Consider the following 57,671-nt stretch of genomic DNA (forward strand, 5'->3'; position numbering starts at 1 on the left):
GAGAAGCTGTTCGAGCTGTTCGGCTTCACCGTGGAGAACGTGGTGAGCAAGGCGAAAGCGCTGCTGGGCTAAGCCCGTATCGCCTGAGCTGACAAGCGCCCCGATGGGGCGCTTTTTTTATGTCTGCTTTTCAGCCCCGCGTACACAACGGTGGTCTGGCCCTGCTCTCACGGGGAACACAAGCGGAACGTAATCTACCGGTGATACAGATCCGGTTTATCCCCGCTCTTGCGGGGAACACGTTGTGCATAGCTCGCCATACGACGCAACTGCTCGGTTTAGCCCCGCTCACGCGGGAAACATATGATCCCTAACCAAACGTTGAAAACAGTGTCCGGCTTAGCCCCGCTCACACGGGGGATTCACCCCATCAGGCAAATGAGTCCTTACTTTTCACCCTGCGTCGTCCACAGTAACGGCCAGCCGTTCAGGCTGTAGCCGTCGCAGTGCGGCTCGGCGCGGTATTCCGCCAGCCGGAACTGTTTGCCGTCATATACCCAGCGGCTGGACTCCCCACAGTCACCAATGCCGCGCCCCTTGGCGTAGATCGACAGCTGGCCGCGCGCCTCGTCCATGTCGACATTGATCAGCTCCGGCTCAATGAGTTGCGATCCATTCAGTTTGAACGGTGCCTGCAATACCAAATCTTCTGCTTTCAACGGCGTATGGCGGGTCACCACGGAGGCCAGAGAAAAGAGGTTATAGGCACCCATGTCGCAATTCACCAAAATCAGCGCCTTATCCCCGCTGAGCGGCGTCAGGCTGATGTCGCGCTCCGACTGCTCCAGCGTACAGTCACTGGTGTCCATGTTGGTGGCGGCAAACTGGGTCAGCGCGGCGATCTCGCGTTCAGACAGCGAAGGCGCGGGAGTGAATGCCGGCATCACCGGCGCAACCGGGGCCGCGGGCACCGTATCGGCAGCTTTGCTGCCCGGCGTCGCCCAGGCGGTGCGGGTTTCCACCCGGCCCTGCTGGGCATCCATCGCCAACAGCGCCGCTTTCAGCCCCTTGAGTGACACCACCTGCCGCACCTGTGCCTTCTCCTGCCCGGAGAGCGTCAGTACGGAGGCATCACGGAGGCGGGCAATAAAGTCATCCACCACCAGCGCATTGTCGGCTCGGGTAACGTGGTCTGCTATCTGCCATTCACGCGGGTTCAGGCGCAACACCTTGCCGTCCAGCGTCAGGCGTGAGGCGATTGGCCGGGTATCTTCGCCTTCAAAAACCTCACTCTGCTGGTTATCAAGGCGGGCTTCTGCCCTGCCCTGCGGCCCGGCCTCACGGCTGAGATGCAGCACCAGGCCATTATGGTCATTAATATTACGCGCTTCACAACGGTTCAGGTTGTCACAGCTGACTGTCCAGTCACTGTAATCCTGTTGCAGCGGATCAGCGGCGGCGGTGCCTTGCCACCCCGCCATCAGCAGCACAGAAAAGGTCACGGCTCTTAACATCATCATTCTCGGCTCCGGGAAAGTTCGCCCCGATAATAACGTAACACGTTGAAAAATTGCCTCCCTTTCCTGTGCATTTTACGAAACGCCACGCAAATTATCGTGGCCCGGCCGCAAACCTCATCCGGTATTGGAACGCGTCCCGCAACACTGCAATTTGGTTGCACCCGGCCATTGCCGTTACCCTGCCCGGCCTGCAAAATGCTGCGGTACCTCACCGGGCTGGTATGCTTTCAGGGTAACGCAAACCTGATAACCGCCGCCCGCCGGGGCATCAACGCGTGGCGGGAGGAAGCCAAAGATGATAAACGGAATGAACACTGTGTGGCGGCGGGCGACAGCGGGGCTGTTATATGCTGCGGGCCTGTTCGTGGCCCTGCCGCTGTATGCCGAAGAGGGGCCGGCGGTGTATACCGGCACCCTGGGCAGCCAGGCTATTGTGGCCGAGCTTGATTTCACCCAGCCGGAGGAGGTCAGCGGGCGCTATTTCTACCAGAAATATCACCTTGACCTGCCGCTCAACGGCCAATTGGCCCAGGAGACACTCAGCATGAAAGAGGGGCTGGACAGCCTCGATGCGTCGCCGCGTCCCACCATCACCCTGCACCCTACCGCACACGGATGGCAGGGTGAGTGGGTCAGTGCTCAGGGCAATGCGCTGCCGCTGCAACTCACTGCCGCCCAGCCGGTGGCGGCGCAGGGGGATGACCCCTACCTCGCCTCACTGGCGGGTGACGACCCTTATGAATATCTGCGTTTGCAGGGGTTACGGCTGCAACGTGGCAAACAACAAACGGTGATGGGCTACCCGCTTCAGTGGTGGACAGAGCCACAATCCGGCATCACCCTCTTTGAGATTATGTCCGGCTACCCGCCGGCACAGCTGGCACAGCTTAACCAGCAACTGCGCGCCAGGTTATGGCAGGAAGTGGTGGATTATCATGGCTGCCAGCTCGGGGCCAGCCGCTTTGGCCAGGGTGAGTTTGACCAGACTGTCACGCCGGAATACCTCTCTGCCAATGTGGTGAGCATCAGCATTTTTACCAGCTATGACTGCGGCGGTGCGCACCCGGATTTCGGCGATGCTCCGCTTAATCTCAATGCCCGTACCGGGGAGAAGCTGGCGCTGGAGGATGTGCTCTGGGTCGGGTCTGGCCGCCCGTTCCATTACCTTTATGACAACGAAGAGAGTGATGATGATGAGGGCGATAACCGCAACAGCGTGAGTTTTGATGAGTATTCGGCCTACCGCAGCAAACAGTTTGCACCCTGGCTGGTAAGCCGCTTCCGCGCCCTTTACCCCACTGAGATGGCCGCCCCGGCAGAAGGGGATGAAGAGGGCTGTAACTACAGCGACCCTGAGGTATGGAATTTTCCAGCCTGGTACTTTACCCCGCAAGGGCTGATGTTCAGTCCCTCGTTTGCCAGGGTGGCACGCGCCTGTGAGGCCGGGCTGAGCTGGCCGGTGCTGCCGTGGGCGCAGATTCTGCCGCATCCGGGCGGTGCCGGGCTGACGCTGCCATGATCCGGCCCTGCCATGACCTGGCGATGGCCCGGCAAGAGATCCGCCACAGCACGGCGGCGCACGATGGATCGCACGCCGCCTGAACAGCTTTATATTACTGTTTTATAATATGCTGCTGTTTTGTAAATAGAAGCGGGGCTGGCAATGTGGCCGGAAACCCCGGCCACCGTTGGCACAGCGCGTTGCTAGCAGCCGATGTCGCGCAGCTTTTTGCCCGCCATCAGGTTCTTCTCGATCTTCTCCAGCGTGACGTTTTTGGTTTCCGGGATCAGGAAGACCGTGATCACGATGAAGACAACGTTCAGCCCGGTGTAGAGCCAGAAGGTGGCGGCCGCCCCGATGCTGTTAAGCAGCGTCAGGAAAGTGGCACCGATGATCATGTTAGAGACCCAGTTGGTGGTGGTGGAACAGGTGATGCCGAAATCACGGCTTTTCAGCGGCTGGATCTCTGAGCAGAGGATCCAGACCACCGGGGCGGCGCTCATTGCATAGCCGGCGATGCACATCATGGTCATGCCGACGGAAAGGTAAGAGATGCCGGTTGAGTGGTTGCCGTTCTCAATCAGTTGCAGGCAGATGCCCAGCACCAGCGTGCCTAAGGCAATCACCGAGAAGCCGATTTTCAGCGCCGGTTTGCGCCCGGCCTTGTCCACCATGCCGATGGCGATAAAGGTTGCCAGCACAAAAGTCAGACCGACCACCACGGTGGCTATCATCTGCTGATGGGTACTGGTAAACCCTGCCAGGCTGAAAATTTTGGGGGCGTAATACATGATGATGTTCATGCCGGTGAACTGCTGCATCGCCTGCAACAACATGCCAAGGAAGACTGCCCGGCGCACATTGCGGTTGGTTTTGAACAGCCCCCAGCCGTTTTGTTTCAACTTCAGGCTTTCGCGGATGTCGTTGAGTTCCTGGCGCGCTTTTTCAGAGGTATCGCGCAGCATGTTCAGCACCTGCTCCGCCTCCACATGCCGCCCTTTGGCCGCCAGCCAACGCGGGCTGTTGGGCAGGAAGAATACCGCCACCATCAGGATCAGTGCCGGAATACAGAGCACGCCCAGCATGGCGCGCCAGTTGCCGCTGTAACTGAAGGCGGTATCGGAAAGGAACGCGACCAGGATACCCAGCGTGACCATCAACTGGTACATGGCGATCATCTTGCCGCGGATGTTTTCGGTCGCCATTTCAGACAGGTAGAGCGGTGCCGTATAAGACGCGATGCCGACGGCAAACCCCAGCAGCACCCGGGAAACCAGCAGCACCTCAATACTTTGGGCCAACGCTGACCCGGCAGACCCGGCGACAAACAGGATCGCCCCGGCCATCAGGCTGTATTTACGCCCCAGCCGCGAGGAGAGCCAGCCATTAGCCAGTGCGCCGAAGGCGGCACCCAGCATCATGGTGCTGACCACCCACTCTTGCAGGTGGCTGCTCAGTGAGAAGTGATCGGTAATAAACGGCAGTGCGCCGGAGATGACGCCGATATCCAGCCCAAACAGCAGGCCGGCCATCGCCGCCGCAAACGAGACAAACAGATTCATCAGGCGGGTTTTCTTCGCCGCACTGCCGGCACCGGTTTCCGGTTTACCGGGGTACTCATGGGTTGCAGACATAACGTTCTCCGTAACAAATCATCGGCACGCGCCGACAGCAGATTTACCGCATACGAGAACGTCACCCTACGAGGTGCGCAGCAAAGGGTGTGAGGGCAGAGCAGCTATAAGTATTCACTTATCTGCTGTGCCCCCCGTTTTTGTGATAAACCCATCACAAAAATGTGTTTAAAAATGCGGAATATATGGAGAATAGCGTTACAGAAAACAAGGGAATCTGCCGCGTGATCCTCATCACCGGGCGGCATCCGCGCCGGTTATGCCGCAAAAAATCGGCCAGGTTAACGCAGCCTGAAGCCTGTGATAAACGGACGTGACATAAGAACAGCCGCGGCACAGGAACAGCCGCGACACAAGAAAAGGCCGGTTCAGGGCGGCAACCGCGCGGGCCTAGACCAGCAGACCCGCCAGGCGCGCGTGTTGCAGCAGCATAATGGTTTTGCCGTCTTTGATGCGGCCGTCACGGATCATCTCCAGCGCCTGCGGGTACGGGATTTCAAGCACTTCGATATCTTCATCTTCCACCCCGCCCCCGGCGTGGCTGCGCTGGGCGTCATCATATTCGGCGGCAAAGAAATGGATAAGCTCTGTGACACCGCCCGGTGACATATATGCCTCGAACAGTTTCTCTACCTTCCCCACCACGTAGCCGGTCTCTTCCACCGCCTCTTTGCGGATGCAGTCTTCCGGTGAGTCGTCATCCAGCAATCCGGCACAGGCTTCCAGCAACATACCGTCCTGATTGTTGTTCACGTATGTCGCCATGCGGAACTGGCGGATCAGCACCACGCTGTTCTTTGCACGGTTATAGAGCAGGATAGTCGCGCCGTTCCCGCGGTCATAGACCTCACGCTTATGCTGTACCCGGCTGCCGTCCGCTTTTTCCAGTTCGTAGGTGTAATTACGCAACACAAACCAGTTATCGGATAAAATTTTATTTTTGATGATGTGAATTTTCGCTGCCATACCGCTCCCCGGTTTAGCGTCAATGAACGATGTTGTCCTGACCAGGACAGTGCGCCTGTGATAATAAGGCGCGCGCCAGGGATATGCCAGCCGCCGCGGGCGCTGAAATGTGCCGGGTGCTGCCGCGCAAACCGGGAATTAATCCCTGCCCCCTGCCATAATTTTGATTAAGATGCGCTTTACGCTCGTTCATTGACTCTTCTTATTCTTTACTGAGGCGCTGTGGTGACAGTCAAACGCTCACTTACCCACTCACTCGCCCGGGTATTGTGCGGCATTCTGCTGCTCTCCGGGCTGACCACCGGCATGGCGCTGCTGACCTTGTTCAGCAGCCTGCGCGATGCAGAAACCGTGAACCTTGCCGGGGCGCTGCGGATGCAGAGTTACCGGCTGGCTTATGAACTCACCACCCAGGCGCCGCAACTGGATGCGCACCTGCGCGATTACCGCCATTCGCTGGACGCGCCGGCCCTGCGCCACCTTAACCGTTTTTATGTGCCGTCAGACGTTGAACAGCGGTATCAGGTGCTGCGTGCCAGCTGGGAGAAAATGGATGCCGCCGTCCGCGCCCGGCAGCCCGATACCTATCAGCGACACCTGGAACGGTATGTCGCTGAGATCAATGATTTTGTTTTGGCGCTTCAGCGTAATGCCGAACGCAAGCTGGCGATGGTCGCGGCGATAAGCCTGGTTGGTTTTTCCGCCATTATTATGCTGGTGGTGTTCTCCCTGCGTTTCATCCGCCGGCAGGTGGTGGCCCCGCTGAATAAACTGGTCGATGCCAGCCTGGCGATGCAGCACGGCACTTTTGCTTTTCCGCCGCTGCAGGAGACGCTGCCCAATGAACTGGGGCTGCTTTCAGCCACCTTCCAGCAGATGTCCGGCGATCTCTCCCGCCTCTACCATTCGCTGGAGCATAAAGTGCAGGAGAAAACCGCGCGGCTGATGCAGGCCAACCGGGCGCTGGGGGTGCTGTTTGACTGCTCGCAGGCGCTGAGCGTCGGCCAGCTCGACCGGGCCTGTTTCCAGCGGGTGCTGGACATTGTGCGCAACAGTGAAAACCTGCACTGCCTGCGCCTGACGGTGCTGGAAGGCGGCGGCAGCTGGCAGCTTGACAGCGGCATACCGCAGGAGACGCTGAACTGGCACAGCCTGGCTATCGTGCAGGATAACCATACCGTCGGCCAACTGGACTGGCAGAGCGAGGTGCCGATCCCTCACCCGCAACTGATGGATAACGTGGCCAATATGCTGGGGCGCGGGGTGTTTTTCAACTATGCCCAGAAGCAGCAGATGCAACTGTTGCTGATGGAAGAGCGCGCCACCATTGCCCGCGAACTGCATGATTCGCTGGCGCAGGCGCTCTCTTTCCTGCGTATTCAGCTGACGTTGCTGAAACGCGCCCTGCCCGACGCCCCACCCCCGGCGCAGGAGATTATGTCAGCTCTGGATCAGGGCATGGCCGATGCCTACCTGCAACTGCGTGAACTGCTCAGCACTTTCCGCCTGACGATTCAGGAGGCCTCGCTGGAAGAGGCATTGCGCCAGATGCTCATCCCATTACAGGCGCAGAGCGAGGCGGAAATCCGCCTTGATTGCGCGCTGCCCTCGCAATCGTTAAGCGCCCAGCAGCAGGTACATGCCCTGCAAATTGTCCGGGAGGCGGTGCTGAATGCCATCAAGCACGCCAATGCCAGCGTGATTGATATAAAATGTCACCCTTATAACGATGAGTTAAATGTGATTACCGTTCACGATAACGGCACCGGCATTATCAGCACCGAGGAGCCGGAAGGCCATTACGGCCTGACCATTATGCGGGAGCGCGCCCTGAAACTGGGCGGCAACCTGACCATCCGGCAGGCCCTTCCGCGCGGCACCGAAGTGCGCCTGCTGTTTCCGCAACGGTAAAAATACCGGGATTCTTCGCTTTTCAGCAGGTGAAACGGACGATTTGCCCCTATTGTTGGTAAAGGCAGGCATACTGTTGCCTCCCTCTCACCAGCAGTGAAGGCAGCGTTTGCGCCGGTGGTCTGAAGAGAGATAAAACGGTGTTACGCATGGAGAAGGGTTTTTATGGCGAATCAAACACATACCGTTATGATCGTGGACGATCATCCGCTGATGCGGCGCGGTATCAAACAACTTCTGGAACTGGACCCGGCCTTTACCGTGGTGGCCGAAGCCAGCAGCGGCAGTGAGGCACTGGCGCTGGCGGCGCGCACGGCACCGGATTTGATCCTGCTGGATTTGAATATGCGCGGGCTTTCCGGCCTCGATACCCTGAAAGCCTTGCGCAGTGACGGCGTGATTGCCCGCATCATTGTGCTGACGGTGTCTGACGCGCGCAGTGACGTCTATGCCCTGATTGATGCCGGGGCCGACGGTTACCTGCTTAAAGACAGCGAACCCGAAGCCCTGCTCAGTTGCATCCATCAGGCTGCCGGGGGCAACGCGGTGTTCAGTGAGGGCGTGGCCGATTATCTCGCCTCACGCGGCGACCAGGCTGACCCCTTTGCCGCCCTGACCGAGCGTGAGCGGGATGTGTTGCAGGAAGTGGCGCGCGGAATGTCCAATAAGCAGGTTGCCGCCCAACTGGCAATTTCAGAAGAGACGGTCAAAGTGCATATCCGTAACCTGTTGCGTAAGCTGGATGTGCGGTCACGCGTGGCGGCCACGGTGCTCTATCTTGAGCATAAAAAACAGTAACCCGCCCGGCGGTCACTCAATCGCAGCGAGCAACTGATCATGATGGCGGGTGATCCACTGGCTGTCGAGCGGGCCCCAGTCCGCCAGCTGGTAGTAACCGTCATTATTCCGTATGCCCTGCTGAATAAATTGCAGTTCAATCCCCATCCCCGGCAAGGCTTTCAGCACATCCTGCAATGTCCGGCGCGGCCAGCCGGTCAGTGCCATCAGGCGCGGCACATTGGGCCGCTCATGGTGGCTTATCAGCCAGCAAAGATAGAGGCGGCGGGCAAAAACAGAGTTGAGCGGCATGACAGACTCCTGTTGAACCATAAACATTGATTATGACACTTCCCTGTCCTCTCTGCCGTTAACCGGGCCTCAGACCCGCCGGGCAAAGGGCGACGCAGACATCGTCTGCGGACGGCAGAGTATTCTGCAACGGAACATCTTAGTTTTTTTTACATTATCTTCTTATTTTCTCCACGCTTTTGCCACCCGTGGCGCGTAAAGTGCCAAAGGGGCCGGGCATGGGTTCGCCCCGCGCCTGCCGGGCAGCGCGGCATGTCGCGCTCAGTGTAATCATGAGGTTTTCAGCAGATGGCTAATTTCTTTATTGATCGCCCGATTTTTGCCTGGGTGTTGGCGATCATACTCTCCCTTACCGGCCTGCTGGCGATCTTTTCACTGCCTGTAGAACAGTACCCCAACCTGGCACCGCCCAATGTGCGTATTACGGCCACTTACCCCGGTGCGTCAGCGCAGACACTGGAAAACACCGTCACGCAGGTGATCGAGCAGAGCATGACCGGGCTGGATAACCTGATGTATATGACATCAGACAGCAGCAGCACCGGCCAGGCACGGGTCACGCTCTCTTTCGAGGCGGGCACCAATCCCAATGAGGCGATGCAGCAGGTGCAGAACCAGTTGCAGTCAGCATTGAAGCGTCTGCCGCAGGATGTGCAGCAGCAGGGCGTGACGGTCTCGAAAACCGGTGACACCAACCTGATGATGGTGGCGTTTGTCTCCACCGACGGCAGCATGGACAAGCAGGATATCGCGGATTATGTCGCCACCAACCTGCAGGACCCGCTCAGCCGGGTGAACGGCGTCGGCAGTATTGACGCCTACGGCTCGCAATATGCGATGCGCATCTGGCTCGATCCCAATAAGCTGAATGATTATCAGCTCACTACCAGCGACGTGGTGGACGCCATTACCGCGCAAAACAGCCAGGTGGCCGTGGGCCAGCTCGGCGGGATGCCGTCGGTGGAGACGCAGGCACTGAATGCCACCATCAATGCGCAATCCCAGTTACAGACGCCGGAACAGTTCCGCGCCATTACGTTGCGGGTCAATGCGGATGGTTCGGTGGTGCGGCTGGGGGATGTGGCGCAGGTTGAACTGGGCGCAGAAAAATATGATTACCTCAGCCGTTATAACGGCATGTCTGCGTCAGGCATGGGGATCAAACTGGCGTCCGGTGCCAATGAACTGGAAACAGACAAGCTGGTGCGGGCGCGTATCGAGGAGCTTTCCCACTATTTCCCGCACGGGTTGCAGGCGAAAATAGCCTATGAAACCACGCCGTTTGTGAAAGCGTCTATTGAGGACGTGGTGAAAACGCTGTTTGAAGCAGTGCTGCTGGTGTTCCTGGTGATGTACCTGTTCCTGCAAAACTTCCGTGCCACGTTGATCCCGACCATTGCCGTGCCGGTGGTGCTGCTCGGCACCTTCACGGTACTTTCCCTGTGCGGTTTCAGCATCAATACCCTGACCATGTTTGCGATGGTGCTGGCGATCGGCCTGCTGGTGGATGATGCCATTGTGGTGGTGGAGAACGTTGAGCGGGTGATGAGTGAAGAGGGGCTGGACCCGCGCGCCGCCACCCGTAAATCGATGGGCCAGATCCAGGGGGCGCTGGTGGGCATCGCCCTGGTGCTGTCGGCGGTGTTTGTGCCGATGGCCTTCTTCGGCGGCACCACCGGGGCCATTTACCGCCAGTTCTCCCTGACGATTGTGTCATCGATGGTGCTGTCGGTGCTGGTGGCGCTGATCCTCACCCCGGCGCTGTGCGCCACCCTGCTTAAACCCATTGCGCAGGGCCACCATGACAGCAAACGCGGGTTCTTCGGCTGGTTCAACCGCAGCTTTGAGCGCAACAGCCGTCGCTATGAGCGTGGGGTCGGCATGGTGTTGCAACGCAGCCTGCGCTTTATGCTGATCTATGTATTGTTGATTGCCGGGCTGGCCTGGTTGTTTATCAAACTGCCGACCTCTTTCCTGCCGGTGGAGGATCGCGGGGTGTTTACAGTACAGGTGCAGTTGCCGGTAGGGGCGACCCAGCAACAGACGCTGAAAGTGGTGGAAAAAGTTGAGCGCTATTTCCTGACGCAGGAAAAAGAGGATGTGCTGTCGGTGTTCGCCACCGTCGGGGCCGGGCCGGGCGGCAACGGGCAGAATGTGGCGCGGCTGTTCGTGCGGCTGGCGGACTGGGATGCGCGCAGCGCTGACGGCTCTGCCGACGCGGTGATTGAGCGCGCGACCCGTGCTTTCCGTGAGATCAACGAAGCGCGGGTGATCGCCAGCAGCCCGCCTGCCATCAGTGGGCTGGGTAACTCCGCCGGGTTTGATATGGAATTGCAGGATCACGCCGGCCTTGGCCACACCGCCCTGATGAAAGCACGTGACCAGTTGCTGGAACTGGCCGGCCAACAGCCGGATCTGGCCCGGGTGCGGCACAACGGGCTGGATGACAGCCCGCAATTGCAGATTGATATCGACCAGCACAAGGCGCAGGCGCTCGGCGTCTCGGTGGATGACATCAATGACACGCTGAAAACCGCCTGGGGCTCGACCTATGTGAATGATTTCGTCGATCGTGGCCGGGTGAAAAAGGTCTATGTCCAGTCTGCGGCCCGCTACCGTATGTTGCCGGAAGATATTTACCGCTGGTATGTGCGCAACAATGCGGGCGGCATGGTGCCCTTCTCCGCGTTTGCCACCACCCACTGGACATACGGTTCGCCCCGGCTGGAGCGTTATAACGGTTACGCAGCGCTGGAGATTGTGGGGGAGGCCGCCGCGGGCATCAGTACCGGTACGGCGATGGACACCATGGAGCGGCTGGTGCGGCAGTTACCCACCGGGTTTGGCCTGGAGTGGACCGGCATGTCTTATCAGGAGCGCCTCTCCGGTTCGCAGGCCCCGGCACTGTATGCCATTTCGCTGCTGGTGGTTTTCCTCTGCCTGGCCGCGCTTTATGAAAGCTGGTCAATCCCGTTCTCGGTGATGCTGGTGGTGCCGCTGGGGGTGATCGGCGCGGTGGCGGCGACCTGGCTGCGCGGGCTGGAAAATGATGTCTATTTCCAGGTCGGCCTGCTGACCATTATCGGCTTGTCCGCCAAGAACGCGATCCTGATTGTTGAATTTGCCAATGAACTGCACCAGAAAGGCCGCGACTTGACCGAGGCGACGCTGGAAGCCTCACGTATGCGGTTGCGCCCGATCCTGATGACGTCGCTGGCGTTTATCTTTGGCGTGTTGCCGATGGCCATCAGCCAGGGTGCCGGTTCGGGCAGCCAGCACGCCGTCGGAACCGGCGTGATGGGCGGCATGATTACCGCCACCGTGCTGGCCATTTTCTTTGTGCCGCTGTTCTTTGTGCTGGTGCGCCGCCGTTTCCCAGGGCGGAAAACGCAGGGCACCGCACCGGATGCAGGCCAGGCCTGACCCTGCTTCCGGGGTGCCGCCCGGCACGCCGGCCATGAAAAAAGGGCCGTCTTTAATAGACGGCCCTTTTTATTAGGTAATAGCCAAGAGAGTGCTGTGTATAATCTCTTTTTTAAATTTACCCTGATGCGGCATTAAATTAAAATAGATGTCACTTTAGTCTTGTTATTAACTTCACCTACGTATTACTTACGTAACATCTCTTCGATGAAGTCTTTCCAGGTACTTACTTCTTGTTCGACCATAACCACCTCACTGATGAATTAACGCAAGTGTACGCCACTTTTTTCACTTTAGGAATAGTCTTAATGAACAATTTTTAATCCAGTCTAACTATCAGTGCAATTGCTGTTTCGGCAGCATGTTGAGCAGCGATAAACCTTATATCGGCACGATTTCCTGCCCAATTAATTTTTTAAAGTGGTTTATCTACGCTCTATAACAAGAAAAAGTGTTCAATCAGGGCAGTCAACCTCACCTGGGTTATGAAACCGGGTTACCGCCCATGCTACGGGCGTTTACCGCGTGTTGATCGCTGCTTTTTCCGGGCTTATGGCCCCCATGAGACGCTGAGGTGGGCCAGATTTTTACTTTTCCCGGTATTAATCCCTTTATAGGTGTTTCATTCCTGAAACAAAGCCCTATGGCCAAATAAGAATTAAAATAAAAACTCTCCCTGATAAACACGTCGCGCATAGAAAAACCGCGAGTAATAATAACTCATGAAATTATCATAATTAAATCTCAATAAATCATTAACGTTGATTATTTATTAACCAATTTATAACAATTAATTAATTTCATATTATCACCTCCTCCCCTTCCCGCTCATTTGACGCTTTTTTACCTGCGCCCTCTACGGCAACAATGAAACAGCCTTTCTGCCGCCGTCAGGAATAAAAAAACCAGCAGCGCCAGGGCCTGTTTTTCCATCCCTTTGTTTTTGTAGCCGTTGCCATTATTTGCGCCTGCCAGCGGCGATGAAATCGCTTACTCTGTTTTGCCCAATCCCTCTGTCTCCCACCGGGAGTAATGCCGTATGACGACTGTTAGGATTACTGATGCCCTGGAGAGCCATATGCCGGCTATTCAGGCAATTTATGCCCATCACGTTCTGTATGGGCTGGCTTCGTTTGAAACTGACGCGCCTGATGTGGCTGAAATGCACATCCGTTATCAGAAAACCCTGGCGAGCGGCCTGCCCTGGTGGGTCGCCCTGGAAGGTGACCGGGTCATTGGCTACTGTTATCTCTCTTTTTACCGCCCACGCTACGCCTACCGTTATACGGTCGAGAACTCCATCTATATACGGCATGATGAAACCGGGCGCGGCACTGGTAAACGCCTGATGGAAACCGCTATTGAATGGGCGGAACAACAGGGTTATCGCCAGATGGTGGCAAATGTGGGTAACAGCAACAACCGGGCATCCCTCGCGCTGCACCGTTCACTGGGTTTTGAGCAGTTGGGCGTGCTGCGCGCCGTCGGGCTGAAACAGGGCCAATGGCTGGACACCGTCTTGCTGCAACGCCCCCTGGGTGTGGGGGATACCACTCTTCCTGATAGGGAGCCGAAAAAATATGGCAAAACTGGACATTGAGACGGATGAAACCCGCTACCCGGTGGATTGGCAGGCCCTGGCACGGCTGATTGAGCGCGGCGGCCTGAATGCGCGTAATGTTGATCAATTACGCCAGGCCTACCGCAACAGCGCATTCTGTTACTGGGGTTATCTGGAGGGAAAACTGGTGGCGACCGCCCATGCCATCAGTGACTTTACCTATGCGTCTTACCTTTCCGATGTGGTGGTTGACCCGGATGTACAGGGCCGGGGGCTGGGCGATCAGCTGATGCGCCGCATCTGCGATGATTTGCGCCCTTACGGTAAGCTGTTTATCTATGCGGTGCCGGATAAAATCGATTTTTACCGCCGTTATGATTTTCACCTGCTGCACACCGGTATGGTGGCCGCCTCACCCGGCCAGATTCAGGCGATGCAGCAAAAAGGCTATATCGATTGATCACACGGGCCCGGCGGCTGGATCGTCCCGCCATTTTCCCGCATTATGTCGGGATGCCGGGACATTCAGCGCCCCCGGCGCACCGTTCCCTTTTCTGATCACGCGTTTATAGGTATTTTTCATGGCAGAGTCCCCCACCTCCCCTGATTTCACCCTCTATGGCATAAAAAATTGCGATACCGTTAAAAAAGCCCGTCGCTGGCTGGATGAGCAGCAGGTGGCGTATCGCTTTCATGACTATCGGGTTGATGGCCTGACGGCGGAGATGCTTCACACCTTTATTGCCCAGCAGGGGTATGAGGCGTTGCTGAATACCCGCGGCACCACCTGGCGCAAACTGAGTGAGGAGGAGCGTGGGGCCGTGACCGATGCCGGCTCCGCCCTGCAGCTGATGCTGGCACACCCGGCGATTATTAAACGCCCGCTGCTGGCCGGTTCCGGCGAGACGTCACTGCTCGGTTTTGATGCCGGACGCTATCAGCACTTTATTTCACAGGGGAACTAAGATGACCTGTCCGGTAATTGATTTGGCGCAGCAATTGATTAAGCGCCCCTCCCTCAGCCCGGATGATGCCGGCTGCCAGGCCATCATGATAGCCCGCCTGAAGGCGTTGGGCTTTACCATTGAACCCATGAATTTTGGCGATACTCAGAACTTCTGGGCCTGGCGTGGTGAAGGTAAAACGCTGGCCTTTGCCGGGCATACCGATGTGGTGCCGGTGGGTGACGAGTCGCGCTGGATTAACCCGCCGTTCGAACCAACCATCCGTGATGGGATGCTGTTTGGCCGGGGTGCCGCGGACATGAAAGGCTCGCTGGCCGCGATGGTGGTCGCTGCTGAGCGCTTTGTGGCCGCCAACCCGCACCACCGTGGCCGCCTGGCTTTTTTGATCACCTCTGATGAAGAGGCGAACGCGACTTACGGCACGGTCAAAGTCGTGGAAGCCCTGATGGCGCGTCAGGAGCGGCTGGATTACTGCCTGGTGGGCGAGCCATCCAGCACTGAGCGCGTGGGTGATGTGGTCAAAAATGGCCGACGCGGCTCGATGACGGCCAACCTGCATATTCATGGCGTGCAAGGCCACGTGGCTTACCCGCATCTGGCGGATAACCCGGTGCACCGGGCGCTTCCGGCCTTAGCGGAGCTGGCCGCCACCGAGTGGGATCAGGGCAATGAATTCTTCCCCCCGACCAGTATGCAGATCGCTAACGTGCAGGCCGGCACCGGCAGTAATAACGTCATTCCCGGTGAATTTTTTGTGCAATTCAACTTCCGCTTCAGCACCGAATTAACCGATGAGCTGATCAAGCAGCGGGTACAGGCGCTGCTGGAAAAGCACCAGTTACGCTATACCATTGAGTGGAAAATTTCCGGCCAGCCTTTCCTGACTGCACGCGGTGAGCTGGTGGACGCGGTGGTCAGGGCCGTCCGGCATTACAGCGAAATCTCGCCGAAATTGGAAACCACCGGCGGCACCTCCGACGGGCGTTTTATTGCCCAGATGGGCGCGCAAGTGGTTGAGCTTGGCCCGGTTAACGCCACCATCCACAAGATTAATGAGTGTGTCAGCGCGGCTGACCTGCAACTGCTGAGCAGAATGTACCAGCGGATTATGGACCAGTTAATCGCATGATCACCGACGAGATGCTGACCGGCCGCAGCGAGGCCCATCTGGTGCCGCTTTGTGGCCCCCATCGCCTTCAGCCGGAGGCGGCACAGGCGTTTATCCGCTTGCAACGTGCTGCGCGCGCTGCCGGATTTGATCTGCAACCGGCCAGCACATTTCGTGACTTCGATCGGCAACGCGCCATCTGGAATGGCAAATTCCGTGGCGAGCGGCCACTCTTAGATCAGGCCAGCCAGCCGCTGGATGCCGCCGCGCTCCCTGTCGCGCAACGCTGTGAAGCTATTTTGCGTTGGTCAGCGCTGCCCGGCACCAGCCGCCACCACTGGGGCACCGATCTGGATGTGTATGACCCCTCACGGCTGCCGGCCGGGCACCCCCTGCAACTGGAGCCGTGGGAATATCTGCCGGGGGGCTATTTTGCCCCGCTGACGGAATGGCTGACCGGGCATATGGCTGAGTTTGGGTTTTACCGTCCCTTTTCCGAGGATCGCGGCGGGGTAGCGATTGAGCCCTGGCATTTGAGTTATTACCCGGCGGCCCGTCAGCTGGAAACGTTACTGACGCCGGAAAAGATCATATCATCGTGGCAAGGGCAGGATGTGGCAGGCGCAGAGTGGTTGTCTGCCCATATCGATACGCTGTTTACGCGTTACGTAAGCATTAATCACGGAGGGTAACCATGCATTGGATAGCCGATTACTGGTGGATTTTTTTAGTGATTCTGGTGGGTATTATCCTCAACGGCATCAAAGAGTTACGCCGACTGGATCATAAACGTTTTTTAAACAACAAACCGGAAATTCCTCCCCATCGCGATAATAACGCACAATGGGATGACGAAGACGACTGGCCAAAGAAAAAGTAATTGGCCGGGAGTCACACCACGGGCAGCGCAGGCTGCCCGTTTTTTTATGGCCCTTCCCCGGCTTACAGACAAAAAAAGGCCCCGCAGGGGGGCCAATGGGTACTCTCAGGGGGAGGCGAACAGGAATTGCTTAATTACCTACGGCATGTCGTACCGGCACTACCCATGATATTTCATACCGGCATTACCAACGGTATTTCACACCGAGGTTGGCAGCCCACGGCTGGTCAACATCGCTGCCGCCCAGGTAGTTGGCGTCAGCATAGATGCTGAAGTTTTTGCTCATTTCAAACTGACCACCGAGCCCTACGCGAACGGCTGAGCCATCCACGCCGTTATCAATGCGGTCACCATTGATTTGCGCATCGTTGCTTGAGCTTTCATACACATAGGCCAGTGAGGCATACGGGGTGAACGCCTGGCCGCCTGCATATTCAAAGGTGTAACCGATGTCCGCGCCCAGTTCATAACGGATACTGTCGTATGCCTGATCGCTGACGTTCATGCCGTTATTCAGGGTGTAGTCATCGTCCCCCACAAACACGCCGGTGATGCTGGCGTATGGCGTCAGGTAGGCTTTCGGCTGGAAGGCCCAGTCATAACCCAGTTTCAGGCCAAAGCCCCAGGCATCCGTGGTGTTGTCACCGGACGCGTGCTGGCCGTTGCTCATGGTGCTGTCGAGGTCATTGCTGAAGTGGCTGTAGCTCAGGGAGCTGTCGACGAACACGCCGTTGTTAAACATCAGGCTGCTGTAAACCCGGGCTGACTGGCTGTCAGAATCCGCGTCAGCATCAGACATGCTGAGGCTGGATTTCGCGAAGCTGGCAGACATACCGACCAGCCATTCGCGTTCGCCACCGCCTTCAACCACTTTATCCAGGCCCACCATAACGCCGTTGACGTCCTGATCGTAGTCAACCACATCATTGCTGGTATTCAGGTTGCCGCCAAAGTAGTTAACCCACACACCGCCTTTATCCTGATTAGCCGTATGGCGGACATTGTCCATGCGGTTATCCAGAGTATCTTGTTCCATGTGCCAGGTGCTGGCGTTGGAAGACGGCAGGCTCAGGGCCGCATTGGCGGACGAGGTCAGCCCTTTCTGGTCCAGCACCACCACATCACCGCGTTGCTCTGCCTGATAACGATAGGCGCCCAGATCCGCTTCGTTGGCGTCGGTAAAGGTCGCGTTGCCGCCATAGATGCGGATCAGCTCTTTGTCTTTGTAATCTGCCACGCTGCCGGCACCGGTCGCATTATCAATACGCACCTGATAATTGCCGTTTGCCGTGCCATTCACGCTCAAGTGGCCGTCTGAATTGAGGCCAATCACGCCGGAGTCATAAACATAATCGGCGGCAGTTTTGTCACGGGCATTATTCAAATCAGCATTCAGCACAAATTCACGGCTGCCGATATCAAATACGCCGTTGTCAGTCAGCACCAGATTTTGGGTGTCAACCTGACCACGGCCCAGATCCAGCTCCGCCCCGTTGCTTACCGTCAGGGTGTTGGCATACAGGTGGGCACTCTCTTCCACCAGCGATGCGCGGCTGCCTGAGTCGAGATGCAGATCGTCGGTGGCGACGTCACCGTGAGCCGCAATGTTCAGCAGGGAACCGTTGGTCAGGGTAATGGTGTCGGCAAGAATAGAGGCTTCCTGCACCGTGACCTGTGACGCGTTATTAACAGTGAGGTTGTCCAGGTTAGAGGCTTTGGTCGCGTCCCACTCGGAACCATTGTTTATGGCGATATCGAACAGGCCGCTTTGATAAACGGCATCACCGGTCAGGTGACCATAATCAGAATTGTAAACTGACGCCGGCCAGCGGCTGTTGGTGGTGTGGTCATACAGGGAGGTGTCCGCCTGGACACTGGAGGTTGCCGCCCCGACCCATTTGCTGCCGTTATCCAGCGTCAGGTGCAGTTCATCGGTATTGTCCCAGCCATCGGTGTCCAGAACGCCGTCACCGTTGCTGTCATGCCCATCAACGTAATAGCCGTTGTCGAAATAGCTGACAAACGCGACATCGCCGGTCATGGTGGAGTTGTTTAATACCACGTTGGTTTTCATGGCATTGTCTGCATCGGCACTGGCGACCACAGACAGGGCGATATCATCGGCGGCAGTGCTGGTTGCGGTGTTGTAATCGCTTGGTTTATCAGACTGGCCGTAGAAACCTTGCTTATCCAGTTCGCTGTAAGCGCCGGAGGTCAGAACCGAGTCATTAATCTGGACATTATTATCGAAGGTTTCGGCGCTGTTGCCGTTCACATCCGCCCAGTCATACCCCTGAGACAGCGAAATACCCGCCACATGGGAGTTATTCTGAATCGTAATATTGCTTTCCTGATCCAGGGTAATGGCGGTGCCCAGCGCATAGGTGTCTACCTGATGGAAATCACGTATCTGATCCGCATCCGTCACATCATAAATATAGTGCTCATAGGTATCATTAATCGTGGTGTTATCAATAACCAGACTCAGGGGGTCAAGATAATTCCCCCGCGGCTCAGTATTACTGCAATCCCCCGTCATACAACCGGAGGTGATCATCCCATTCACCGTGGTATTCGAGAGGGTCAGGGTATTATTGTCGCCCGCACCGTCATCTAAATAATAGGTTGAGATCACACCATTTACGACGGCGTTATTGATAACCGGGTAAATGTCGCTGCCGTCATAACCGGCGGCAGTATTATCCCAGTCCACATACCCCTGATAATGCACATGGCCATTAATATCAACACCATGCGTAAAGGTATCAAAGGAAGAACCGGAGATATCTTGTGATAGTGCGGCAGAGGAGGTCAACGCAAGCGCACAGGCGAGCGTGATTTTTGATAAGGAGAACTTCTTATGGCTGACAGGCATTTGATAATCCCTCAATGCATAAAGTTACACCGCTACTTATCAGAATTTATTCTGATAAAGAGGCACGTCCATTAATAAAAAATAGTCTTACTTGCACAGTAATCCGCAGGGACGATCATATTTTAAGGTCGAACTTTATTCAACCTTGCAGGGAACTTTACCGCTAACTCTTAATTCATTGAGATTTTTTAAGAACAATTCTAAGATAATAAAGATATTCATCCATTTATTTTTATCTTATTTAATCAGTTAATATCAAGAATCAAATTAATTAAGCCACAATTAATTTAAGCGGCCTGTATTAATCTTTAAAATAAAATAAAATGACAATCGTAAAAAGCGGGCGTAAATGCGTTATACGCCCGGCCATGCCGCCGCCCACGCCTGTGCGTGCCGGCAGGCAGCGGGATCACACGCCGCCAGGGCGTTGGCCGTCTCCTGACGCCAACGCACTAACAGGGCTTTGCGCCCCGGCAGCGAAAATTGCGCGCAGAGAGACGCCACCTCCTGACCCTGCTGCAAATGCGCCCGCAGCGCCGGCAACGGCAGGGCTGAGTGCAGCAACAGGCGTTGCAGCGCACCCAGGCTCGCCTCCAGCGGGCGGTGGGCAAACGCAAAGCCCGCCAGTTCACGCCAGTCTTCATCATCCAGTGTTTGTGAAACGTGGTTTGCCTGCGGCAGCGGCAGGTCAACCCGTGCCGCCAGCCACGGCCAGTCCCGGTTGAACCGCAACGCGGCCTGTTGTGCCAGGGCATGTCCGGCGTCTGAGAGCGGCAATAAGGCCATCGCGGCATAACAGCCGCTGCTTGCCTCACGCTGGCTGCCGATACGCGCCAGACGAAAACCGCACTGCTGCCAGAAGGCCCATAAAGGCTCGGTAAAACCAAAGCTGACTGACAGGAAATCGGCCCCATCAGCATGCGCACGTGCGATCTGTTCCTGTACCAGCCGGGTGCCCAGCCCATGACGACGCTGGCCCGCCGTTACGGCAATGCGGCTGATGCGGCGTGAGCGCAGCACCGGTGCCTGCCACTGGCCGCCGTGTGCGGCCAGCGACTGGGCGATCAGGCTGCCGCGCGGGCGGCGGCGACCGGCCCATACCTCGTGCGCCAGCGCCTCGGGTAATCCGCCCTCTTCCACCAGCCACAGTGCACCATGCACCTGCTGCTGATCCCAGGCGGCCATCACATGCTGGCCTGGTGCATCCAGTAACCGGCGTAAATCGAGCGGAGAGGTACGGTAATGGGCGGCGCTGAGCAACCCGTAGAAGTCGGCCAGTAACGTGGGGTTTTCAGGCCAGGACGCCTGCGGCACTGGCATCAGCGTACAGTGCGCTGCCGGTGTGCTGTCGGGCACCGGAGAATCCGCCATCAGCAGGGCCGCATCCAGCAGGGCCTCCAGCGGATCCCCTTCCGCCCAGCGAACCGGCTGGGTGAGCCTGAGATCGTGCCAGCACGGCAGGTCAGCACAAAATTTCAGCAGGAAGCCGCGCCCGGTGCCTTCATAGCCCTGAACGGTGGTCGTCAGCAAAACCTGGGGGAAAAAGGCGATCAGCGCGTGCAGCAACGGTGCCGGAATGGCCGCTGCCTCATCAATCAGCAACCAGCCGCGGTGTGCCGGGGGCTGACGCCGGCAGGCCGCCAGCAACGCATCGGGGGCCATAAACGGCAGGTCGTCGCCTGCCCATTGGCTTAACGTTTCTGCGGCCTCACGGCTGGGCGCGGTTAGCAGGCAATGGCCCGGCTGGGAAGCAGCCAGCATCCCTGCCAGCGCCGATTTGCCGCGGCCTCGCGCCGCCGTCACCACCCAGACGCCGGCGTCAGCCTGTTGCAGGCGGGCCAGGAGTTGCCGCTGCCCGGCGGTCGGGCCGCCGTCCGGCCGCTGCCATGCCGGGCGGGCTGCCCATGCTGGCAGAACAAACGGCTCGCCCTGCCGCCAGAGCAGGGTTTCTGCATCGTTTTCCAGCAGGCGGGTAAGGTGAGCCACAAAATGCGGTGTGGGAATAGGCTGCGGCTGTTCGCTCCAGCGCACACTGTCACTGTCCGGCTGGTGCGGCCAGCGATCCCACGGCGGCACCAGCAACAGCAACCAGCTGCCGGCGGCCAGGCATCCGGCAAGTGCTGCCAGCGCCTCGGCGTCCAGGCCCTGGGTTGCATCAAAGACCGCATGTTGGCGTTCACGGCCGAGCAGCCCCCTCGCCCGCGACGGGGGAAGAGCCTGCGGCAGCGCGGGATCGGGTGACATCCACAACACATCGGCGGCCAGCGCTGAGGCGATAGCCCCAGCCTGCGCCAGGCACCATGTGCGTTCGCCGCTCAGCACCAGCAGGCGGCGAATACCGGCCTGCTGCATGGCGTGCTGTGCGTTGAGGATGTCGGTGATCATACCCTGCCTGCCGCGTCATAAATTATCGGGCGGCAAAGGTATCACACTCCTTATAGTTTCCGCTGTCAAAACCGCGTTTGAACCAGGTGTAGCGCTGCTCTGAGGTGCCGTGGGTAAAGCTGTCCGGCACCACCCGGCCCTGGCTCTGTTGCTGCAAGCGGTCATCACCGATTGCCTGCGCGGCGTTCAGCGCCTCCTGCAAATCGCCCGCTTCCAGTACCTGCTGTTCCTGCATGGCATGGCCCCAGACACCGGCGAAGCAGTCCGCCTGCAACTCCAGCCTCACAGAGAGATGGTTGACCTGCGTTTCAGACGCGCCCTGCTGCATTTCACGCACTTTGCGCTCAATGCCCAGCAGGTTCTGCACATGGTGGCCGACTTCATGCGCCACCACATACCCTTGGGCGAAATCCCCGTCGGCACCCAGCTTATCTTTCAGTTCCTGATAGAACGAGAGATCCACATACACGGTGCTGTCTGCCGGGCAGTAGAACGGCCCCATCACTGACTGGCCGGTGCCGCAGCCGGTGCGGGTCATGCCGCGATACATCACCAGTTTCGGCTCACGATACTGTTTTCCCTCCTGCTGGAAAATCGTGTTCCAGGTATCTTCCGTCGACGCGAGGATCACCGACGTGAATTTTGCCATCTCATCATCCTGCGGGCTGATGGTCTGCGTCTGGCTTATTTGTTGTTGCCCGCCGCCGCCCAGCAGCGGAGTCAGGTCAATGCCGTAATAGCCGGCGATCAGCACCACCACCACAATAATAATGCCGCCTTTGCCGCCCATTGGTACGCGGAACCCGCCGCCGCCACCTGAACTGGCGCCGCGGCGATCTTCCACATTGTCACTTTCACGTCTCCCTTGCCAACGCATAACCCTGCTCCCCGGCGTTTTAACACCCATTTCTGTTAATGATGATCGTTATTAATAATCGTTGATAACCCTCGGAGTCATCACACTTTAGCTTAGCTTAAATCCCGCCGGGTGAGGTGTGCCTCGCCTGCCGGGGAACCGCCGAAAACAAACGGGCGGCCATCAAGGCCGCCCGCGGGGAAATCAGGAGCAGGGTAATCGATTGCGTGGTTAGTCCAGCTGAACGCCGATACGTCTGGCGACATCCTCATAGGCTTCAATCACGCCGCCCAGGCTCTGGCGGAAACGGTCTTTGTCCATTTTGTTGAGGGTGGCTTTGTCCCACAGGCGGCTGCCGTCCGGGGAAAACTCGTCGCCCAGTACCACTTCGCCGTTGAACAGGCCAAATTCCAGTTTGAAGTCCACCAGGATCAGGCCGGCATCATCAAACAGTTTGCTCAGCACGTCATTCACCTGATAGCTCAGCGCCTTCATGCGCGCCAGGTTCTCTTCATTCACCCAGCCGAAGGTTTTGCAGTAGGATTCGTTGACCATCGGGTCATGCATGGCATCATTTTTCAGGAACAGATCGAACAGCGGCGGGTTCAGTTCCAGCCCCTCTTCAATACCGAGACGTTTCACCAGAGAACCGGCCGCGCGGTTACGGATGACACACTCTACCGGCACCATGTCCAGCTTCTTCACCAGCACTTCATTGTCAGAGAGCAGGCGCTCCATCTGGGTCGGGATCCCCGCCTCTTCCAGTTTGCTCATGATGAAGTGGTTGAACTTGTTGTTCACCATGCCTTTGCGGTCAAACTGCTCAATACGTTCGCCATCGAGCGCTGATGTATCGTTACGGAACTCCAGCACCAGCAGGTCAGGATTTTCGGTGGTGTAGACGGTTTTCGCCTTTCCGCGATACAGCTCAGCTAACTTTTGCATCTTAACTTACTCCAGTGATATGACTCGTCGGGATAAAGGGTAACGTTTGCGTCGTGGTGGCGGCAACAAAAATCTGTGCCGGTCATGCTGCCGGAAGCCCAATAAAAAAGGGGCCGAAGCCCCTCAGATTAGTTTGCCGGTCCCTTGTCGAAGGCGGCCTGGAACACCGCCACCAGCGCATCGTTTTCCGATTGCGTCAGCGGGTGTCCTTTGGAATCAATGAACTGCAAGCTGCTACGGTTGTCGAGATCGCCAACCTGCAATTTGTAGTCACCGTTTTTCACGTTTTCCGGTGCGCTCACACCCAGCGCTTCCCAGTCACTGTCGCTCAGGGATTTGTAGGTAACGGAGAGCGTGCCCTGCGGGCGGCTGCTGTCGGTCACGGTCATGCCGACGCGCTCCAGCGTGTTCGGCAGGCGGTTCCATACCTGGGCATAAGGCGCACGCACCACCAGCACCGGCAGGCCGGTATCATCGCTGCCGCTGGTGACATTGAAGCTGCTGGTATCACGCCCTGCCCGGCTGTTTTCCAGGTCAGTCGAGATTTTGTCGAGGCCGGCCACCAGGCTGTTCAGCATCTGGCCGTTATAACGCTGGATCTCAGACGGCGCAGTGATCGCGTTGCCCTGCTGTTGCAGTGCCAGGGTTTTCACGCTCAGGGCCAGCTGATAGTCCTTCGGTGCCACGGTGATTTGATAACGGCCTTCGTACTGGAAGTCCTCATCGGCGCGGTTCCATTTCACCCAGTCGGTGCTGAGTGTCTGGCCGGCATCATTGCGGTTAGCCACCGGGTAACCGTTCTGTTCGACCACTTTCACCACATTGGCCCACAGATCGCGGTTTTGCGGGCTGTTTTCCAGCAGGATCATGACGCTGTCACCGGCCAGCTGGGAGCGGGAACCGCTCAGCAACGGCAGCGGCTGCACCGGCGGCCGGATATCCAGTTGCTTACCCACGCCGCCTTTCAGCGTCACAGCCGGTACATCGTATGTCCCGTCCTGCAACGGCAGAATCATCCCGGCGGGCGCCTTCAGTTCTTTCAGCGCAGGCGCATCGAGGTAGGCTTCGTCACCACTCACCTGGCGCTTATAACGCTGATCGCTGGAACAGGCCGCGAGCAGCAGAACGAGGGATACCCCCGCGACTTTCGCTACACGCGACGTATGCAATGAATAAACCATCAAATCTCCCTAAGAGTTACAGCAAACCGGCATGTTTCAATGCCTGCTCCACCACCGGGCGGGCTGCATCGGTCAACGGCGTCATTGGCAGACGCAGTGTATCGGTTGCCATCAATCCCAATGCCTTGCAGGCCCATTTCACCGGAATTGGGTTCGCTTCTACAAATAAATCCTGATGCAACGGCATCAGGCGCTGGTTCAGGCGACGGGCTTCAGCAAAATTTCCCTGCTGAGCCAGTGCACAGAGTTGCGCCATTTCCCGGGCCGCCACGTTGGCCGTCACCGAAATCACGCCCTTGCCGCCCAGTTGCATAAAGTCCAGCCCGCTGGCGTCATCGCCGCTCAACAGACAGAACGCCTCATCATCAACCAGCACTTGGATCTGGCTAACACGGTTTAAGTTCCCTGTGGCCTCTTTAATTGCCACAATATTCTTGATTTTTGCCAGCCGCGCGACGGTCACCGGCAGCAGATCACAGCCGGTACGGGAGGGCACATTGTACAGGATCTGCGGCAGCGCGGTGCTTTCAGCAATCGCTTTAAAGTGCTGGTACAGCCCTTCCTGCGTGGGTTTGTTATAGTAAGGGGTCACGGTCAGGCAGCCCACAACGCCACTTTTTTCAAAGCGTTGCGTCAGAGAGATGGCTTCTGCGGTGGCATTTGCCCCGGTGCCGGCAATGATCGGGATACGCCCGTCAGCCAGTTCCACGGTCTGCATCACCACATCACCGTGTTCATCGTGGCTCAGGGTGGCAGATTCGCCGGTGGTGCCTACGGAGACAATCGCCGAGGTTCCGCTGGCGACATGATAATCAATCAGTTTTTTCAGGCTCGCGCGATCGACAGCACCTTTGTCGTCCATCGGCGTAACCAGTGCAACAATACTTCCGGTAAACATTAGCCATCCCCTCCACAAACAGGTCACTCATGGTACGTTTGACTCTTCATTAAAAGCAAGCAAACAACCTGGTTACAAGCGCTTGGCAGGCGGTTTTTTTTATGTTTACCATGGGAACCCCACGGAGCATGACAGGAAGAGCAATTTTGCCGCAGCCACAACAACACTATCTGGTTATCACCGCGCTGGGCGCTGACCGCCCCGGCATTGTGAACACCATTACCCGTCACGTCAGCAGCTGCGGCTGCAATATTGAAGACAGCCGTCTTGCCATGCTCGGTGAGGAGTTCACCTTTATCATGCTGCTGTCCGGGAGCTGGAATGCCATTGCCCTGATTGAATCGACCCTGCCGCTGAAAGGGGCCGAACTGGAGCTGTTGATTGTGATGAAGCGGACGCATTCGCACGGGCGCCCGCCGATGCCGGTCACAGTATGGGTGAAGGTGGAGGTGAAGGATTCACCGCATATTATTGAACGCTTTACCGATCTTTTCGACTCGCATCAGATGAACATTGCCGAACTGGCCTCCAAAACGCAGCCCGCGACTGGAGATAACCCGCCCCAGCTGTCGATCCAGATCACCGCGCACAGCCCTGCTGACACAGACTCATCAATTATTGAACCGGCCTTTTACCGGCTATGTACAGAATTGAATGCGCAAGGCACTATTAGCGTGGTGAACTATCCACAGCATGATGAGAAAGATGGAGAGTAGTGATGAGCCCACTGAAAGCCGGTGATACAGCGCCGCAATTTAGTCTGCCCGATCAGGACGGCGAATTGGTCAATCTGGCCGACTTCCAGGGACAGCGCGTCCTGGTCTATTTCTACCCTAAAGCCATGACGCCCGGCTGCACCGTGCAGGCCTGCGGTTTGCGTGACAATATGGATGATCTGAAAAAAGCGGGTGTGGAGGTGCTGGGCGTCAGCACTGACAAGCCAGAGAAACTCTCGCGGTTTGCCGAAAAAGAGCTGCTGAACTTCACCCTGCTTTCCGATGAAGATCACCTGGTGGCGCAGCAGTTCGGCGTCTGGGGTGAAAAGAGCTTTATGGGGAAAACCTATGACGGCATCCACCGCATCAGCTTCCTGATTGGCCGCGACGGCAAAGTCGAGAAGGTGTTTGATGAATTCAAAACCAGTAACCACCACGACATCGTGATGGATTACCTGAAGGCCAGCGTGTAACGCCCCGTTTCACGCCGGCGGTCTCCCTGTTTTTTTAAAAAAGCGCACCCGCGCTTTTTTTTATGGCCGGTGTTCCGGGTCGTCGTACAGTTCGTCCGGCCAGGCGTGCACCACCGCTTTGACCAGCGTCGCCAGCGGAATGGCAAAAAAGATGCCCCAGAAGCCCCACATGCCGCCAAAAATAATCACCGACAGGATGATCACCAGCGGGTGCAGGTTCACTGCCTCGGAGAAGAGGATCGGCACCAGCAGGTTGCCGTCCAGCCCCTGCACCACCAGATAGGCGATAATCAGCGTCCAGAAATCCGCGCCCAGCCCCCACTGGAACAGCGCAATCACCACCACCGGAATCGTGGCGATCACCGCGCCGATGTAAGGGATAAGCACCGAAAACCCCACCAGCACCGCCAGCAGCAGCGAGTACTGCAGCTCCATAATAAAGAACACGATATAGGTGGCGATGCCCACCACCACCATCTCCAGCACCTTGCCGCGGATATAGTTGGTGATCTGCTGGTTCATCTCCACCCACACCTGCCCGGCCAGCCCGCGGTTACGCGGCAGCACCCGCCGCACCGCGTTCAGCATCTGCTCTTTGTCCTTGAGCAGGAAAAACACCATCAGCGGCACCAGCACCAGGTAAATCGACAGCGTCAGCAACCCCACCAGCGAGGCGAGCGAGAACTTCACCACTGACCCGCCCACCAGCGTCAGGCGGGTGCGCACATCCTCGGCCATCATGTCGATGATGCCGGCATCCACCAGCGCCGGGTAGCGCTTCGGCAGGCTCTGCGCGTAAGCATAGAAATGGTTGAGCATCGACGGCAGATCCGTGGCCAGGTTCACCCCCTGCTGCCAGGTGGCCGGGGCAATCACAAACAGCGCCAGCATCACCACCCCGGCAAACAGCGTCAGCACGATGCTGGCGGCCCAGGTACGCGAGCAGCCCAGCCGCTGAAGCCGTGCGGTCGGCCACTCCAGCAGGTAGGCGAGCACAATGGCCACCAGCAGCGGAGCCAGAATGCCGTGGAAAAAATAGAGGATACAGAAACCGGCCAGCAGGATAATCAGCAGCGCAATGGCTTCCGGGTCGGAGAACCGGCGGCGGTACCACTGTAATAACAACTCAAGCATTCAACACTCCAGAGACCGGAAACCGGGGCAGCCCCCACTTTCCGGTATATATCCCCGCGCAAACGTTCCATTGCATCAAGGGGATGGCTAAGATAAGAAAAACACGCGTGCGCAGGAACCCGCTACGCCGCAGGGAGTCTACGCAACCGGGGGAGCGCCGGAAAGCCACACCCGCCTGTTTTTACCTCCCAGGCCAGACGTTTACCGCCATTGGGCAGCAAAGGTGCCGCGGGAGCAGCCCGCCCGGCGCCGTCGCTTACCGTCAGGATTTTTTACCAAGGGATCGCGCATCATGGCTTTATCATTGAAAAAACCGCTTATTGCCGCGCTGATTGGCGCATTGTCGCTCTCCGCCGTCCTCCCGGCCGCGGCCGCAGCGCCGTTGCTGGCGGCAGACGCCACCCCGCTGGCTGACCAGTTGCCGGACATCGGCACCACGGCGGGCGGCACCCTGAGCATCAACCAGGAGTTGCAGATGGGGGATTTCTATGTCCGCCAGCTGCGCGGCAGCGCCCCGTTAATTAACGACCCGTTGCTGGTTCAGTATATCAACCAGCTGGGAAACCGGCTGGTGGCCCACGCCTATTCCGTGCGCACACCCTTCCATTTTTTCCTGATCAACAATGACGAGATCAACGCCTTCGCCTTCTTTGGCGGCAACGTGGTGCTGCATTCGGCGCTGTTCCGCTACACCGACAATGAAAGCCAGCTCGCCTCGGTCATGGCGCACGAAATTTCCCACGTCACACAACGTCACCTGGCGCGGGCGATGGAAGACCAGCAGCGCAGCGCCCCGCTCACCTGGGTGGGCGCACTCGGCTCTATCCTGCTGGCGATGGCCAGCCCGCAGGCCGGGATGGCGGCCCTGACCGGCACGCTGGCCGGTGCGCAACAGGGCATGATCAGCTTTACCCAGGCCAATGAACAGGAGGCGGATCGCATCGGCATTCAGGTGCTGCAACGCGCAGGCTTTGACCCGGAAGCGATGCCGACCTTCCTGCAAAAGCTGGCGGACCAGTCGCGCTCCGCCTCGAAACCGCCGGAAATGTTGCTCACCCACCCGCTGCCGGACAGCCGCCTCGCCGACACCCGCAACCGCGCCAACCAGATGGGGCACGTGGTGGCGCACTCTTCGCTGGACTTTATGCTGGCCAGGGTGCGCATTCTCGGCATGTACGGCAGTGAACAGAACCGCCTGACTGAGGACACCCTGCAACCGCTGGAACAGGGCAACGTGCGTGAGCAGACCGCCGCGCGTTACGGCCGGGCCATTTTGTTTTACCAGGCAAACAAATATGGTGAGGCGGCAAGCGCCCTTGCGCCGCTGCTGGCGAAAGAGCCGGGCAACGTCTGGTATCTCGATCTGATGACGGATATCGACCTCGGCCGGAAACAGATCCCGCAGGCGATTGCCCGGCTGGAAAAGGCCAACGCCGCCCGCGGCAACCCGGTGCTTCAGCTTAACCTGGCGAATGCCTATGCCGAAGGCAACCGCCCGGCCGACGCCATCCGCATTCTTAATCGCTATACTTATGCTAACCCGGACGATCCGAACGGCTGGGAGCTGCTGGCCCAGGCATCGGCCGCCAATAACCAGCGGGCACAGGAGTTATCGGCCCGGGCAGAGAGCCTGGCGCTGGTGGGCAGGCTCGATCAGGCCATCGAGGTGCTGAGCAATGCCAGCGCGCAAGCCAAACTCGGCAGCCTGGACCAGGCGCGGTATGACGCACGCATTGACCAGTTCCGCCAGATGCAAAAGCGCTTCCGCCAGTACCAGCGCGGCTGACCTTACGGCAGGTTTACCTGCCGGTTCATGCATTGACTTTAAGGAAGCAGATAATGGAAACCGTTTCGATTTACCACAACCCGCGTTGCAGCAAAAGCCGTGAAACGCTGGCATTGCTGGAACAACAAGGGATAAAGCCGGATGTCATCCTCTATCTGGAGACGCCGCCTTCGTTCGCGACCCTGCAAACGCTGGTACACCAGCTGGGGCTGGCCTCCGCACGCGACATGATGCGCCGTAACGAAGAGATCTATACCGAGCTGAAGCTGGAGGATACGGCACTGAGTGAGGAGGAACTGGTTCAGGCGATGGCGGATCACCCAAGGCTGATTGAGCGCCCGATTGTGGTGGCAAACGGCAAAGCCCGGATTGGCCGGCCGCCGGAAAAGGTACTGGAGATCCTGTAGGCGGCGCTACAGGCTGAGGATCTCTTTCACAAAGGGGATCGTGAGTTTGCGTTGCGCGGTAATCGAGGCGCGGTCGAGCTGATCCAGCGTCATAAACAGGGTGCGCATCTCGCGATCCAGCCGTTTCAGCAGGAAGCGGCCCACGTCTTCCGGCAGTTCAAAACCGCGTAACTTGGCGCGCAGTTGCAGCGCCTGCAACTTTTCCTCATCCGACAGCGGCAACAGTTTGTAGATCTGCCCCCAGTCAAGGCGCGAGGCGAGATCGGGCAGTTGCAGGTTAAGCTGGCGCGGCGGGCGATCGCCGCTGATAAACAGCCGGGTACGCCCGGTTTCCAGGATGCGGTTATACAGGTTGAAGATCGCCATCTCCCAGGCTTCATCCCCGGCAATGCACTCGATATTGTCGATGCAGACCAGCGCCAGTTGCTCCATCCCTTCCAGCACCTCCGGCACAAAATAGGCGCGCTTATCCAGCGGAACATAGCCCACGGCTTCGCCTTTCTGGGAGAGTTCGGCACAGGCGGCATGCAGCAGGTGGCTGCGCCCCCCGCCGACGCGGGACCAGAAATAGATGTATGTCCCGTGTTCCTGATGCAGTGCGGTATGAATGGCAGCGAGCAGGGAGGGATTTTCCCCCGGATAGAAACTGGCGAACGTTTCGTCATCCGGAAGATAGAGTGGCAGTGAAAGCTGCGCCGGCGTATTCAGAAGCACCTCAACCAAAACGGTCAGTAAAACCCGCGGAGTCTACCATAAAAACGGCCGCCAGGAGAACCGGCGGCCGCACGATGATCGATCCTGCCCACGGGAGGATCCCGGTTAACGGGCCATTCAGTGGTGTCTGGCGTCCTCTTCCGGCTCGAGCACCTGCTCTTCACCGCGGAAGCGTTCAATCAATGTAAACAGCAGGCTCAGGAAGATGCCGACAATCGTCGCCAGCGCCATGCCTTTCAGTTCCGCCGCGCCGATGTGCACTTTTGCGCCGCTCACGCCGATGATCAGGATAACCGACGTCAGGATCAGGTTCTGCGCCTTGTTGTAGTCCACTTTTGACTCAATCAGCACCCGGATCCCGGACGCGCCAATCACGCCGTACAACAGCAGCGACACCCCGCCCATCACCGGTACCGGCACCGCCTGGATCGCCGCCGCCAGTTTGCCGACGCACGACAGCAAAATCGCCAGAATCGCCGCGCCGCCGATCACCCAGGTGCTGTAGACCTTGGTAATCGCCATCACGCCGATATTTTCACCGTAGGTGGTGTTGGGTGTGGAACCGAAAAAGCCGGAGATCATGGTGGAGAGGCCATTGGCAAACATGGAGCGGTGCAGGCCGGGGTCACGCAGCAGATCTTTTTTCACAATGTTGGCGGTAACGACCAGGTGGCCGACATGCTCGGCGATCACCACCAGCGCGGCGGGCAGAATGGTCAGCATCGCCACCCACTCAAACCGCGGCGAATAGAATGTCGGCAGCGCGAACCAGTGCGCCTCGCGGATGGGAGAGGCATCCACCACGCCCATAAAGAAGGAGAGTGCGTACCCCACCAGCACCCCGATCAGGATCGGGATAATCGCCAGGAAACCGCGGAACAGCACCGAGCCGAGTACCGTCACCGCCAGCGTCACCAGCGAAATGGTCACGGTTTTGCCGTCCACGGAGGCGCCGTCCGCCGGCAGCAGCCCGGCCATATTGGCCGCCACGCCGGCCAGTTCAAGCCCGATCACCGAGACAATCGCCCCCATCGCGGCCGGGGGGAACATCACGTTGATCCAGCCGGTGCCGGCCTTCTTCACAATCAGCGCCACCAGGCAGAACAGCGCGCCGCAGAGGATAAAGCCGCCGAGCGCCACCTCATACCCGAGCGGCAACAGCAGCAGCACCGGCGAAATAAAGGCAAAGCTGGAGCCGAGGTAAGCCGGGATTTTCCCTTTGCAGATAAACAGGTACAGCAGCGTGCCGATGCCGTTGAACAGCAATACCGTGGCCGGGTTAACTTTAAACAGGATCGGCACCAGCACGGTCGCGCCAAACATGGCGAACAGGTGCTGGAAGCTTAACGGAATCGTTTGCAGCAGCGGTGGGCGCTCACTGACTCCGATGGCGCGACGGGTCATCTTTCTATCCTCATACGGTGTTATTGATGGACGGCGTGGGGAAAACAATTAAAAAAAAGCCGACTTCTCAGCCGGCTTAAATGCTTACTTGGTACCAAATATTTTGTCGCCTGCATCGCCGAGGCCCGGCACGATGTAGCCTTTTTCATTCAGGTACTGATCAATAGAGGCGGTGAACAGCTCGACATCCGGGTGGGCTTTTTCCAGGGCGGCGATCCCTTCCGGGGCGGCCACCAGCACCAGCACCTTGATGCTGGTGCAGCCGGCTTTCTTCAGCAGGTCGATGGTGGCGATCATGGAGCCGCCGGTGGCCAGCATCGGGTCAACCACCAGCGCCATACGTTCTTCAATGTTGGACACCAGTTTCTGGAAGTACGGCACCGGCTCCAGCGTCTCTTCGTCACGGTACACACCGACCACGCTGATGCGTGCGCTCGGGACGTGCTCCAGGACGCCTTCCATCATGCCGAGGCCGGCACGCAGGATCGGCACCACAGTGATTTTTTTGCCTTTGATCTGGTCTACTTCAACCGGCCCGCACCAACCATCAATGGTCACCTTTTCGGTTTCCAGATCGGCGGTCGCTTCATAGGTCAGCAAACTCCCCACTTCAGAAGCCAGTTCGCGAAAGCGTTTGGTGCTGATGTCATTTTCACGCATCAGGCCCAGCTTATGTTTTACCAGCGGGTGTTTTACCTCAACGATCTTCATAATTATTCTCCCCTACGATGGTTGACGGCCAAAAAAAAATCGCGAGATTATAACGCCTTTTTTTTGTCGCGCCACCGCTAATCGCCTGATCAGGATCAACTGATTTTCGATTAACAGTATAGAAGGCAAAACGTCTTTCCCCCGCATAAGCCACTCGCAAACGTTTGCCTGGGCTGTTAGAATTGCCGCGCTCAATTTTAACCACCAACCGCAAACCGCCGTGGGGATCCAGCAGTGACCGATAAAACCTCTCTCAGCTATAAAGACGCAGGTGTGGATATTGATGCAGGAAATGCATTGGTAGACCGTATCAAAGGTGTAGTGAAGCAGACCCGCCGCCCGGAAGTGATGGGTGGGCTGGGCGGTTTCGGTGCCCTGTGTGCGCTGCCGCAAAAATACCGTGAGCCGATTCTGGTTTCCGGCACTGACGGCGTCGGCACCAAGCTGCGTCTGGCGATGGATCTGAAGCGCCATGACACCATCGGTATCGATCTGGTGGCGATGTGCGTGAATGATCTGGTGGTTCAGGGCGCGGAGCCGCTGTTCTTCCTGGATTACTACGCGACCGGCAAGCTGGACGTGGAGACGGCCGCCAGCGTGATCACCGGCATTGCCGAAGGGTGCAAACAGGCCGGGTGTGCGCTGGTAGGCGGTGAAACCGCTGAAATGCCGGGCATGTACCACGGTGAAGATTACGACGTCGCCGGGTTCTGCGTCGGCGTGGTGGAGAAGTCGGAAATCATCGACGGCAGCAAAGTGCAGGATGGCGATGTGCTGGTGGCGCTCGGTGCCAGCGGCCCGCACTCCAACGGCTACTCGCTGGTGCGCAAAATCCTGGAAGTCAGCAACACGGATGCCGCCACCGAACAGCTGGACGGCCGGTCGCTTGCCGATCACCTGCTGGCCCCGACCAAAATCTACGTAAAATCGATCCTCAGCCTGATTGAGCAGATTGATGTGCACGCCATCGCCCACCTGACCGGCGGCGGTTTCTGGGAGAACATCCCCCGCGTCTTGCCGGCCAATACCCAGGCGGTGATTGACGAGTCGAGCTGGCAGTGGCCGACGGTATTTACCTGGCTGCAACAGGCGGGCAACGTCAGCCGCCACGAGATGTACCGCACCTTTAACTGTGGTGTCGGCATGGTGATCGCCCTGCCTGCGGCACTGGCGGATCAGGCGGTGGAACTGCTGACCGCTTCCGGTGAAAAAGCCTGGAAAATCGGCCACATCAACGCCTCTGACGCGGCAGAGCAGGTGGTAATCGGCTGATGAAAAAGATCGTGGTGCTGGTATCCGGCCAGGGGAGTAATCTCCAGGCGTTGATTGATGCCTGCCAACAGGGACGTCTCCACGCATCTCTTGCTGCGGTGTTCAGCAATAAAGCCGATGCCTATGGGCTGGAGCGCGCCCGCGAGGCGGGGATTCCGGCGCACGCCCTGGACGCGCGTGAGTTCAGTGACCGCGTGGCGTTTGATGCCGCGCTGGCGGAGCAGATTGACGCCTACGCGCCCGATCTGATCGTGCTGGCGGGGTATATGCGCATCCTCAGCGCGGCGTTCGTCCGGCATTATGCCGGGCGGATGCTGAACATCCACCCTTCCCTGCTGCCGAGATACCCTGGGCTGCATACCCACCGTCAGGCGCTGGCCAACCGCGATGCGGAACACGGCACCTCGGTGCATTTCGTCACCGAGGAGCTGGACGGCGGCCCGGTTGTCCTCCAGGCCAAAGTCCCGGTCTTTGACGGCGACAGCGAGGAGGATCTGCAGGCCCGTGTGCAGGTGCAGGAGCACCAGATCTACCCGCTGGTGGCACAATGGTTTGTCAGTGGCCGCCTGACCATGCAGGAGGGGGCCGCCTGGCTGGACGGGGCGCGGCTGCCGCCGGAGGGGTATGCGGCGGAGTAGGTGGTGGCGGCCCTCGCGAGTGACGTCTTTCTTAGATCGAGGTGTGTTGCGATGACCTGGCCGCTTTCTTAGATCGAGGTGCGTTGGCAGACGCCCGGCTTCTTTCTGCTTTCTGCGGCTCCGCTGCCGCCATCGATCATACGTGGATTGTTTCGGTTGTTCATGTGCAGTTGCCTACCCGGCTTTCCGAGCCTCAACCGAGCAGGGCCTGCCGCCGCGCCGGCCCTGCACCCGCGCGCTTTCGGTGGTTTGGCTGAATCATTGCACGCTCCCGCGTGTTCCCTCACTCCGCCTCCGGGCTAATCGGGCCGCCGCAGACACGCTCCCGGCGTGTCTGTCCCGGCCCGAACAGCCCGGAGGACGCTGGAGGGGAGCCGCGGGAGCGGCCAATAATTCTGCCGGAGCACCCAAGGCGCGGGGATGCAAGGGGCACGCGCCTACGCGCCCCTTGCGCGGTGGCGGCAGCGGAGCCGCAGAAAGACGCCGGGCGTATGCCAACGCAACATACCTCGATCTTTTTTAAAGTGGAGCACATAGGCGCACATGAACAACCGAAACATGCCACTTAACCAACAACTGAAACCTGCCACCTAACTCATTAAAAGCTGTACCGCGTACATCAATCCCCCTGGGTGCAGGGCCAACGCCCTGCTATCCAAATCTCCCGGTAATATAATCCTCCGTCCTCCGCTGGCGCGGCGACGTAAACAACCGGTCGGTATCCCCATACTCCACCAACGCCCCCTGGTGGATAAACGCCGTGTAATCCGAGACGCGCGCGGCCTGCTGCATATTGTGCGTCACCAGCACCACGGTGAACCGCTCCTTCAGCGCGCCGATCAGCTCCTCAATCGTCAGCGTGGAAATCGGGTCAAGCGCCGAGGTCGGCTCATCCAGCAACAAGACCTCCGGCTCAATCGCAATCGCCCGCGCAATCACCAGCCGCTGCTGCTGGCCACTGGAGAGGCGCAGGGCATTCTCCTTCAACCGGTCTTTGACTTCATGCCACAACGCCGCCGCCCGCAGGGCGGTCTCGACGGCTTCGTCCAGCAGCCGCCGGTCGCTGATGCCCTGCACCCGCAGGCCATACACCACATTCTCATAAATCGATTTCGGAAACGGGTTCGGCCGCTGGAACACCATCCCGACCCGCCGCCGCAGGGCCGTCACATCCACCTGATCGCCATACACCGGGCTGCCGCCGAGACGGATGTCACCCTCAATCCGGCAGGCTTCCAGCAGATCATTCATCCGGTTAAAACAGCGCAACAAGGTGGACTTGCCGCAGCCGGACGGGCCGATCAGCGCCGTGACCCGGTGGCGCGGAATGCGCAGCGAAATATCATGCAACGCCTGCTTGCCGCCATACCACAGGTTCAGCGCCTGCACCTCCAGCGCGGTGTCGGCATCGCTGAGCCGCGACACATCCGGCAAGGGCTCGCCGCCCAGTAATGATCTCATCACTCTCTCCTGCACAGGCCGGGCATCAGACGCCCAGCGAACGGAATTTTTCACGCAACGAATGGCGCAGCCCCATCGCCGCCAGGTTCAGGCCCACCACCATCACCACCAGCAGCAGCGCCGTGGCGTAGACCAGCGGCTGGGCTGCCTCCACGTTCGGGCTTTGCAGCGCCATGTCATAGATCTGGAAGCCCAGATGCATAAATTTACGGTCAAGGTGGAGGTACGGGAAAATGCTGTCCACCGGCAACGCCGGGACGGATTTCACCACCCCCACCAGCATCAGCGGCGCGGTTTCCCCCGCGGCACGGGCGATCGCCAGAATCATGCCGGTCAGCATCGCCGGCACCGCCATCGGCAGCACGATGCGCCAGAGCGTCTGCGCCTGTGTCGCCCCCAGCGCCAGCGATCCCTGCCGCAGGGCCACCGGAATGCGCGACAACCCCTCCTCCGTGGCGACAATCACCACCGGCAGCGTCAGCAGCGCCAGCGTCAGCGCGGCCCACAGCACGCCGGGCGTGCCGAAAGTCGGGTCAGGCAGCGCCTGCGGGAACAGCAACTGGTCAAGCGTTCCGCCGATGACATACACAAAAAAGCCCAGCCCGAACACGCCGTACACAATCGACGGCACCCCCGCCAGGTTCACCACCGCAATCCGCAGCAGGCGCGTCAGCCAGTGCCGCCCGGCATATTCATGCAGGTAAACCGCGGCGATCACCCCGAGCGGCATCACCATCACTGACATCAGCACCACCATCAGCACCGTGCCGAACAGCGCCGGGAAAATGCCGCCGGCGGTATTCGAGGCGCGCGGGTTCTCACTCAGGAAAGCCCACCCGGCGCGCAGCGTGTGCATCAGCTTCTGCGGCAGGCTCATGGCATTCGGATACCAGGCGTTATGCACCTCATTCAGCGGCAGCGTGTGGATCTTCCCGGCCGCATCGCGCAGCAACAGGGCGTCACGCTGACGATCCTGGTTGATGCTTTCAAGCTCGGTGGTCAGGCGGTTGAACTGGTACTCCACCTCAATCCGCTCCGCGTGTAAGCGTGACACCGCCTGCGGGGTAAGCCGCCCGGTCATCGCCAGTTGCCGCTCCTCCAGCCGCAGCACCTCAAACCGGTGGTTGACCCGCGCCAGCGCATGGTGCTGCACATGCCGGGCGCGGTCTGCCAGCGCCCGGTTTTCCGGGATGCGGCGCAGCAGCTCGGCAGCCAGGTTGCGCGCTACCAGCGGCTGGCCGTTTTCCAGCATCCCGGCCAGCGTGCCGTACACCAGCCCGCTCTCCTCCCGGTCAATCACCAGCACCTCCGGCGGTGCGCGGCGGGCCAGCACATCGTTTTCCGCTACCAGCATAAATTCGCGCGCGCTGTCCGGCCCGGCGTTCAGGTCGCGGTTCGCGACCTTAATCAACAGCCGCGTCACGTTGGCGGGCGCGTCCGGCGGCAGCGGCACCCCCGCCTCGCGCAGCTGTTGCCGCGGCACGGTTGGGCGGGCATACAGTTCACCCAGCAACTGGCTCTGCCCGGCCAGCGGTGCGCGCAGCGTGAACTGGTAAACGGTCGCGGGCCAGAAACTGCGTACCCCCTGCCCGGCCAGCAGCAGGATAATCCCGGCCAGCGCCAGCACGCTCACGGCCACGGCGGCCGCCGTCAGCCAGATCCACGGGGTGCCCGTCCGCCGCCAGCCGATCATGCGCCCTCCTGATTCTGGCTGTAGCGCGTGCGCAGCCGCTGGCGGATAAGCTCCGCCAGCGTGTTCAGCACAAAGGTAAAGAGGAACAACACCAGCGCCGTCAGCATCAGCACGCGGTAGTGCCCGCTGTCTGCCACTGCCTCCGGCAGCTCAATCGCGATGTTGGCGGCCAGCGCGCGCAGCCCCTGGAACAGGCTGCCATCCATGATCGGCGTATTGCCGGTCGCCATCAGCACAATCATTGTTTCCCCTACTGCCCGGCCAAAACCAATCATCAGGGCGGAGAAAATCCCGGCCCCGGCGGCAGGCACAATCACCCGGCGCAAGGTCTGCCACGGGGTGGCCCCCAGCGCCAGCGAGCCCTGGCTCAGCAACGGCGGCACGCTGAACAGCGCATCCTCCGCCAGGGTGAAGATCACCGGCACCAGCGCAAAGCCCATCGCGACCCCGACCACCAGCGTATTGCGCGGCTGGTAACCCTCGCCCAACCACTGTGCCAGCGGCATCGCGAACAGGGCCTGCTCCAGCCAGGGGCTGACACGGCACACCAGCCAGACAATCCCGGCCAGCAGCGGCAGCAGGAAGAACACTTCGCGCCCGGCGGTACGCCAGCGCAGGCGCGCCGCCAGCAAACTGGCCGCCAGCGCCACCAGCGCCAGCAACCACGGCAGCAGCAGCACACCGAGCAGCATATGTTGCAACAGCGGGGCCAGCCAGATGCCGGCAATCAGGCCTATCACCACCGTGGGCAGTGCCCCCATCACCTCCAGCGCCGGTTTCACCAGCCGCCGCAGGCGTGGGGTCATAAACCAGGCGGTGTAGGCCGCGCCGCTCAGCGCCAGCGGCACCGCAAACAGCATCGCGCAGAGTGCCGCTTTCAGCGTCCCGGTGATCACCGGCATCAGGCTGAGTTTCGGCTGGTAACCCTCTGCGGCGGAGGTGCTCTGCCAGACATACGCCGGTTCGGGGTAGCCCTCATACCAGACTTTCTGCCACAACGTGCGCAGGCTGATGTCCGGGTAGGGGTTGGTGACGCAGAGCGTCAGCCAGCCCTGCGGCGTCTCGGCCAGCAGCCCGTCCCCCTGCGGGGAGAAGGCCATCCGGCGCACGTCGGGCAGCGGGCGGCTCAGCAGCGGTTCGGTACGCACCAAGGCGTTCAGCGTCAGCGTGTTGTGCGCATCCAGCGCGGCAAACACCCGCCGCATCGGTTCTGCCGCCAGTTGCCTGACCTGTTGCGGGGGGAAATCACGGATGCGCGTCAGCCGCGGCCCCTGTGGCCCGTTGACGTCAAACCATTGCGAGAGCCGGCCCCCGGCGTTCACCAGCAGCGAGCCGCCGCCGCTGAGCAGCGTGACCGTGACCGGGCCGCGATCCGCCAGCGCCACGCTCTGGCGCAACTGGATGCCGCCGTTGTGCAGGGTGTAGATCTGCAACAGCGGGCCGGTTTGCAGGAACAGCAGGCGGCCGTTGGGCGTCAGGTTGAGGGAGTCAGGCACCGTGGCCAGCGGCAGGGTGAGATCGAGCCCGGAGGGCAGATCACGCACCCGCAGGCGGCGATCGGCCGTCACGGCAGCCGCCCGCAGCGGCACGCCCTCCCCCATCACCAATGCCAGCCGCACCAGCGGCTCACCGGCATCATCGAGGGCCAGCGGCGTCCGGCCGTAAGGGAAAGCCCAGTGCGGGGGCTGGCCGGCCAGCGGCAGCACCGGCTGCACCAGCGTGACGCGGCCATTCGCGCCGCCGAGGCCATACACCGGCATCACGCCGCCGGTGTGGGCCAGCGCCGTAACGGCCGGGGCCAGCGACGTGGTGAGCGGCGTCACCGCCTGTGAGGTCGCAGCCAGCGGGATGTAGGCCCCCTGCCCTTGTGCATCCAGCCGGTAGCCCCACCGGTGATCCGGCAGCATCCCCATCGCCAGCGCCGGCGGGTCGGTATTGAAGCGCAGCGTGACCGGTTCACTCACAGAGGCCGGCCGGAACAGCGGCCAGATGCTGTAAAGCAGCCAGACAAAAATCAGCATCAGCGTTAACAGCACCAGCATACCGCAGCCGGTCACGCCGTAGCGTATCAGGCGGTCTGTCCTGGCACGGCGGCGATCTGAAGAAAGAGGTAGGTCACGTATCTGCACTGCCCATCCTGCATAAAAAAGTAAAAATAGCCTGACATTGCGGCGGGGCAACCTGCCCGCCAACCGTACGTCCGACCGGGCATCTTATGCCAGATTAATGATCAATGCATGACAATGTTAACCACTGAGAATGGTTGGACTTTGTTGTCATTATTTCGCAATAATGTTGTGAGAGACTCGCCACCCATTACAGGGGATGGGTCGTTGAGCGCTGTGTTCTGCACGATGACTCCCTCCTGGAATTTGTATGCCGGAAAGGCATTGCCCGTTCAGTGGCCTACGGGAAAAAAGCTTCAGGCTCAATGAATGGAGTGACAATGGGACAAGAAAAGCTATACACAGAAAAAGAGCTAAGTTGGTTATCTTTCAATGAAAGGGTATTGCAGGAAGCGGCTGACAAGTCAAACCCCCTCATTGAACGTATGCGTTTTCTGGGCATTTACTCAAATAACCTTGATGAGTTTTATAAAGTCCGTTTTGCTGAACTGAAACGACGGATTCTGATCAGCGAAGAACAAGGTTCAATGGGTGCCTCGCGACACCTGCTCAAACGCATCCAGGCCAAGGTGCTGAAAACCGAGCAGGAATTTGACAACCTGTATAATGATTTGCTGCTGGAGATGGCGCGTAATCAGATCTTCCTGATTAACGAACGCCAGCTGTCAGAGAACCAGCAAGCCTGGTTGCGCCACTACTTCAAGCACTCGCTGCGTCCGTATATCACGCCAATCCTGGTCGATCAGGACACCAATCTGGTGCAGTTCCTGAAAGATGACTACACCTATCTGGCGGTGGAAATTATCCGTGGCGAGCAGATCAACTACGCCCTGCTGGAGATCCCGTCCGACAAGGTACCGCGTTTTGTCGATTTGCCGCCGGAAGCCCCGCGCCGCCGCAAGCCGATGATCCTGCTGGACAATATCCTGCGTAACTGCCTGGATGACATCTTCAAAGGCTTCTTTGATTATGACGCGCTGAACGCCTACTCGATGAAAATGACGCGTGACGCCGAATATGATCTGGTCACCGAGATGGAATCAAGCCTGCTGGAACTGATGTCCTCCAGCCTCAAGCAGCGCCTGACGGCAGAACCGGTGCGCTTTGTTTACCAGCGCGACATGCCGGACGAGATGGTGGAGTTACTGCGCGAAAAACTCGGCATCTCCAACTATGACTCGGTTATCCCCGGCGGCCGCTACCATAACTTCAAAGATTTCATCGGTTTCCCGAACGTCGGCAAGGCCAACCTGGTCAACCGGCCGATGCCGCAGCTTCGCCACATCTGGTTCGACCGCTTCCGCAACGGCTTTGACGCCATCCGCGAACGCGATGTGCTGCTCTATTACCCGTACCACACCTTCGAGCATGTGCTGGAGCTGCTGCGCCAGGCGTCGTTTGACCCGAGCGTGCTGGCGATCAAGATCAACATCTACCGCGTCGCCAAGGATTCGCGCATCATCGAATCGATGATCCACGCCGCGCACAATGGTAAAAAAGTCACGGTGGTGGTGGAGTTGCAGGCGCGCTTCGATGAAGAAGCCAACATCCACTGGGCCAAGCGGCTCACCGAAGCCGGTGTGCATGTGATTTTCTCGGCACCGGGGCTGAAAATCCACGCCAAGCTGTTCCTGATCTCACGGCTGGAAAACGATGAAATCGTGCGTTATGCGCACATTGGAACCGGTAACTTCAACGAAAAAACCGCGCGCCTCTATACGGACTATTCGTTGCTGACCGCTGACGCGCGCATCACCAACGAAGTGCGCCGGGTATTCAACTTTATTGAGAACCCGTACCGCCCGGTGACCTTCGACCACCTGATGGTGTCACCGCAGAACTCACGCCGGATGCTTTATGCACTGATTGACCAGGAAATCGTCAATGCACAGTCCGGCGGCACAGGCGGCATTATTCTGAAAGTGAACAACCTGGTCGATAAAGGCCTGATTGACCGGCTCTATGCCGCCTCCGGTGTCGGGGTGAAAATCCGCCTGCTGGTACGCGGGATGTGTTCACTGGTGCCGAACCTGCCGGGCATCAGCGACAATATCCAGGTCACCAGTATTGTCGACCGGTTCCTGGAGCATGACCGGGTCTATGTGTTTGAAAATAATGGCGATCAAAAAGTGTTCCTCTCCTCTGCCGACTGGATGACGCGCAACATCGATTTCCGTATCGAAGTGGCGGTCGGGCTGCTCGATCCGCGGTTGAAACAGCGGGTGCTGGATATTCTGGACATCTTGCTGAACGATACCGTCAAGGCACGTTATATTGATAAAGAGCTGAGTAACCGGTATGTTCCGCGCGGCAACCGCCGTAAGGTAAGGGCGCAGACTGCCATTTACCATTATCTAAAGACTCTGGAACAACCAGACAAACAGGCCTGAGACTATGCCGTTACAACACATTCCTTCTGCCAAACCCCAGGAGATTGCCGCCGTCGATCTGGGCTCGAACAGCTTCCATATGGTGATCGCCAGGGTGGTCAACGGGGCACTGCAGGTGCTCGGCCGCCTGAAACAGCGGGTGCACCTGGCTGACGGGCTGGACAGCCGCAACGTACTGAGTGAAGAAGCCATGCAACGCGGCCTGGCCTGTCTGGCGCTGTTTGCCGAACGGCTCCAGGGCTTCTCGCCGGACAATGTCACCATTGTCGGCACCCACACCCTGCGTGAGGCGGTCAATGCGGAAGAGTTCCTGCAACGTGCCGCCGAGGTGATCCCCTACCCGATCGAGATCATCTCCGGGCAGGAGGAAGCGCGCCTGATTTTCATGGGTGTCGAGCACACCCAGCCGGAAAAAGGGCGCAAGCTGGTGGTGGACATCGGCGGCGGCTCCACGGAGCTGGTGATCGGTGAAGATTTTGAGCCGTTGCTGGCAGAAAGCCGCCGGATGGGCTGTGTGAGCTTCGCCCAGATCTTCTTCCGGGACGGGGAAGTGAACCCGGCCAACTTCCGCCGCGCCCGCCTGGCGGCGGCGCAAAAGCTGGAGACACTGGCATGGCAGTACCGCATCCAGGGCTGGCAGTATGCGCTGGGGGCCTCCGGCTCCATCAAAGCGATTGTGGAAGTGCTGGTGGAGAGCGGCGAAAAAGATGGCCTGATCACCCCGGAGCGGCTGGAGTCACTGGTGGCGCAGGTATTGAAGTTCAAAAACGTCAAATCCCTGAGCCTGCCGGGCCTCTCTGAGGATCGTAAAACGGTGTTTGTGCCGGGGCTGGCGATCCTGTGCGGCGTGTTTGATGCGCTGGCGCTGAAATCGCTGCGCCTGTCAGACGGCGCATTGCGTGAAGGGGTGCTGTATGAGATGGAAGGCCGCTTCCGTCATCAGGACATCCGCAGCCGCACCGCCCGCAGCCTGGCCGACCACTACAACATTGACCGTGAACAGGCGCGCCGCGTGCTGGACACCAGCGTCCACCTGTACGGCCAGTGGCAGGCGCAGAACCCGAAGCTGGTGCATCCGCAACTGGAAGCGCTGCTGAAGTGGGCGGCGTTGCTGCATGAGGTGGGGCTGAGCATCAACCATACCGGTATGCATCGCCACTCCGCGTATATCCTGCAAAACACCAACCTGCCGGGCTTCAACCAGGAGCAGCAGATACTGCTGGCGGCGATGGTGCGGCTGCACCGCAAAGCGATCAAGCTGGAAGAGTTGCCGCGCCTGAACCTGTTCCGCAAAAAAGAGTACCTGCCGATGATTCAGCTGCTGCGCCTGGGCGCGTTGCTGAACAACCAGCGCCAGTCCACCACCACGCCGGAAACCCTGCGGCTGGAGACGGACGACAACCACTGGACGCTGACCTTCCCGGCCGGGTATCTCTCGCAGAATATGCTGGTGCAGCTCGACATTGAGCGCGAGCAGGAATACTGGCATGACGTGACCGGCTGGAAGCTGCACATTGCGGAAGAAGAGCCGGCTGACGGCGGCCCCGAGGCAGACGCGCCCAACGCCTGACCGCCACGGCAGCGCCTTTTCACGTTGTGGATTGGCTGCTGCCGCGCACCACCAGCCTGACCGGTAACTGCCGCTGCGGCGGCGGTTCTTCCGGCCCGGCCAGCAACATCTCTACCGCCTGCCGCCCCAGCGCGGCTTTATCCACCGCCAGCGTGGTCAGCGACGGCACCACCTGCGCCGCCGCCTCAATATCATCAAACCCCACTATCGCCAGTTGCTCCGGCACCCGGATACCCGCCTCACGGCACACCCGCAGCGCAATCAGCGCCACCGCATCATTACAGGCAAACAGTGCGTCCGGGGGCACCGGCAGCGCCAGCAAGTGCCGCACCGCCTGCGCCAGCCCCTCTTCCGTCTCATCACCCGGCGGGGCCACCACCTCGAGTGCCGGATCGTTGAGGATTTGCGCCTCAAACAGCGCCTGCCGGTAACCCTTTTCCCGCTCGCGCAAACTGAAATGGGCCAGCGAGCGGGTCAGAAACGCGATGCGGCGGCGGCCGAGCTCGATCAGGTGGCGGGTCGCCAGATAGCCGCCCTGCTGGTTGTCCGGGTTAATGGCGGCGAGGCCGGGCTGCCACAGGTCAGCCAGCACCACCGGTTTGCCGCTCGCCTTCAGCAGCGCCAGCCGTTCCGGCTCCAGGTATCCGGCACATAAAAAGGCGTCCGGCTCATGCAGCCGGATCGCCGCGGCCAGTGAATCCGCCGGGCTGGTCGCCAGCACGCTGAGCACAATGCCGCGTTCGCGGCAGGCACTCTCTGCGCCCAGCAGCACCGCCGAGTAAAACGGCAGGGCCAGCGCGATGTTGTGCTGGCGGTGCAGCACAAACAGCACACGTTTGATTGGGCTGTTTTGCAGGCGGCTGAAGTCATACCCCAGCCGGCGCGCCACCTCCACAATGCGCGTACGCGTGGCCTCTTTCAGCCCCGGCTGGCCTTTCAGCGCGCGTGACACCGCCCCGACGGACACCCCTGCCTGCTGTGCAATATCCCGGATTCTGACCGCCATACTTTCCCTTGTTCTGCTGCCTGCCCGCGCAGGCGAAGCGGCCATCGTAACTGTTTAATAAACAAAATGCGACATCGTGCCCTTTTTTGCCTGATTACTCCCCATTATGCGCAGCGATCACCCTTTTCACTGCTTTTTGTTTACTAAACAAAATGAGCGGCGTAGGCTCATCCCTACCATTTATCAGGGAGAGACCCTTATGCATCGATTAGGGCTGGATATCGGCGGCACAAAAACAGAAGCAGTCCTGTTTTCCGAACAGGGCGAGGTGCTGGAGAAACAGCGCCACGCCACGCAAAAAGCCACCTATGCAGAATTTCTTACCACGCTCAGCCGGCTGATCCTGGGGCTGCGTCAGCGCCACCACGCGCCGTTTTCCATCGGCCTCTGTCTGCCCGGCAGCGTGTCGCCCCTCACCGGGCTGGTTAAAAACTCCAATATCCTGGTGCTGAACGGGCAGCCGTTGCAGCGCGATCTCAGGGAACAGTTGCAGCAGCCGGTGGCGATCGCCAATGACGGCAACTGTTTTGCGCTCTCCGAAGCGGTGGACGGTGCCGGGCGTGACCATGAAATCGTCTTCGGCGTGACCCTCGGCACCGGCTGCGGCGGCGGCCTCAGCATCGGCAAGCGCATGATCACCGGCAACAACGGCAATGCCGCCGAATGCGGCCATAACCCGCTGCCCGGTTATACACCGGAACAGGATGGCCCGCCGGTCACCTGTTACTGCGGGCAGCAGAACTGCGTGGAGTCCTTTGTTTCCGGCACCGGCCTCTCACAGCGGTTTGCCGTGCAACAGGGCGAAACCCTGCCCGCGGCGGCGATTATTGAGCGGATGCGCCAGGGCGATCCGGCGGCCGTGGCGCAGTTTGCCCTGTACCGTGACCAGCTGGCGCGCACGCTGGCCTCGGTGGTCAACCATCTGGACCCCGGTGCGATTGTGCTGGGCGGCGGGTTGTCCAATGTGCCGGAAATCTACCCCGGCCTGGAGGCGCTGACCGGCCGCTACACCTTCACCGATACCTTCACCACCCGCATCCTGCCTGCCCTCCATGGTGACAGCAGCGGCGTGCGCGGCGCCGCCTGGCTCGGCACGCGCTGCCCGTAGGCCCGGCACGCGCTGCCCGTAGGCTCGGCACGCGCTGCCCGTAGGCCCGGCACGCGCTGCCTTTAGGCCCGTACACGCTGCCTTTAGGCCCGTACACGCTGCCTTTAGGCCCGGCGTCCGTTGCCGGGCCGCTGTTATCGTTGTGCCTGTTGACCGGGATCATGGCAGGCACACTTCGGCGTCTGTTTTCACCCGCTGTTGAGGTGCGATTTAGGCGGATCGCCTATCTTAGGGGCGTACCGCCTGCGACTGTTTATTTTTTATACTGGACAGGCGTTTTAAAAAGCTTTTACACTTTCAAATGAAATCAACCCATTACCGGAACCCGCCGCACACGGTGCGGTTTCTGCTCTGGAGAACCGTATGCGCCGGCGCACAAACGTCCGCATGACTAAAATCGTTCTGGCCATCAGCTTTATCTTCCTGCTGGGGCGCATGATCTACGCCGGGATCGGCGCGGTCACCCACCATCAGGAGAAGCGGCTGATCCCACTGGATCACACCACCACCCAAACGATCCCCCCGCGCGACCCGCCACCCGCTTCGCACTGAGCCGCAGCGCACCCCGCTGCCATGTTCTACCCTTGATCACAGCCCGGTAAGGGGATACCGCGCCGGTTAGCGCTTGATTGCACTGTTGCATATAAAAGGGAACCCGATGTCTGCCGCCAATCACAACACCAAAAAACTTGCGGAAACCCGCAGCCGCATTCTGGCGCTGCTGCAAAATAATGATGAACTGGTCGAGGATTTGCTGGAGGAGCGCGCGCCCGATGCGCCGCCCAGCCCACCCGAGCTGCTCGACCAGACGGCCGAACTCCAGCTGCTGCTGCGCAGCCTGCACGCCGCCGACCTGGCGGATCTGCTGGAAGGGCTGCCGCGCGATGAACGCCTGGCACTCTGGGGGCTGGTGGGCAATACCGTCCGCGGCCAGGTGCTGGTCGAGGCCAGTGAAACCGTCTGGGACAGCCTGATCGAAGAGATGAGCGACCGCGACCTGCTGCGGGCGATCGCCACGCTGGATATTGACGAACAGGTCTACCTGGCTGAATACCTGCCGCGTAACCTCACCGGGCGGGTGCTCACCTCGCTGGAGCCGGAACAGCGCGCCCAGGTGCGCGAAGTGATGAAGTTTGACCGCGACACCGTGGGCCGCATCATGGATTTTGAACTGGTCACCGTGCGCCCCAAGGTGACGCTGGCCACCGTGCAGCGCTACCTGCGCAAACGCGGGCGTGTGCCGGACTCCACCGACAAAATCTTCGTCACAGACCGGCGCAATACCCTGCTCGGCGAACTGCCGCTGACCGCCATCCTGCTCCACCCGCCGAAAATGACCGTGGCGGAGCTGATGGACCGTGACCCGACCACCTTCACACCGGACGAAAAAGCAGAAGATGCCGCCGGGGCGTTTGAGCGCTATAACCTGATCACCGCCCCGGTGGTGGATGCGCGCGGCAAACTGATGGGCCGCCTGACGGTGGAGGAGATCCTCGATGTGGTCAACGAGGAGAGTGACAACAACCTGCGGCGGATGGGCGGCCTCAGCCAGGAGGAGGATCTCTTCTCACCGGTAGGCAAAGCCGTGCGTAACCGCTGGGCGTGGCTGGCGATCAACCTCTGCACGGCGTTTGTCGCCTCCAGGGTCATCGGCCTGTTTGAGCACACCATTTCCGAACTGGTGGCGCTGGCCGCGCTGATGCCGATCGTCGCCGGGATCGGCGGCAACACCGGCAACCAGACCATCACCATGATTGTGCGCGCGCTGGCGCTGCACCAGCTCCAGAGCGGCAGCGTCTCCTTCCTGATGCTGCGTGAACTCGGGGTTGCGCTGATCAACGGGCTGGTGTGGGGCGGGCTGATGGGCATCGTCACCTGGCTGCTTTACCATGACTGGCAGATGGGCGCAGTCATGACGCTGGCGATGGTGCTGAACCTGCTGGTGGCCGCGTTGATGGGCGTGCTTATCCCAACCACGATGGTGCGCTTCGGCCGCGATCCGGCGGTCGGCTCCAGCGTGATGATTACCGCCATCACCGACACCGGCGGCTTTTTCATCTTCCTCGGGCTTGCCACGCTTTTCCTGCTGTAACACGCAGGTAGCCCACGCCGCGAAATACCCCCCTTATGCCGGGCTGATACACCGATTGGCCCGGCAGTTCTGCGCTAAAATAGGGAAAGAACGCGCCTTTACCGCCGGAATACGGCGTGCCGGGCGCGTCTCTGCATAAAAAGAATGTGACCACTATGATTACTTTGATAAATTATTTCACAGTATAAGGCATCACCCACCGGGCGTGGATGCCTGCCCCGCACACTGCGGCTTCCGGGTCTGCTGCGTCCGGCGGCGACGATAAAAAAGGCCCTGATGTGGAAAGCAACCTGAAGATGGCAGCGATACAACAGCAACGCCCCGGCTGGCGCACCCTGGGCGGCGTTATCCTGCTGGTCTTTTTACTGGCGCTGTTTTGCCTGCGCTTTACCCTGGTCGACGGGCTTATCGTGTCGCTCTGGCTGCCGACTGCGCTGATGATTGCCCTGCTCTACCGCTTCCCGCACCGTACCTGGCCGGCACTGCTGCTGGGGTCTGCCGCTGCGATGGCCGGGGCCAACCTGCTTTGCGGGGTGCCGCCCGGCTTTTTCCTGCCGCTGACGTTGATCAACATGGCAGAATCGGTGCTGGCGGCCACCCTGTTGCGCCGCCTGTTGCCGGCCGATGACCCGCTGGCCAACGTCAAGAGCTGGATTACCTTTGTGCTGGCCGCCGTGGTGTTTACCCCGATGGTCAGCGCCTTCGTGATGCTGATCCCGCACCTCAACACGCCCGATCTGCTGCCGAACCGCTTTCGCATCTGGTTCATTTCGGAGGCGCTCGGCATCCTGACCGTAACGCCTCTCGGGCTGCTCTGCCACCGTGCGTCGCTGCAGCGGTTGCTGCATTCGCCGCGCCTGCCGGAGATGCTGTTGCTGCTGGCCGGCACGCTGGGGGGCAGTTGCCTGGCGCTGTTCTGGCTGCCCTACCCGTTCGCTTTTATCTCGCTGCTGCTGCTGACCGCCTCCATCCGCCTGCACCGGCTGGAAGCGCAGCTGATCTTCTTCGCGCTGACGGTGATGGTGTCGCTGCTGATTGCCGGGGGGCAGATGAGCCACATCCGTTATCCTGCCTACTCGCCGCTGCTCAACTATGTGCCGCTGTTGCTGATCCTGCTGCCGGCCAACGCCATGACCATTGTGATGCACGGGCTGAAAGTTGAACGCGCGCACATTGTGGAAAGCGAAAACCGCTTCCGCAATGCGATGGAGTATTCCGCCATCGGCATGGCGCTGGTGTCACCGCAGGGGCATTGGTTGCAGGTCAATCAGGCGCTGTGCACGCTGCTGGGTTACAGCGCGGACGCCCTGAAAAAGATGACGTTCCAGGACATCACCCACCCGGATGATCTCGGCTCCGATCTCCAGCAGTTACAGGCGCTGCTGGACGGCACAATCCAGAGTTACAGCATGGAGAAACGCTACCGCCGCCATGACGGCGAGATGGTGTGGGCCTTGCTGGCAGTGTCGCTGGTACGGGATGAGCAGCAGCACCCGCTCTATTTTATCTCGCAGATTGAGGACATCAGCAGCCTGAAGCAGACGGAACAGGCCAATAACCAGCTGACCGAGGCGCTGCATGAAGAGAAAGAGCGGCTGCACATCACCCTCGACGCCATCAACGAGGCGGTGATCTGCACCAACCGCGCCAAGGCGATCACCTTTATGAACCCGGTTGCGGAGCGGATGACCGGCTGGCGGGCGGAACAGGCGATGGGGCAGCACATTGACGAAGTGGTGCACCTGACGCGCGGCCTGGAGGGCCCGCGGGTGGCCAACCTGCTGCCGTTTGACGCCAACGAGGGGCTGAACAGCGCCATTGAACAGGCGCTGGTGCTCAGCAACAACAAAGGCGAATCGTTTGAGATCCAGCGGGCGGTGTCGCCCTTGAGGACGCTGGATCAGGAGCTGCTCGGCATGGTGCTGGTGTTGCAGGACGTCAGCAAATCCCGCGAGCTGATGCGCAAGCTGAGCTACAACGCCTCCCACGATGCGCTCACCGGCCTGCCCAACCGCACCAGCTTTGAGCGCGATCTGCATCAGGCGCTGATGCTCACGGCCAACGAGGGGCAGCAGCACGGGCTGGCGTTTTTGGATCTCGACCGTTTCAAAGCGGTGAACGATACCGCCGGCCACGCCGCCGGTGATGAACTGCTGCGCCAGATAAGCCAGCTGATGCAGGAGAGCCTGCGCAACAGTGACCGGCTGGCGCGGCTGGGCGGCGACGAGTTCGCCATCCTGATGTTTGACTGCGCGCTGGAACCGGCGCATGAGCGGGTACGGGTGCTGGTACAGAAAATCAACGGCTTCCGCTTCTACTGGGAGCAGAAGATCTACCGCATCGGGGCAAGCGCCGGGGTGACGCTGATTGCCGATCCACAGCTGACCGCCGGGGAGCTGATGTCACAGGCGGACGTGGCCTGTTACGCCGCCAAACACAGCGGGCGCGGGCAGGTGGTGGTGTATCAGGCGCGCCAGACGCGGCTGCTGGAGAAAGACAGCGTGCTGCTTAGCCCGGCGCAGATTGCACGCATCCTGGAAGATAACCAGCTGACGCTGTCGGCGCGGGCCGCGGCCCCGCCCAAAACGCCGCTCTCCACCTGTTTCTACCAGCTCTCGGTGGAGGTGGCGACAGCCGAAGAGACCGGGGCCACCAATGAGGCGTTCCACGCCACCGTGGCGCTGCTGGGCATGGAGGCCAACGTGGATGCCTGGCTGGTGCGGCGGGTGCTGCTGGCCTATGGGCCGGAGATTGCGCGCAAAGGGCTGGCGGTGTCACTGACGCTGAGCGAAAGCGGGCTGACCAGCCCGGCCCTGCACGCGGCGCTGTTCAGCGCCCTGCGCCAGACGGTGATCCCACCGGCCCTGCTGCTGTTCCGGCTGGACGAAAGCGTGCTGCTGCAACACCTGCCGGCGGCGGAAACCCTGCTGAAAACCCTGAAACAGCAAGGGTGCGGCATCATCATCGGCCATGCGGGCCACCAGCTGGCGGCGCTGAGCGATCTGCCGTCCGGGCTGGCGGACTACCTGCAACTCGACCCGAAATTTGTGACCCAGGTACATTGCAACCAGATGGACGAGATCCTGGTGAATATCGTGCACGGCACCGCCCACCGGTTACAGGCACAGACGATCGCCGGGCCGGTAGACCTGCCCGCCACCCACCAGAAACTGACGGAGATGGGCATCGACCTGATAGAGGGTGACGTGGTTGCCGCGCCGCAGCCGCTGGAAGGGCTGCTCAGCAGCGGTTATTTCGCCATGCGCTAGCGGCCCCCGGCCCTGCGCCGTCCGCACGTCAGGCGCTGCCGTCCGGCACCCAGTCGGAGGCGAGCCACAAATGCAGCGTGGCGTAGGAGCGGAACGGCTGCCAGCGCGCCGCATAACGCGCAATCTGCCCCGGTGTCATGCCGGGGAAACGCTGCTTGATCAGGTAATCGCTGGTCAAAAACACATCCCGCGCCGCCCAGGCGCGCATCCCGATATAGCTGGCCGTCCAGGGGCCGATGCCCGGCTGCGCCAGCAACTGCCGCATCCCCTGTTCCGCATCCGGCACCGCATCCACGTCGAGTTCCCCGTCGGCCACCGCCCGCGACAGCGCAATCAGACAGGCCGAACGCCGCGCCTGCACGCCAATTGAACGCAGGTCATCCACCGTCAGGCGGGCGATCGCCGCCGGTTGCGGAAACAGCACGCTGAGCCGGTCGTGCGGCATTGCCAGTGGGGTGCCCCAGCGCGCCGCCAGCCGCTCGGTCAGCGTGGCGGCCATCTTCACGCTCACCAGCTGGCCGAGGATGCCGCGCACCGTCTGCTCGTAACCATGCACCGACCCGGCGATCCGCAGCCCCGGCCGGTCAGCCGCCAGCGGCCCCAGCACGGCGGCGATCGCCTGAGGGTCAGCATCCAGATCCCACTGCCGCCGCACGCGCCGCACCACCTCCGCCCGCTGCGGATGGAGTGACGGCGAAATGTGCAGCGCCAGCGCCGCCTCACCCGGCACCGGGGCGATGCGGTAACAGCCGGGCACGCCGCCGACCACCAGCGTGCGCTGGTAATGGTGCGCGTCCCCCGCTTCCACCCCGGCAATGGCACGCGTTTGCAGGAAGCCGTGCACCAGCGCCCAGTCATAAGGCGGCGTGTAGGGTAACAGGCTAACGTCGGGATGCCACAGGGCAGAATCGGTCACGGGTGAACTCCTTTCAGCGCAAAACCTCTAGTTAAGCTGCCCGGCCCCGATCCTGTCAATTGCGCGGCGCCCACAAAAAAGGGCACCCGGAGGTGCCCTGCAACGCGGTCAGTGGTTACTCGAAACTGTAAGCCAGCGTCACACCGCCGCCCCAGTTACGGCCGGGGGCCGGTTCGTAGTAGCGGCCGTTGCCCTCGTTGACGATCACCGAGCCGACATACCGGCGGTCGAACAGGTTATCCACCCGGCCAAACACATCCAGCAACCAGTTGCCGTGGCGGAATTTGTAGCCGGTGTTCAGCGCGGTCACGGCGTAGGACGGTGCCTGTTCGCTGTTTTCATCATTGACCTGGATATCGCTCATGTAGCGGATTTCACCGCCCGCGTACCAGCCCTCGTCCGGCTCCCAGCCGAGCGAGGCATAACCCATATTCCGCGCGATGCCCGGCAGGCGGTGGCCGGCGGTGCCGCTACAGACGCCTTCGCTGCACTGGTCATCGCGGTAGGTCGCGTCCAGCAGCGTCCAGGCCATGTTGAGCCGCCACGCCTCGCCGAATTGCTGGTCCAGCGCCAGCTCCACGCCGCGGCGGCGGGTTTTCCCGGCATTGGTGTAGCTGGTGCGGCCATTGCTGCTCTCGGCCACCACAATTTCGTTGCTGGTGCGGGTTTCAAACAGCGCGGTGGTGAACAGGCCGTTGCCGACGCGCAGTTTGCTGCCCAGCTCCACGCTGTCGCTGGTGGCCGGTTGCAGCGCAAAGTTCAGCCCTGCCAGCCCGTTGCTGCGGTAGGAGAGCTCATTGATGGTCGGCGTCTCCACGCCGCGCCCGGCGGAGGCGTAAAGGTTCCAGCCCTCATTCACCGCGTACTTCAGCGAGCCGACCGGCAGCCAGCGGTGGTAGTTGGCGTCGCCGCTGTCATCACCGTTGCCTGCCGTGATGTAGTGATCATTGGAATCGAAGTTAACGGTGGTGTAGCGCACCCCGGCGTCCAGCGTCCATTTCGGCGTCAGTTGCCAGGAGGTTTGCAGGTACGGGTCGAGGTTCCACATCAGGTTGCGCTCATTGCGGCGCAGGTTGCCCATGTTGCCCAGCTCGGCCACCCCGTTGTTCAGCGTGAAGTTTTCATACCCTTTGCGCTGCTCACTCATGGTTTCATAGTCAAGCCCGGTGGTCAGCGTGACCGGCACGCCCAGCTCGCCGCGGTGCGTCCAGCGGGTGTCGATGCCGTGGTAGTGGCGCGTCAGGCCGATCACCCCGCCCGGCTGCTGCGGGTTGGCCTGGGTGCTGACCGGGATCGACTGGTACTGCGTGGTTTCCCGCTGCCCGGCATAAGCCATGATGCTCAGGTCATCCTTCTCGCTCAGCTCGCGCTGGTAGCGCAGCCCGGCCTGGGTCTGGGTGGTGGTTTTGCGGGTATTGAACTGCTCTGCGCGCGTCGCCTGGCGCGGGTTGTCATGCCACTGGGCATTGGTCAGGCCGCCGGGGTCATCGGCGTCGATGTCCACGCTGTTGAAAATCAGCGTCAGGGTGCTGACATCATCAATGCGCACGCCGAGTTTGGCGTTGCCGAGGTTTTTTTGCGCGCCGCTGTGGTCACGGTAGCCGTGGGTGGTGAACCGGGTGGCGGAGACGGCGTAGTTGACGTCCCCGGCCTGGGTGCCGTCGCCGGTGGCCCCGGTGGCTTTTACGCCGTAGCGCCAGCTGCCGTAACTGCCGTAGTTCATGCCCGCTTCCAGCGTCGTGGGCTGGCTGCCGGTGACGGTATCCACATTCACCACCCCGCCGGACGCGTTGCCGTAGAGTGCCGAATAGGGGCCGCGCAGCACTTCTACCCGGTCAACCGAGTTGAGGTCAATGTTGGAGGTGTAGCCCTGCCCGTCGGGCATGGTGGCCGGGATGCCGTCAACGTAGATGCGCACGCCGCGCACGCCGTACATCGAACGTGCGCCGAAGCCGCGCACCGAGAGCTGCAAATCCTGCGCATAGTTCTGCCGGTTTTGCACCTGCAGGCCGGGCACCGCGCCCAGGCTCTCGGAGAGGTTGATTTCCGGTTTCGCCCGGCGGAACTCCTCCCCGTTCACCACGCTGACGGCGGCCGGGGAATCGAGTTCTGACAGTCCGGCCGGGGCCGGGGTGGCGGTGACCACCATCGTTTGTTCATCGGTGTCCGCCGCCTGGGCGGTGGGGGGTAGCCACGGCAGCAACGCCGGGATCATCAGTGAGCAGGCAGAACGTACAGTACGTGGTGTTTTCATAAGGTATCGCGCCAAAAATGAAAAAGAGAAATGAACCAAAAGGAACAGCCGCCGCATAGCGTAGTCCATCCCAGGCACCGCATGACTTTCTTGTGGCATAACGTTAAGACGCGGTTGATAAAACAGCCGGCGGGGGCGGTATCAGGAGTATAGGAGCTGAGTAAAATAACCGCGGTTAATTTCACCCCATCAACGCGGGGCGGCGGGTTTGGCTTGCCCGATGCGCCGCTCTCCGGTAAAGTCGCGCCCTTTTATTTGGCATGGGGGTAAGAGATGTTTATCGGTTTTGACTATGGCACGGCAAACTGTTCAGTGGCGGTAATGCGCGAGGGCGACGCCGTGTTGCTGCCGCTGGAGAATGAGACACCCTACCTGCCCTCCATGCTGGCCGCCCCGACGCGCGAGGCAGTCAGTGAGTGCTTACATCGTCACTGGCAGGTCCCGACCGGCAGTGATGAGAACCAGCAATTGCTGCGCCGCGCCATCAACCTCAACCGTGAAGAAGACATCCCGGTCAACGCGGACAGCGTGCTGTTCGGGCTGGCGGCGCTGGGGCACTACGTGGAAGACCCGGAAGAGGTTTACTTCGTTAAATCGCCGAAATCCTTTTTGGGTGCCAATGGGCTGAAGCCGCAGCAGATCGCGCTGTTTGAGGATCTGGTGTGCGCCATGATGTTCCACATCAAGCGCCAGGCGGAGAACACCCTGCAACAGCCGATTACGCAGACGGTGATTGGCCGCCCGGTCAACTTCCAGGGCACCGGCGGTGACGAGGCGAACCAGCAGGCGCAGGGCATCCTGCACCGGGCAGCGGCCCGTGCCGGTTTCCGGGACATTGAATTCCAGTTTGAGCCGGTGGCGGCGGGGCTGGATTTCGAGGCAACACTGACACAAGAGAAGACGGTGCTGGTGGTGGACATCGGCGGCGGTACCACCGACTGTTCGGTGCTGCTGATGGGGCCGACCTGGCGCAACCAGGCCGATCGCCAGCAGAGTTTGCTGGGCCACAGCGGCTGCCGCGTAGGCGGGAACGATCTGGACATTATGCTGGCTTTCCGCCAGTTGATGCCGCTGTGCGGCCTCGGCAGTGAAACCACCAAAGGGCTGGGCATCCCGGCGCTGCCGTTCTGGAACGCGGTGGCGACCAACGATGTCCCGGCGCAGAGTGATTTTTACAGCGTGGCCAACGGCCGTCTGCTGCGTGACCTGATCCGTGACGCCGCCGACCCGGCGCGCGTGCAGCGTTTACTGAAGGTGTACCAGCAGCGCCTGAGCTACCGGCTGGTGCGCGCCGCGGAAGAGAGCAAAATCGCCCTCTCCCACGACGCCGAGATCCGCACCGCGCTGGACTTCGTGGAAGCCTCCCTGAGCGAACGCATCACCCAGCAGCAGTTAGGCGAGGCGATAAGCCAGCCGCTGGCGCGCATTCAGGAGCAGGTGACGGTGGCGCTGGAAGGCAGCGCCGTCACGCCGGACGTCATCTACCTCACCGGCGGCAGCGCCCGTTCCCCGCTGCTGCGCGCCGCGTTGCAGGCGCAGTTACCCGGCATCCCGCTGGTCGGCGGCAACGATTTCGGCTCTGTCACCGCCGGTCTCGCCCGCTGGGCAGAGGTGCTTTACCGGTAAAAGAAAATCCGCCCCTACTCTTTCCTTACATACTCAAAGATTTGCAGTCTGGTGGGGGCGTAAAAATCATTGCCGAGTGGAGCCGCAGGGCCGGGTGAGCGGGCAGGACGCCCGCGAAAGTCGCAGCCACGCCGGGAGCGTGTCTGCGGCGGCCCGAACAGCCCGGAGGCGCAATGAGGGGAGCCGCGAGAGCGGCCAATGATTCAGCCGGGGCACCCAAGGCGTGGGGATGCAAGGGGCGCGCGCCTACGCGCCCCTTGCGCGGTGGCGGCAGCGGGGCTGCAGAAAGATGCCGGCCGCATGCCAACGCAACCTTCTCAGGCCCGCATATCATCCCTTAAAGCAAAAGCACTCTGCGTTCGCTCAAACGCCTAGTAAGCACTCGCCTGATCTAATGCCTGAATATCCTCTGCGTCCAGCGCCAGCCTCGCTGCCCCGGCCAAATCCTCCAGTTGCGCCAGCGATGTCGCGCTGACGATCGGCGCGGTCACGCTCGGCCGGGCAATCAGCCACGCCAGCGATACCTGCGTCGGGCTGACGCGGTGCTTCTCCGCCACCTGATCCAGCGCGGTCAAAATCTTCCGGCCGCGTTCGTTGAGGTAGCTTTTCACCACACCCTCACCGCGCGCACTTTTCCCGGCATCCTCCGGGCGGCGGTATTTCCCGGACAAAAAGCCGCTGGCCAGCGAATAGTAACCGATGACCCCAAGCTGGTTCGCCTGCGCCACCTGCTCCAGCCCGCTCTCGTAACCCTGGCGGTCATAGAGGTTGTACTCCGGTTGCAGTGTCTCATAGCGGGCGATGCCCTGCTGCTCACTCACCTTCAGCGCTTCGGCCAGCCGCTCTGCACTGTAGTTGGACGCGCCGATGGCCCGTACCTTGCCCTCTTTAATCAGCGCGTCGAACGTCGCCAGCGTCTCGGCAAGCGGCGTGTCCTGGTCGTCATCATGGGACTGGTAAAGATCCACATAATCGGTTTGCAGGCGTGTCAGCGACGCCTCAATCGCCTCGCGGATGTAGCGCGGGGAGAGGCCGGATTTGCCCTCACCCATCGGTTTCCCCACTTTGGTCGCCAGCACGATCTGCTCACGTTTGCCGCTTTTCTTCAGCCAGTTGCCGATGATGGTTTCCGATTCGCCGCCGTGGTTGCCCGGCGCCCAGTGGGAGTACACATCCGCAGTGTCGATGAAATTCAGCTGATGGTCGAGTAACGCATCCAGGATGCTGAACGAGGCGTTCTGATCAATCGTCCAGCCAAAAACATTGC

46 protein-coding genes (1 of these 46 running past the window's edge) are annotated in these 57,671 nt (G+C 60.1%); 23 read left to right on the top strand and 23 right to left on the bottom strand.

Features of this window, described 5'->3' with window-relative positions; all coding sequences use genetic code 11:
* Positions 1-386 precede the first annotated feature (386 nt).
* Positions 387-1,460 carry a DUF1176 domain-containing protein gene (locus JK232_RS16670; RefSeq protein ID WP_241506100.1) on the bottom strand — a complete coding sequence of 358 codons (1,074 nt, stop codon included), beginning with the start codon at positions 1,458-1,460 and terminating at the stop codon, positions 387-389.
* Positions 1,461-1,767: 307 nt separating this feature from the next.
* Here JK232_RS16670 and JK232_RS16675 point away from each other — a divergent pair, with 307 nt between their 5' ends.
* On the top strand, positions 1,768-2,979 hold the full coding sequence (locus JK232_RS16675; protein ID WP_212589425.1) for a hypothetical protein: 1,212 nt from the start codon (positions 1,768-1,770) through the stop codon (positions 2,977-2,979).
* Positions 2,980-3,164: 185 nt separating this feature from the next.
* On the opposite strand, the gene JK232_RS16680 is transcribed toward JK232_RS16675, so the two are convergent.
* The 3 genes from JK232_RS16680 to JK232_RS16690 all read right to left on the bottom strand — a co-directional run bounded on the left by JK232_RS16680 (position 3,165) and on the right by JK232_RS16690 (position 5,754).
* Positions 3,165-4,595, bottom strand: a complete 1,431-nt coding sequence (locus JK232_RS16680) for a sugar porter family MFS transporter (protein ID WP_212589426.1) — start codon at positions 4,593-4,595, stop codon at positions 3,165-3,167.
* Positions 4,596-4,985: 390 nt separating this feature from the next.
* Positions 4,986-5,561, bottom strand: a complete 576-nt coding sequence (gene nudK, locus JK232_RS16685) for a GDP-mannose pyrophosphatase NudK (RefSeq protein ID WP_072930376.1) — start codon at positions 5,559-5,561, stop codon at positions 4,986-4,988.
* A 19-nt stretch (positions 5,562-5,580) separates the two neighbouring features.
* The gene (locus JK232_RS16690) at positions 5,581-5,754 is read right to left on the bottom strand and encodes a hypothetical protein (protein WP_165698462.1); all 174 of its coding nucleotides are present in this window, start codon (positions 5,752-5,754) and stop codon (positions 5,581-5,583) included.
* Positions 5,755-5,786: 32 nt separating this feature from the next.
* Here JK232_RS16690 and narQ point away from each other — a divergent pair, with 32 nt between their 5' ends.
* Both narQ and narL read left to right on the top strand, forming a co-directional pair.
* Positions 5,787-7,472: a nitrate/nitrite two-component system sensor histidine kinase NarQ gene (gene narQ, locus JK232_RS16695; protein ID WP_072930429.1), complete on the top strand. Its 1,686-nt coding sequence runs from the start codon at positions 5,787-5,789 to the stop codon at positions 7,470-7,472.
* A 165-nt stretch (positions 7,473-7,637) separates the two neighbouring features.
* Entirely contained in the window at positions 7,638-8,270 is a 633-nt protein-coding gene (narL, locus tag JK232_RS16700; protein WP_072930375.1) for a two-component system response regulator NarL, read from the top strand.
* A gap of 12 nt (positions 8,271-8,282) precedes the next feature.
* Here the strand turns inward: narL and JK232_RS16705 are convergent, their stop codons facing one another.
* Positions 8,283-8,561, bottom strand: a complete 279-nt coding sequence (locus JK232_RS16705; RefSeq protein WP_072930374.1) for a winged helix-turn-helix domain-containing protein — start codon at positions 8,559-8,561, stop codon at positions 8,283-8,285.
* Positions 8,562-8,849: 288 nt separating this feature from the next.
* Here JK232_RS16705 and acrD point away from each other — a divergent pair, with 288 nt between their 5' ends.
* On the top strand, positions 8,850-11,984 hold the full coding sequence (gene acrD / locus JK232_RS16710) for a multidrug efflux RND transporter permease AcrD (protein ID WP_212589427.1): 3,135 nt from the start codon (positions 8,850-8,852) through the stop codon (positions 11,982-11,984).
* 185 nt (positions 11,985-12,169) lie between these two features.
* On the opposite strand, the gene ypfM is transcribed toward acrD, so the two are convergent.
* Positions 12,170-12,229 carry a protein YpfM gene (gene ypfM, locus JK232_RS23090; RefSeq protein WP_139300320.1) on the bottom strand — a complete coding sequence of 20 codons (60 nt, stop codon included), beginning with the start codon at positions 12,227-12,229 and terminating at the stop codon, positions 12,170-12,172.
* Positions 12,230-13,023: 794 nt separating this feature from the next.
* On the opposite strand from ypfM, the gene JK232_RS16720 reads away from it, so the two are divergent.
* From JK232_RS16720 to JK232_RS16745, 6 genes are all read left to right on the top strand, one after another.
* Positions 13,024-13,584 (top strand): GNAT family N-acetyltransferase, encoded by a 561-nt coding sequence (locus JK232_RS16720; protein WP_212589428.1) that lies wholly within the window; start codon positions 13,024-13,026, stop codon positions 13,582-13,584.
* Entirely contained in the window at positions 13,574-14,005 is a 432-nt protein-coding gene (locus JK232_RS16725) for a GNAT family N-acetyltransferase (protein ID WP_072930427.1), read from the top strand. Before JK232_RS16720 ends, JK232_RS16725 begins: the two co-directional genes overlap by 11 nt.
* 121 nt (positions 14,006-14,126) lie before the next feature.
* Positions 14,127-14,510, top strand: a complete 384-nt coding sequence (locus JK232_RS16730; RefSeq protein WP_101829313.1) for an ArsC family reductase — start codon at positions 14,127-14,129, stop codon at positions 14,508-14,510.
* A 1-nt stretch (position 14,511) separates the two neighbouring features.
* Positions 14,512-15,639 (top strand): succinyl-diaminopimelate desuccinylase, encoded by a 1,128-nt coding sequence (dapE, locus tag JK232_RS16735; RefSeq protein WP_101829312.1) that lies wholly within the window; start codon positions 14,512-14,514, stop codon positions 15,637-15,639.
* Positions 15,640-15,650: 11 nt separating this feature from the next.
* On the top strand, positions 15,651-16,310 hold the full coding sequence (locus tag JK232_RS16740; RefSeq protein ID WP_212589458.1) for a M15 family metallopeptidase: 660 nt from the start codon (positions 15,651-15,653) through the stop codon (positions 16,308-16,310).
* 2 nt (positions 16,311-16,312) lie between these two features.
* Positions 16,313-16,498 carry a YpfN family protein gene (locus JK232_RS16745; RefSeq protein ID WP_072930362.1) on the top strand — a complete coding sequence of 62 codons (186 nt, stop codon included), beginning with the start codon at positions 16,313-16,315 and terminating at the stop codon, positions 16,496-16,498.
* 184 nt (positions 16,499-16,682) lie between these two features.
* Here JK232_RS16745 and JK232_RS16750 read toward each other — a convergent pair whose 3' ends face one another.
* From JK232_RS16750 to dapA, 6 genes are all read right to left on the bottom strand, one after another.
* On the bottom strand, positions 16,683-19,373 hold the full coding sequence (locus JK232_RS16750; protein ID WP_212589429.1) for an autotransporter outer membrane beta-barrel domain-containing protein: 2,691 nt from the start codon (positions 19,371-19,373) through the stop codon (positions 16,683-16,685).
* A gap of 354 nt (positions 19,374-19,727) precedes the next feature.
* Positions 19,728-21,758: a tRNA(Met) cytidine acetyltransferase TmcA gene (locus tag JK232_RS16755; RefSeq protein ID WP_246538634.1), complete on the bottom strand. Its 2,031-nt coding sequence runs from the start codon at positions 21,756-21,758 to the stop codon at positions 19,728-19,730.
* A 22-nt stretch (positions 21,759-21,780) separates the two neighbouring features.
* On the bottom strand, positions 21,781-22,635 hold the full coding sequence (ypfJ, locus tag JK232_RS16760) for a KPN_02809 family neutral zinc metallopeptidase (RefSeq protein WP_072930358.1): 855 nt from the start codon (positions 22,633-22,635) through the stop codon (positions 21,781-21,783).
* A 210-nt stretch (positions 22,636-22,845) separates the two neighbouring features.
* Entirely contained in the window at positions 22,846-23,559 is a 714-nt protein-coding gene (gene purC, locus JK232_RS16765) for a phosphoribosylaminoimidazolesuccinocarboxamide synthase (RefSeq protein ID WP_072930356.1), read from the bottom strand.
* Positions 23,560-23,687: 128 nt separating this feature from the next.
* On the bottom strand, positions 23,688-24,740 hold the full coding sequence (bamC, locus tag JK232_RS16770) for an outer membrane protein assembly factor BamC (protein WP_101829309.1): 1,053 nt from the start codon (positions 24,738-24,740) through the stop codon (positions 23,688-23,690).
* A gap of 16 nt (positions 24,741-24,756) precedes the next feature.
* Entirely contained in the window at positions 24,757-25,638 is an 882-nt protein-coding gene (gene dapA, locus JK232_RS16775) for a 4-hydroxy-tetrahydrodipicolinate synthase (RefSeq protein WP_072930350.1), read from the bottom strand.
* A gap of 128 nt (positions 25,639-25,766) precedes the next feature.
* On the opposite strand from dapA, the gene JK232_RS16780 reads away from it, so the two are divergent.
* Positions 25,767-26,354 carry a glycine cleavage system transcriptional repressor gene (locus JK232_RS16780; RefSeq protein ID WP_206602283.1) on the top strand — a complete coding sequence of 196 codons (588 nt, stop codon included), beginning with the start codon at positions 25,767-25,769 and terminating at the stop codon, positions 26,352-26,354.
* Between the two features lie 2 nt (positions 26,355-26,356).
* Positions 26,357-26,827: a thioredoxin-dependent thiol peroxidase gene (gene bcp / locus JK232_RS16785; protein ID WP_072930345.1), complete on the top strand. Its 471-nt coding sequence runs from the start codon at positions 26,357-26,359 to the stop codon at positions 26,825-26,827.
* 60 nt (positions 26,828-26,887) lie between these two features.
* Here bcp and JK232_RS16790 read toward each other — a convergent pair whose 3' ends face one another.
* Positions 26,888-27,961: an AI-2E family transporter gene (locus JK232_RS16790; RefSeq protein ID WP_072930343.1), complete on the bottom strand. Its 1,074-nt coding sequence runs from the start codon at positions 27,959-27,961 to the stop codon at positions 26,888-26,890.
* 292 nt (positions 27,962-28,253) lie between these two features.
* Here JK232_RS16790 and bepA point away from each other — a divergent pair, with 292 nt between their 5' ends.
* Both bepA and arsC read left to right on the top strand, forming a co-directional pair.
* Complete coding sequence (gene bepA, locus JK232_RS16795; protein WP_072930340.1) at positions 28,254-29,747, top strand: beta-barrel assembly-enhancing protease; 1,494 nt, start codon at positions 28,254-28,256, stop codon at positions 29,745-29,747.
* Between the two features lie 53 nt (positions 29,748-29,800).
* Complete coding sequence (gene arsC, locus JK232_RS16800; protein WP_072930338.1) at positions 29,801-30,154, top strand: arsenate reductase (glutaredoxin); 354 nt, start codon at positions 29,801-29,803, stop codon at positions 30,152-30,154.
* A 6-nt stretch (positions 30,155-30,160) separates the two neighbouring features.
* Here arsC and hda read toward each other — a convergent pair whose 3' ends face one another.
* The 3 genes from hda to upp all read right to left on the bottom strand — a co-directional run bounded on the left by hda (position 30,161) and on the right by upp (position 32,983).
* Positions 30,161-30,868, bottom strand: a complete 708-nt coding sequence (hda, locus tag JK232_RS16805; protein WP_072930421.1) for a DnaA inactivator Hda — start codon at positions 30,866-30,868, stop codon at positions 30,161-30,163.
* Positions 30,869-30,985: 117 nt separating this feature from the next.
* Entirely contained in the window at positions 30,986-32,272 is a 1,287-nt protein-coding gene (gene uraA / locus JK232_RS16810; protein WP_072930336.1) for a uracil permease, read from the bottom strand.
* Positions 32,273-32,356: 84 nt separating this feature from the next.
* Positions 32,357-32,983 (bottom strand): uracil phosphoribosyltransferase, encoded by a 627-nt coding sequence (gene upp, locus JK232_RS16815; protein WP_101826461.1) that lies wholly within the window; start codon positions 32,981-32,983, stop codon positions 32,357-32,359.
* Between the two features lie 234 nt (positions 32,984-33,217).
* Between upp and purM the strand changes: the two genes are divergently transcribed.
* Positions 33,218-34,255 (top strand): phosphoribosylformylglycinamidine cyclo-ligase, encoded by a 1,038-nt coding sequence (gene purM / locus JK232_RS16820; RefSeq protein WP_212589430.1) that lies wholly within the window; start codon positions 33,218-33,220, stop codon positions 34,253-34,255.
* Positions 34,255-34,893 carry a phosphoribosylglycinamide formyltransferase gene (purN, locus tag JK232_RS16825; RefSeq protein WP_212589431.1) on the top strand — a complete coding sequence of 213 codons (639 nt, stop codon included), beginning with the start codon at positions 34,255-34,257 and terminating at the stop codon, positions 34,891-34,893. The genes purM and purN overlap by 1 nt, the downstream gene beginning before the upstream one ends.
* 651 nt (positions 34,894-35,544) lie before the next feature.
* Here purN and pstB read toward each other — a convergent pair.
* The 3 genes from pstB to JK232_RS16840 are packed head-to-tail and all read right to left on the bottom strand — an operon-like array spanning position 35,545 to position 40,089.
* Positions 35,545-36,354 carry a phosphate ABC transporter ATP-binding protein PstB gene (pstB, locus tag JK232_RS16830; RefSeq protein ID WP_072930327.1) on the bottom strand — a complete coding sequence of 270 codons (810 nt, stop codon included), beginning with the start codon at positions 36,352-36,354 and terminating at the stop codon, positions 35,545-35,547.
* A gap of 25 nt (positions 36,355-36,379) precedes the next feature.
* The gene (pstA, locus tag JK232_RS16835) at positions 36,380-38,047 is read right to left on the bottom strand and encodes a phosphate ABC transporter permease PstA (RefSeq protein WP_072930325.1); all 1,668 of its coding nucleotides are present in this window, start codon (positions 38,045-38,047) and stop codon (positions 36,380-36,382) included.
* On the bottom strand, positions 38,044-40,089 hold the full coding sequence (locus tag JK232_RS16840) for an ABC transporter permease subunit (protein ID WP_212589460.1): 2,046 nt from the start codon (positions 40,087-40,089) through the stop codon (positions 38,044-38,046). The genes pstA and JK232_RS16840 overlap by 4 nt, the downstream gene beginning before the upstream one ends.
* A gap of 404 nt (positions 40,090-40,493) precedes the next feature.
* Between JK232_RS16840 and ppk1 the strand changes: the two genes are divergently transcribed.
* Both ppk1 and ppx read left to right on the top strand, forming a co-directional pair.
* Entirely contained in the window at positions 40,494-42,563 is a 2,070-nt protein-coding gene (gene ppk1 / locus JK232_RS16845) for a polyphosphate kinase 1 (RefSeq protein WP_072930321.1), read from the top strand.
* 4 nt (positions 42,564-42,567) lie between these two features.
* Positions 42,568-44,133: an exopolyphosphatase gene (gene ppx, locus JK232_RS16850; protein ID WP_101854460.1), complete on the top strand. Its 1,566-nt coding sequence runs from the start codon at positions 42,568-42,570 to the stop codon at positions 44,131-44,133.
* Between the two features lie 19 nt (positions 44,134-44,152).
* Here ppx and JK232_RS16855 read toward each other — a convergent pair whose 3' ends face one another.
* Positions 44,153-45,139, bottom strand: coding sequence for a LacI family DNA-binding transcriptional regulator (locus JK232_RS16855; protein WP_212589432.1), 987 nt, complete (start codon positions 45,137-45,139; stop codon positions 44,153-44,155).
* 199 nt (positions 45,140-45,338) lie between these two features.
* Here JK232_RS16855 and JK232_RS16860 point away from each other — a divergent pair, with 199 nt between their 5' ends.
* The 4 genes from JK232_RS16860 to JK232_RS16875 all read left to right on the top strand — a co-directional run bounded on the left by JK232_RS16860 (position 45,339) and on the right by JK232_RS16875 (position 51,608).
* Positions 45,339-46,247 (top strand): ROK family protein, encoded by a 909-nt coding sequence (locus JK232_RS16860; protein WP_072930313.1) that lies wholly within the window; start codon positions 45,339-45,341, stop codon positions 46,245-46,247.
* 387 nt (positions 46,248-46,634) lie between these two features.
* Entirely contained in the window at positions 46,635-46,799 is a 165-nt protein-coding gene (locus tag JK232_RS16865; protein WP_394854003.1) for a YfgG family protein, read from the top strand.
* Positions 46,800-46,905: 106 nt separating this feature from the next.
* Entirely contained in the window at positions 46,906-48,339 is a 1,434-nt protein-coding gene (gene mgtE / locus JK232_RS16870; RefSeq protein WP_072930309.1) for a magnesium transporter, read from the top strand.
* Between the two features lie 296 nt (positions 48,340-48,635).
* Complete coding sequence (locus JK232_RS16875) at positions 48,636-51,608, top strand: PAS domain S-box protein (RefSeq protein ID WP_072930419.1); 2,973 nt, start codon at positions 48,636-48,638, stop codon at positions 51,606-51,608.
* A gap of 28 nt (positions 51,609-51,636) precedes the next feature.
* Here the strand turns inward: JK232_RS16875 and alkA are convergent, their stop codons facing one another.
* Together alkA and pqqU are read right to left on the bottom strand one after the other, a co-directional pair.
* Positions 51,637-52,524, bottom strand: coding sequence for a DNA-3-methyladenine glycosylase 2 (alkA, locus tag JK232_RS16880; RefSeq protein ID WP_241506098.1), 888 nt, complete (start codon positions 52,522-52,524; stop codon positions 51,637-51,639).
* Between the two features lie 115 nt (positions 52,525-52,639).
* Positions 52,640-54,778 carry a TonB-dependent receptor PqqU gene (gene pqqU, locus JK232_RS16885; RefSeq protein ID WP_212589433.1) on the bottom strand — a complete coding sequence of 713 codons (2,139 nt, stop codon included), beginning with the start codon at positions 54,776-54,778 and terminating at the stop codon, positions 52,640-52,642.
* Between the two features lie 273 nt (positions 54,779-55,051).
* Between pqqU and yegD the strand changes: the two genes are divergently transcribed.
* The gene (gene yegD / locus JK232_RS16890) at positions 55,052-56,404 is read left to right on the top strand and encodes a molecular chaperone (RefSeq protein WP_212589434.1); all 1,353 of its coding nucleotides are present in this window, start codon (positions 55,052-55,054) and stop codon (positions 56,402-56,404) included.
* 371 nt (positions 56,405-56,775) lie between these two features.
* Here yegD and JK232_RS16895 read toward each other — a convergent pair whose 3' ends face one another.
* A protein-coding gene (locus tag JK232_RS16895) for an aldo/keto reductase (RefSeq protein ID WP_101828716.1) crosses the window boundary here: on the bottom strand, positions 56,776-57,671 show its 3' portion. 58 nt of this gene lie beyond the right edge of the window; 896 of the gene's 954 nt are visible here — the last part of the coding sequence; its start codon lies off the right edge, out of view; it ends in the stop codon at positions 56,776-56,778.

Source organism: Nissabacter archeti, from assembly GCF_018257325.1.
GTDB classification, from domain to species: domain Bacteria; phylum Pseudomonadota; class Gammaproteobacteria; order Enterobacterales; family Enterobacteriaceae; genus Chimaeribacter; species Chimaeribacter arupi.

What these genes read in the sequence shown, in the direction of transcription:
- JK232_RS16670 (WP_241506100.1), bottom strand. Translation starts at nt 1,460, where the DNA reads ATGATGATGTTAAGAGCCGTGACCTTTTCTGTGCTGCTGATGGCGGGG.
- dapE (WP_101829312.1), top strand. Translation starts at nt 14,512, where the DNA reads ATGACCTGTCCGGTAATTGATTTGGCGCAGCAATTGATTAAGCGCCCC.
- arsC (WP_072930338.1), top strand. Translation starts at nt 29,801, where the DNA reads ATGGAAACCGTTTCGATTTACCACAACCCGCGTTGCAGCAAAAGCCGT.
- JK232_RS16680 (WP_212589426.1), bottom strand. Translation starts at nt 4,595, where the DNA reads ATGTCTGCAACCCATGAGTACCCCGGTAAACCGGAAACCGGTGCCGGC.
- JK232_RS16690 (WP_165698462.1), bottom strand. Translation starts at nt 5,754, where the DNA reads ATGAACGAGCGTAAAGCGCATCTTAATCAAAATTATGGCAGGGGGCAG.
- JK232_RS16705 (WP_072930374.1), bottom strand. Translation starts at nt 8,561, where the DNA reads ATGCCGCTCAACTCTGTTTTTGCCCGCCGCCTCTATCTTTGCTGGCTG.
- JK232_RS16740 (WP_212589458.1), top strand. Translation starts at nt 15,651, where the DNA reads ATGCTGACCGGCCGCAGCGAGGCCCATCTGGTGCCGCTTTGTGGCCCC.
- bamC (WP_101829309.1), bottom strand. Translation starts at nt 24,740, where the DNA reads ATGGTTTATTCATTGCATACGTCGCGTGTAGCGAAAGTCGCGGGGGTA.
- JK232_RS16865 (WP_394854003.1), top strand. Translation starts at nt 46,635, where the DNA reads ATGACTAAAATCGTTCTGGCCATCAGCTTTATCTTCCTGCTGGGGCGC.
- narL (WP_072930375.1), top strand. Translation starts at nt 7,638, where the DNA reads ATGGCGAATCAAACACATACCGTTATGATCGTGGACGATCATCCGCTG.
- ppx (WP_101854460.1), top strand. Translation starts at nt 42,568, where the DNA reads ATGCCGTTACAACACATTCCTTCTGCCAAACCCCAGGAGATTGCCGCC.
- JK232_RS16840 (WP_212589460.1), bottom strand. Translation starts at nt 40,089, where the DNA reads ATGCTGGTGCTGTTAACGCTGATGCTGATTTTTGTCTGGCTGCTTTAC.
- uraA (WP_072930336.1), bottom strand. Translation starts at nt 32,272, where the DNA reads ATGACCCGTCGCGCCATCGGAGTCAGTGAGCGCCCACCGCTGCTGCAA.
- JK232_RS16780 (WP_206602283.1), top strand. Translation starts at nt 25,767, where the DNA reads ATGACAGGAAGAGCAATTTTGCCGCAGCCACAACAACACTATCTGGTT.
- upp (WP_101826461.1), bottom strand. Translation starts at nt 32,983, where the DNA reads ATGAAGATCGTTGAGGTAAAACACCCGCTGGTAAAACATAAGCTGGGC.
- JK232_RS16720 (WP_212589428.1), top strand. Translation starts at nt 13,024, where the DNA reads ATGACGACTGTTAGGATTACTGATGCCCTGGAGAGCCATATGCCGGCT.
- JK232_RS16875 (WP_072930419.1), top strand. Translation starts at nt 48,636, where the DNA reads ATGGCAGCGATACAACAGCAACGCCCCGGCTGGCGCACCCTGGGCGGC.
- bcp (WP_072930345.1), top strand. Translation starts at nt 26,357, where the DNA reads ATGAGCCCACTGAAAGCCGGTGATACAGCGCCGCAATTTAGTCTGCCC.
- acrD (WP_212589427.1), top strand. Translation starts at nt 8,850, where the DNA reads ATGGCTAATTTCTTTATTGATCGCCCGATTTTTGCCTGGGTGTTGGCG.
- JK232_RS16745 (WP_072930362.1), top strand. Translation starts at nt 16,313, where the DNA reads ATGCATTGGATAGCCGATTACTGGTGGATTTTTTTAGTGATTCTGGTG.
- JK232_RS16675 (WP_212589425.1), top strand. Translation starts at nt 1,768, where the DNA reads ATGAACACTGTGTGGCGGCGGGCGACAGCGGGGCTGTTATATGCTGCG.
- JK232_RS16755 (WP_246538634.1), bottom strand. Translation starts at nt 21,758, where the DNA reads ATGATCACCGACATCCTCAACGCACAGCACGCCATGCAGCAGGCCGGT.
- JK232_RS16790 (WP_072930343.1), bottom strand. Translation starts at nt 27,961, where the DNA reads ATGCTTGAGTTGTTATTACAGTGGTACCGCCGCCGGTTCTCCGACCCG.
- ppk1 (WP_072930321.1), top strand. Translation starts at nt 40,494, where the DNA reads ATGGGACAAGAAAAGCTATACACAGAAAAAGAGCTAAGTTGGTTATCT.
- pstB (WP_072930327.1), bottom strand. Translation starts at nt 36,354, where the DNA reads ATGAGATCATTACTGGGCGGCGAGCCCTTGCCGGATGTGTCGCGGCTC.
- pstA (WP_072930325.1), bottom strand. Translation starts at nt 38,047, where the DNA reads ATGATCGGCTGGCGGCGGACGGGCACCCCGTGGATCTGGCTGACGGCG.
- JK232_RS16860 (WP_072930313.1), top strand. Translation starts at nt 45,339, where the DNA reads ATGCATCGATTAGGGCTGGATATCGGCGGCACAAAAACAGAAGCAGTC.
- pqqU (WP_212589433.1), bottom strand. Translation starts at nt 54,778, where the DNA reads ATGAAAACACCACGTACTGTACGTTCTGCCTGCTCACTGATGATCCCG.
- bepA (WP_072930340.1), top strand. Translation starts at nt 28,254, where the DNA reads ATGGCTTTATCATTGAAAAAACCGCTTATTGCCGCGCTGATTGGCGCA.
- JK232_RS16750 (WP_212589429.1), bottom strand. Translation starts at nt 19,373, where the DNA reads ATGCCTGTCAGCCATAAGAAGTTCTCCTTATCAAAAATCACGCTCGCC.
- purN (WP_212589431.1), top strand. Translation starts at nt 34,255, where the DNA reads ATGAAAAAGATCGTGGTGCTGGTATCCGGCCAGGGGAGTAATCTCCAG.
- JK232_RS16855 (WP_212589432.1), bottom strand. Translation starts at nt 45,139, where the DNA reads ATGGCGGTCAGAATCCGGGATATTGCACAGCAGGCAGGGGTGTCCGTC.
- dapA (WP_072930350.1), bottom strand. Translation starts at nt 25,638, where the DNA reads ATGTTTACCGGAAGTATTGTTGCACTGGTTACGCCGATGGACGACAAA.
- yegD (WP_212589434.1), top strand. Translation starts at nt 55,052, where the DNA reads ATGTTTATCGGTTTTGACTATGGCACGGCAAACTGTTCAGTGGCGGTA.
- nudK (WP_072930376.1), bottom strand. Translation starts at nt 5,561, where the DNA reads ATGGCAGCGAAAATTCACATCATCAAAAATAAAATTTTATCCGATAAC.
- JK232_RS16730 (WP_101829313.1), top strand. Translation starts at nt 14,127, where the DNA reads ATGGCAGAGTCCCCCACCTCCCCTGATTTCACCCTCTATGGCATAAAA.
- purC (WP_072930356.1), bottom strand. Translation starts at nt 23,559, where the DNA reads ATGCAAAAGTTAGCTGAGCTGTATCGCGGAAAGGCGAAAACCGTCTAC.
- ypfJ (WP_072930358.1), bottom strand. Translation starts at nt 22,635, where the DNA reads ATGCGTTGGCAAGGGAGACGTGAAAGTGACAATGTGGAAGATCGCCGC.
- mgtE (WP_072930309.1), top strand. Translation starts at nt 46,906, where the DNA reads ATGTCTGCCGCCAATCACAACACCAAAAAACTTGCGGAAACCCGCAGC.